The organism is Mycoplana azooxidifex (assembly GCF_014196765.1).
GTDB lineage: Bacteria > Pseudomonadota > Alphaproteobacteria > Rhizobiales > Rhizobiaceae > Mycoplana > Mycoplana azooxidifex.
This window is the reverse complement of the sequence record NZ_JACIEE010000016.1, coordinates 1-57,671: the sequence shown is the minus strand read 5'-3', so window position 1 is coordinate 57,671 and position 57,671 is coordinate 1. Positions and strand designations below refer to the sequence as shown.

General features: G+C 63.6%; 48 protein-coding genes, 1 tRNA gene and 1 pseudogene (1 of these 50 running past the window's edge). 22 read left to right on the top strand and 28 right to left on the bottom strand.

Annotation, left to right across the window (positions count from 1 at the left end; genetic code table 11):
* A protein-coding gene (locus GGQ64_RS26655) for a UTRA domain-containing protein (protein ID WP_183808340.1) crosses the window boundary here: on the top strand, positions 1–566 show its 3' portion. The gene continues 184 nt to the left of window position 1, outside the view; the window shows 566 of its 750 coding nt (coding positions 185–750); its start codon lies off the left edge, out of view; it ends in the stop codon at positions 564–566.
* Positions 567–638: 72 nt separating this feature from the next.
* On the opposite strand, the pseudogene GGQ64_RS26650 reads toward GGQ64_RS26655, so the two are convergent.
* Positions 639–806: pseudogene (locus tag GGQ64_RS26650) on the bottom strand (ACP phosphodiesterase); the annotation flags it as partial.
* 281 nt (positions 807–1,087) lie between these two features.
* On the opposite strand from GGQ64_RS26650, the gene GGQ64_RS26645 reads away from it, so the two are divergent.
* The 9 genes from GGQ64_RS26645 to GGQ64_RS26605 all read left to right on the top strand — a co-directional run bounded on the left by GGQ64_RS26645 (position 1,088) and on the right by GGQ64_RS26605 (position 10,772).
* Entirely contained in the window at positions 1,088–2,566 is a 1,479-nt protein-coding gene (locus GGQ64_RS26645; RefSeq protein ID WP_183808339.1) for a sugar ABC transporter ATP-binding protein, read from the top strand.
* A gap of 54 nt (positions 2,567–2,620) precedes the next feature.
* Positions 2,621–3,625: an ABC transporter permease subunit gene (locus GGQ64_RS26640; protein ID WP_183808338.1), complete on the top strand. Its 1,005-nt coding sequence runs from the start codon at positions 2,621–2,623 to the stop codon at positions 3,623–3,625.
* Between the two features lie 80 nt (positions 3,626–3,705).
* Positions 3,706–4,692, top strand: a complete 987-nt coding sequence (locus GGQ64_RS26635; protein WP_183808337.1) for a substrate-binding domain-containing protein — start codon at positions 3,706–3,708, stop codon at positions 4,690–4,692.
* Positions 4,693–4,754: 62 nt separating this feature from the next.
* Positions 4,755–5,528: an SDR family oxidoreductase gene (locus GGQ64_RS26630; protein ID WP_183808336.1), complete on the top strand. Its 774-nt coding sequence runs from the start codon at positions 4,755–4,757 to the stop codon at positions 5,526–5,528.
* 36 nt (positions 5,529–5,564) lie between these two features.
* Positions 5,565–6,557 carry a dihydroxyacetone kinase subunit DhaK gene (locus tag GGQ64_RS26625; protein WP_183808335.1) on the top strand — a complete coding sequence of 331 codons (993 nt, stop codon included), beginning with the start codon at positions 5,565–5,567 and terminating at the stop codon, positions 6,555–6,557.
* Between the two features lie 9 nt (positions 6,558–6,566).
* On the top strand, positions 6,567–7,208 hold the full coding sequence (dhaL, locus tag GGQ64_RS26620) for a dihydroxyacetone kinase subunit DhaL (protein ID WP_183808334.1): 642 nt from the start codon (positions 6,567–6,569) through the stop codon (positions 7,206–7,208).
* A 135-nt stretch (positions 7,209–7,343) separates the two neighbouring features.
* Positions 7,344–9,461 (top strand): bifunctional sugar-binding transcriptional regulator/dihydroxyacetone kinase subunit DhaK, encoded by a 2,118-nt coding sequence (locus tag GGQ64_RS26615; RefSeq protein WP_183808333.1) that lies wholly within the window; start codon positions 7,344–7,346, stop codon positions 9,459–9,461.
* A gap of 28 nt (positions 9,462–9,489) precedes the next feature.
* Entirely contained in the window at positions 9,490–10,125 is a 636-nt protein-coding gene (gene dhaL, locus GGQ64_RS26610; RefSeq protein ID WP_183808332.1) for a dihydroxyacetone kinase subunit DhaL, read from the top strand.
* Positions 10,126–10,313: 188 nt separating this feature from the next.
* Complete coding sequence (locus GGQ64_RS26605; protein ID WP_183808331.1) at positions 10,314–10,772, top strand: hypothetical protein; 459 nt, start codon at positions 10,314–10,316, stop codon at positions 10,770–10,772.
* A 70-nt stretch (positions 10,773–10,842) separates the two neighbouring features.
* Here GGQ64_RS26605 and GGQ64_RS26600 read toward each other — a convergent pair whose 3' ends face one another.
* Genes GGQ64_RS26600 through GGQ64_RS26535 form a run of 13 tightly spaced genes read right to left on the bottom strand, consistent with a single transcriptional unit; the run spans position 10,843 to position 20,326 of the window.
* The gene (locus GGQ64_RS26600; protein ID WP_183808330.1) at positions 10,843–12,291 is read right to left on the bottom strand and encodes a hypothetical protein; all 1,449 of its coding nucleotides are present in this window, start codon (positions 12,289–12,291) and stop codon (positions 10,843–10,845) included.
* Positions 12,288–13,115, bottom strand: a complete 828-nt coding sequence (sctT, locus tag GGQ64_RS26595) for a type III secretion system export apparatus subunit SctT (RefSeq protein ID WP_183808329.1) — start codon at positions 13,113–13,115, stop codon at positions 12,288–12,290. The genes GGQ64_RS26600 and sctT overlap by 4 nt, the downstream gene beginning before the upstream one ends.
* A gap of 10 nt (positions 13,116–13,125) precedes the next feature.
* Positions 13,126–13,395 (bottom strand): EscS/YscS/HrcS family type III secretion system export apparatus protein, encoded by a 270-nt coding sequence (locus GGQ64_RS26590; protein ID WP_183808328.1) that lies wholly within the window; start codon positions 13,393–13,395, stop codon positions 13,126–13,128.
* A 3-nt stretch (positions 13,396–13,398) separates the two neighbouring features.
* Positions 13,399–14,055 (bottom strand): type III secretion system export apparatus subunit SctR, encoded by a 657-nt coding sequence (sctR, locus tag GGQ64_RS26585; protein WP_183808327.1) that lies wholly within the window; start codon positions 14,053–14,055, stop codon positions 13,399–13,401.
* A gap of 14 nt (positions 14,056–14,069) precedes the next feature.
* The gene (locus tag GGQ64_RS26580) at positions 14,070–15,035 is read right to left on the bottom strand and encodes a FliM/FliN family flagellar motor switch protein (RefSeq protein WP_183808326.1); all 966 of its coding nucleotides are present in this window, start codon (positions 15,033–15,035) and stop codon (positions 14,070–14,072) included.
* A gap of 53 nt (positions 15,036–15,088) precedes the next feature.
* A complete protein-coding gene (locus GGQ64_RS26575; protein ID WP_183808325.1) occupies positions 15,089–15,574 on the bottom strand; it encodes a YscO family type III secretion system apparatus protein in 486 nt (161 codons plus the stop codon).
* Entirely contained in the window at positions 15,571–16,908 is a 1,338-nt protein-coding gene (sctN, locus tag GGQ64_RS26570) for a type III secretion system ATPase SctN (RefSeq protein ID WP_183808324.1), read from the bottom strand. The genes GGQ64_RS26575 and sctN overlap by 4 nt, the downstream gene beginning before the upstream one ends.
* Entirely contained in the window at positions 16,905–17,495 is a 591-nt protein-coding gene (sctL, locus tag GGQ64_RS26565) for a type III secretion system stator protein SctL (RefSeq protein ID WP_183808323.1), read from the bottom strand. Before sctL ends, sctN begins: the two co-directional genes overlap by 4 nt.
* Positions 17,492–18,079: a hypothetical protein gene (locus GGQ64_RS27665; RefSeq protein WP_210300467.1), complete on the bottom strand. Its 588-nt coding sequence runs from the start codon at positions 18,077–18,079 to the stop codon at positions 17,492–17,494. The genes sctL and GGQ64_RS27665 overlap by 4 nt, the downstream gene beginning before the upstream one ends.
* Complete coding sequence (gene sctJ, locus GGQ64_RS26550; protein ID WP_343059586.1) at positions 18,076–18,873, bottom strand: type III secretion system inner membrane ring lipoprotein SctJ; 798 nt, start codon at positions 18,871–18,873, stop codon at positions 18,076–18,078. The genes GGQ64_RS27665 and sctJ overlap by 4 nt, the downstream gene beginning before the upstream one ends.
* 14 nt (positions 18,874–18,887) lie before the next feature.
* Entirely contained in the window at positions 18,888–19,340 is a 453-nt protein-coding gene (locus GGQ64_RS26545) for a hypothetical protein (protein ID WP_183808320.1), read from the bottom strand.
* Positions 19,341–19,372: 32 nt separating this feature from the next.
* Positions 19,373–19,588: a hypothetical protein gene (locus tag GGQ64_RS26540; RefSeq protein ID WP_183808319.1), complete on the bottom strand. Its 216-nt coding sequence runs from the start codon at positions 19,586–19,588 to the stop codon at positions 19,373–19,375.
* A 54-nt stretch (positions 19,589–19,642) separates the two neighbouring features.
* Positions 19,643–20,326 carry a type III secretion protein gene (locus tag GGQ64_RS26535; RefSeq protein ID WP_183808318.1) on the bottom strand — a complete coding sequence of 228 codons (684 nt, stop codon included), beginning with the start codon at positions 20,324–20,326 and terminating at the stop codon, positions 19,643–19,645.
* 497 nt (positions 20,327–20,823) lie between these two features.
* On the opposite strand from GGQ64_RS26535, the gene GGQ64_RS26530 reads away from it, so the two are divergent.
* The 8 genes from GGQ64_RS26530 to GGQ64_RS26495 all read left to right on the top strand — a co-directional run bounded on the left by GGQ64_RS26530 (position 20,824) and on the right by GGQ64_RS26495 (position 26,978).
* Positions 20,824–20,982, top strand: a complete 159-nt coding sequence (locus tag GGQ64_RS26530) for a hypothetical protein (RefSeq protein ID WP_210300465.1) — start codon at positions 20,824–20,826, stop codon at positions 20,980–20,982.
* A gap of 96 nt (positions 20,983–21,078) precedes the next feature.
* A complete protein-coding gene (locus tag GGQ64_RS26525) occupies positions 21,079–22,047 on the top strand; it encodes a SctD/MshK family protein (protein WP_183808317.1) in 969 nt (322 codons plus the stop codon).
* A gap of 28 nt (positions 22,048–22,075) precedes the next feature.
* Complete coding sequence (locus GGQ64_RS26520; RefSeq protein WP_183808316.1) at positions 22,076–22,462, top strand: hypothetical protein; 387 nt, start codon at positions 22,076–22,078, stop codon at positions 22,460–22,462.
* The gene (locus GGQ64_RS26515; protein ID WP_183808315.1) at positions 22,459–22,695 is read left to right on the top strand and encodes a hypothetical protein; all 237 of its coding nucleotides are present in this window, start codon (positions 22,459–22,461) and stop codon (positions 22,693–22,695) included. Before GGQ64_RS26520 ends, GGQ64_RS26515 begins: the two co-directional genes overlap by 4 nt.
* Positions 22,696–22,730: 35 nt before the next feature.
* Positions 22,731–23,555 (top strand): short-chain fatty acyl-CoA regulator family protein, encoded by an 825-nt coding sequence (locus tag GGQ64_RS26510; protein ID WP_183808314.1) that lies wholly within the window; start codon positions 22,731–22,733, stop codon positions 23,553–23,555.
* 91 nt (positions 23,556–23,646) lie between these two features.
* Complete coding sequence (locus GGQ64_RS26505; protein ID WP_183808313.1) at positions 23,647–24,018, top strand: response regulator transcription factor; 372 nt, start codon at positions 23,647–23,649, stop codon at positions 24,016–24,018.
* Between the two features lies 1 nt (position 24,019).
* On the top strand, positions 24,020–24,280 hold the full coding sequence (locus GGQ64_RS26500) for a hypothetical protein (RefSeq protein WP_183808312.1): 261 nt from the start codon (positions 24,020–24,022) through the stop codon (positions 24,278–24,280).
* A gap of 4 nt (positions 24,281–24,284) precedes the next feature.
* Positions 24,285–26,978 carry an ATP-binding protein gene (locus tag GGQ64_RS26495; protein ID WP_183808311.1) on the top strand — a complete coding sequence of 898 codons (2,694 nt, stop codon included), beginning with the start codon at positions 24,285–24,287 and terminating at the stop codon, positions 26,976–26,978.
* A gap of 36 nt (positions 26,979–27,014) precedes the next feature.
* Here GGQ64_RS26495 and GGQ64_RS26490 read toward each other — a convergent pair whose 3' ends face one another.
* Positions 27,015–27,434, bottom strand: coding sequence for a MarR family winged helix-turn-helix transcriptional regulator (locus tag GGQ64_RS26490; RefSeq protein WP_183808310.1), 420 nt, complete (start codon positions 27,432–27,434; stop codon positions 27,015–27,017).
* Between the two features lie 182 nt (positions 27,435–27,616).
* Between GGQ64_RS26490 and GGQ64_RS26485 the strand changes: the two genes are divergently transcribed.
* Complete coding sequence (locus tag GGQ64_RS26485; protein WP_183808309.1) at positions 27,617–29,434, top strand: chloride channel protein; 1,818 nt, start codon at positions 27,617–27,619, stop codon at positions 29,432–29,434.
* Between the two features lie 41 nt (positions 29,435–29,475).
* Here the strand turns inward: GGQ64_RS26485 and GGQ64_RS26480 are convergent, their stop codons facing one another.
* The 8 genes from GGQ64_RS26480 to GGQ64_RS26445 all read right to left on the bottom strand — a co-directional run bounded on the left by GGQ64_RS26480 (position 29,476) and on the right by GGQ64_RS26445 (position 37,935).
* Complete coding sequence (locus GGQ64_RS26480) at positions 29,476–29,772, bottom strand: hypothetical protein (RefSeq protein ID WP_183808345.1); 297 nt, start codon at positions 29,770–29,772, stop codon at positions 29,476–29,478.
* Positions 29,773–30,089: 317 nt separating this feature from the next.
* On the bottom strand, positions 30,090–30,542 hold the full coding sequence (locus tag GGQ64_RS26475) for a hypothetical protein (RefSeq protein ID WP_183808308.1): 453 nt from the start codon (positions 30,540–30,542) through the stop codon (positions 30,090–30,092).
* A 149-nt stretch (positions 30,543–30,691) separates the two neighbouring features.
* A complete protein-coding gene (locus GGQ64_RS26470; RefSeq protein WP_183808307.1) occupies positions 30,692–31,684 on the bottom strand; it encodes an ABC transporter ATP-binding protein in 993 nt (330 codons plus the stop codon).
* A 4-nt stretch (positions 31,685–31,688) separates the two neighbouring features.
* A complete protein-coding gene (locus tag GGQ64_RS26465) occupies positions 31,689–32,657 on the bottom strand; it encodes an oligopeptide/dipeptide ABC transporter ATP-binding protein (protein ID WP_183808306.1) in 969 nt (322 codons plus the stop codon).
* Between the two features lie 11 nt (positions 32,658–32,668).
* Positions 32,669–33,880: an ABC transporter permease gene (locus GGQ64_RS26460; RefSeq protein ID WP_183808305.1), complete on the bottom strand. Its 1,212-nt coding sequence runs from the start codon at positions 33,878–33,880 to the stop codon at positions 32,669–32,671.
* Positions 33,877–34,860 carry an ABC transporter permease gene (locus GGQ64_RS26455; protein ID WP_183808304.1) on the bottom strand — a complete coding sequence of 328 codons (984 nt, stop codon included), beginning with the start codon at positions 34,858–34,860 and terminating at the stop codon, positions 33,877–33,879. Before GGQ64_RS26455 ends, GGQ64_RS26460 begins: the two co-directional genes overlap by 4 nt.
* Positions 34,860–36,263, bottom strand: a complete 1,404-nt coding sequence (locus GGQ64_RS26450) for a class-II fumarase/aspartase family protein (RefSeq protein WP_183808303.1) — start codon at positions 36,261–36,263, stop codon at positions 34,860–34,862. Before GGQ64_RS26450 ends, GGQ64_RS26455 begins: the two co-directional genes overlap by 1 nt.
* A 64-nt stretch (positions 36,264–36,327) precedes the next feature.
* On the bottom strand, positions 36,328–37,935 hold the full coding sequence (locus tag GGQ64_RS26445) for an ABC transporter substrate-binding protein (RefSeq protein ID WP_183808302.1): 1,608 nt from the start codon (positions 37,933–37,935) through the stop codon (positions 36,328–36,330).
* Positions 37,936–38,091: 156 nt separating this feature from the next.
* Between GGQ64_RS26445 and GGQ64_RS26440 the strand changes: the two genes are divergently transcribed.
* Positions 38,092–38,970 carry a LysR substrate-binding domain-containing protein gene (locus GGQ64_RS26440; protein ID WP_183808301.1) on the top strand — a complete coding sequence of 293 codons (879 nt, stop codon included), beginning with the start codon at positions 38,092–38,094 and terminating at the stop codon, positions 38,968–38,970.
* 79 nt (positions 38,971–39,049) lie between these two features.
* Here GGQ64_RS26440 and GGQ64_RS28145 read toward each other — a convergent pair whose 3' ends face one another.
* On the bottom strand, positions 39,050–45,859 hold the full coding sequence (locus tag GGQ64_RS28145; protein WP_281380617.1) for an autotransporter outer membrane beta-barrel domain-containing protein: 6,810 nt from the start codon (positions 45,857–45,859) through the stop codon (positions 39,050–39,052).
* 281 nt (positions 45,860–46,140) lie between these two features.
* On the opposite strand from GGQ64_RS28145, the gene GGQ64_RS26430 reads away from it, so the two are divergent.
* Both GGQ64_RS26430 and GGQ64_RS26425 read left to right on the top strand, forming a co-directional pair.
* Positions 46,141–47,586 carry a sensor histidine kinase gene (locus tag GGQ64_RS26430; protein ID WP_246422958.1) on the top strand — a complete coding sequence of 482 codons (1,446 nt, stop codon included), beginning with the start codon at positions 46,141–46,143 and terminating at the stop codon, positions 47,584–47,586.
* A gap of 102 nt (positions 47,587–47,688) precedes the next feature.
* Positions 47,689–48,384, top strand: a complete 696-nt coding sequence (locus GGQ64_RS26425; protein ID WP_183808300.1) for a response regulator transcription factor — start codon at positions 47,689–47,691, stop codon at positions 48,382–48,384.
* 144 nt (positions 48,385–48,528) lie between these two features.
* Here the strand turns inward: GGQ64_RS26425 and GGQ64_RS28140 are convergent, their stop codons facing one another.
* From GGQ64_RS28140 to GGQ64_RS26410, 4 genes are all read right to left on the bottom strand, one after another.
* Positions 48,529–48,663, bottom strand: coding sequence for a hypothetical protein (locus GGQ64_RS28140; protein WP_281380616.1), 135 nt, complete (start codon positions 48,661–48,663; stop codon positions 48,529–48,531).
* 155 nt (positions 48,664–48,818) lie between these two features.
* Positions 48,819–50,003 carry a GTP-binding protein gene (locus GGQ64_RS26420; RefSeq protein ID WP_183808299.1) on the bottom strand — a complete coding sequence of 395 codons (1,185 nt, stop codon included), beginning with the start codon at positions 50,001–50,003 and terminating at the stop codon, positions 48,819–48,821.
* A gap of 86 nt (positions 50,004–50,089) precedes the next feature.
* A complete protein-coding gene (locus GGQ64_RS26415) occupies positions 50,090–57,112 on the bottom strand; it encodes a DUF4082 domain-containing protein (protein ID WP_183808298.1) in 7,023 nt (2,340 codons plus the stop codon).
* A 465-nt stretch (positions 57,113–57,577) separates the two neighbouring features.
* Positions 57,578–57,654: transfer RNA gene (locus tag GGQ64_RS26410), tRNA-Met, on the bottom strand.
* Positions 57,655–57,671 lie beyond the last annotated feature (17 nt).

Below are 57,671 nucleotides of genomic sequence, written 5' to 3'. Positions count from 1 at the left end.
TGATCCAGCTCGAAACGGACGGCCTGATCTATCGCGAGGACCGTCGGGGCTGGTTCGTGTCGCCGACCCGGTTCGTCTACAATCCGCAATCGCGCGGGCATTTCCAGATGTCGGCAAGCGAGCAGGGACGAAAGCCGGGAACGGTCGTCATCGACAAGGCCATCGTGGTCCCGCCGCCGATCGTGCGGGAACTGCTTGATCTGGGGCCGGATCAGGAACTGGCCCGTATCCGGCGTGTCAGGTCGATCAACGAACGGTCGATCCTCTACGTCGAGCACTATTGCATTCCGGAGGTGTTCCCTGGCCTTTTCGACCACGACCTGTCCGTCTCGATGACCGAGCTCTACCGCGAGGTCTATGGCTTCCACTACGGCAGGATGAAATACCGCATCATGCCGACGGCAGTCACAGGCGAGGCAGCCGGTTTCCTTCGCGTCTCCAACGGAAGCCCGGCCTTGCTGGTGGCACGGGTCAATCACTCGATCGATGAAAGGGTGCGCGACTGCGACCTGGAATACTGGCGACACGACGCTGTCTTGATCGAGGTCGATGTCGAGGCCGGTTAGGCTCTCTCTCCATCACACCGGTGTTTCGGCTCAGGTTTGAGGCCGAGCGACGGCGCTGGAGTGATCCGGCCCCTATGCGTCCGGCGGCAGAACGGAGAGAACCCGGGCGACGAAGGTGTGGAACTCGGCCATGTAGTTGCGCAGGAAGGCCTCGGTTTCCTCATTGGTCACTTCGCCATCATCGGTGATCAGGCCCGGCGTGAACCGGATATAGGCTTCGGGTGCGTTCTCCCTTGGCGAGGCTGCCGATAAGGTAGCCGACTTTGTGCACGGTCATCGAAACCTCCCTCCATATCGGGCGGATTGAGGCCGTCTCAACCGCTATTGAGTATCGTCAATTTCATTGCGGTTGTCATGGGACGTTTGCGAGGTGGTGTGGCCGTGCCGAACTAGCGCTGCTTACATATGTCAACGCAATATCGTCTTTTGTCACGTCTACGCATTGACATATGTCGTTGCATTGGTGCATTTTGTAATGCGCGATGGAGAGAGCATCGCTCCTGAAATGCCGGGAGGACGACATGCAGCCACTTCTCAAGGTGGAGGGACTGAAAAAGTCCTTCGGCGGCGTCGCTGCACTCCGCGACGGGCGTTTCGAGCTTGCAGGTGGCTCCGTGCATGCGCTCTGCGGCGGCAACGGCGCCGGCAAGTCGACCTTCCTCTCCATCCTCATGGGCATCCACAAGCGCGACGGCGGCACGATCCTGCATCGCGGCAAGCCGGTCGAATTCAGCAGCCCGGCGGAAGCACTCCACTCCGGCATCGCTATCATCGAGCAGGAACTGAGCCCGGTTCCGCACATGACGGTGGCGGAAAACATCTATCTCGGTCGCGAGCCCTCGGCTCGCTTCGGCGGCATCGATTTCAAGACGATGAACCGCAATGCCCAGGCGCTGCTGGACCGTCTCGAATTCAGCATCTCCGCACGTGAGTACATGATGAACCTCTCGGTCGCGCAGATGCAGCTGGTCGAGATCGCCAAGGCACTGAGCCACGAGGCCGATGTCATCTTCATGGACGAGCCGACCTCGGCGATCGGCGAGAAGGAAGCCCAGCACCTCTTTTCGGCGATCGAGCGCCTGAAGGCCGAGGGCAAGGGCATCGTCTACGTCTCGCACCGGCTATCGGAAATCTTCCAGATCGCCGACAGCTACACCGTCTTCCGCGACGGCGGTTTCGTCGGTGCGGGCAAGCTCGCCGGTATCGACCGGCCGGGCCTCATCCGCATGATCGTCGGGCGCGAGCTTGGCGAGGAATATATCAAGACCAACACGCCGACCGAGATCGCCGGCCTCGAGGTCTCCGGCCTTTCCGCGCCGGGCAAGATCGAGGACATCTCGTTTACCGCGCGCAAGGGGGAAATCTTCGGCATCTACGGCCTGATGGGCTCGGGCCGCACGGAGATCTTCAATTGCCTGTTCGGCATGGACCGCCCGTCGTCAGGTGAGATCCGGCTGGATGGCCAGGCCGTTAGCATCCGCCAGCCGTCTGACGCCATGGCCGAGGGCATCGCCTTCGTTACCGAGGACCGCAAGGTGACGGGCCTCAACCTGACGGACAGCGTGCGCAACAACATCTGCCTCGCCAGCCTGCCGGAAATGAGTCCCGCCTTCGTCATGCAGAAGAGCCAGGAGCAGGCCGCGAGCGCCGACATGATCGCCCGCTTTTCCATCAAGGCGGCGCGCGACACGATGCCGGTCTCCGGCCTTTCGGGCGGCAACCAGCAGAAGGTGGTGCTCGGCAAATGGTTCCTGCGCCAGCCGCGCCTGCTGCTGCTCGACGAGCCGACCCGCGGCGTCGACGTCGGCGCCAAGCGCGAGATCTACAGGATCATCTGCGACTTCGCCGCGAGTGGCGGCACGGTCGTGATGATCTCCTCCGAAATCGACGAAATCCTGGGAATGTCCGACCGCATCCTCGTCATGCGGCAGGGGCGGTCCGCCGGCATCCACGACCGGCAGGAAACGGATGCCCAGTCCCTCGTGCACCTGTCGACCTGACGGCAAACGAGAACCGACCGACGCATCCAATCCCGCATGGCAAGAGGTGACACCGTGTCCAGTATCGAGAACAAGACCACCAGCAACTGGCTGAATTCCGATCGCCGCCGGCTGATCATGCAGGAATACGGCATCTTCCTCGCCTTCCTGTTGCTCGTCGCCATCCTCTCGGTTTCCAACGAGTTCTTCCTGACGCCCGGCAACATCTCCAACGTGCTGCTGCAGACGTCGATCAACGGCGTGCTCGCCATCGGCATGACCTTCGTCATCCTGACGCGCGGCATCGATCTTTCGGTCGGCTCTGTCGTGGCGCTCGCCGGCATGGTGAGCGCGAGCTTCGTCACGAGTTCGGCGACGGCAGGCATTGCCGGCGCGCCCTACCCGATGGTCGTGGCGCTCGCCGCCGGCATTCTCGTCGGCGTCGGCTGCGGCGCGCTGGTCGGCTTCATCGTCTCACGCTTTTCGGTGCCTGCCTTCGTCGCGACACTCGGCATGCTCTCGGCCGCCCGCGGCGCCACGCTGATCTATGGCGGCGGCAAGCCTGTGCCCGGCCTCAGCCCGGAGTTCCGCTGGATCGGCACGGGCAACATCCTCGGCATTCCGATGCCGGTCATCCTGCTCGCCGTCGTCTTCGCCGTCTCCTGGTGGGTGCTGACCCGCACGCGCTTCGGCCGCTACATCTACGCCGTCGGCGGCAACCCGCATGCCGCCAAGACCTCCGGCATCAACGTCACCCGCATCCGCTTCATGGTCTATGTGATCTCGGGCGCGCTGTCGGGCCTCGCCGGCATGATCCTGTCTGCTCGCACCGGCTCCGCCCTGCCCCAAGCCGGCATCGCCTATGAACTCGACGCCATTGCGGCGGTCGTCATCGGCGGCACCAGCCTTTCGGGCGGCGTCGGCCGGGTGACGGGAACGCTGATCGGCGCCCTCATCATCGGCGTGATGAACAACGGCCTCGATCTGATGGGCATCCAGTCCTACTACCAGCAGGTCCTCAAGGGCGCCCTCATCGTCGGCGCCGTCATGCTCGACCAGAAGCGAAATCAGGGCGTCTAGCCCAACGAGACCGGGCGCCCGCGCCCGTGGACGAACGGCACGCCGGAGAGCGGCCGAAATTCTCAAAGGAGGAGAATGACATGAAGAAACTGATGATTGCGCTTGCCTCGGCAACAGCCCTGCTGGCCTCTTCCGCCATGGCCCAAGAGAAGCTGAAGATCGGCGCGGCGCCCTACGGCCTGAACGCGGAATTCATGCAGATCTGGTCGGCAGCACTGGAGGAGCATCCGGCCGTCAAGAGCGGCGAAGTCGAGCTCACCGTCTTCGACGGCCGCTACGACGCGCTGGTCCAGCAGGAACAGTTCAACACGATGATCACGCAGAAGTTCAATGCGATCGTCTTCGTGCCGATCGACATCGAAGCGGGTGCGACCGCCGTGCAGGCCGCAAGCGACGCTGGCATCCCGGTCGTCGGCTCCAACACCCGCGTGAACTCCGACCTGCTCGCCGCCTATGTCGGCTCCGACGACGCGGTTTCCGGCTACATGGAAGCCAAGACCGTTCTCGACAAGATCGGCTGCAAGGGCAATGTCGTGATCATCGAGGGCCCGATCGGCCAGTCCGCGCAGATCTCGCGCCTCGAAGGCAACCAGAAGGCGCTCGCCGAGTGCCCGGACGTCAAGGTCCTGGAACAGCAGACCGCCAACTGGTCGCGCGCTGAAGCCCAGACGCTGATGGAGAACTGGCTGACCTCCCATTCGGGCCAGATCAACGGCGTCATCGGCCAGAACGACGAGATGGCGCTCGGCGCGATCGAGGCGATCAAGGCCGCAGGCCTGAAGACCGAAGACTTCGCGATCGCCGGCATCGACGGCGTCACCGACGCACTGACGGCCGTCAAGGAAGGCACGATGACCTCGATCCTCCAGGACGCCCGCGCACAGGCGCAAGGCGCGCTGGATCTCGCGATCTTCCACGCCAGGAAGGGCGACTACAAGCCGCAGTCCGACATCTGGGCGCAATATCCGGACATGCCGTTCAACGACGGCAAGGACAAGGAATACAATGTTCCGTGGACGCCGGTCACGACCGAGAACGTCGATAAGCTGCTGGAAATGCGCAAGTAACAAGCGAAACCGTGGGGCGGCCCCCGCCGCCCCACTCTCTTCAAGATACGAAGGCTGAGCCGATGACCGACACACCTCCCAAGATCGACCTCAACTTCCCGCTCGACGGCAAGGTCGCGCTCGTCACCGGCGGCGCATCCGGCATCGGCGCGGCCGTCGCCAGTGCTTTTGCATCAAAGGGTGCGAAGGTTGCTGTGCTCGATATCAACGCCGACATCGCCAAGGCGAAGGCGGAAGAGCTTGGCGGTCCGGCAAAGCCCTTCGTCTGTGATGTCGCCAACCCGGCCTCGGTGGAGAAGGCCGTAGCTGACGTGGTTGCCGCCTTCGGTGGCATCGATATCGCGGTCAACAGCGCCGGTATCGTGGCACTTGCGCCCGCCGAAGACCTGACGCTTTCTCAATGGGACAAGACGATCGATATCAACCTCAAGGGCAGCTTCCTCGTCACGCAGGCGGTCGGTCGCCGCATGATCACTGCCGGCAAGGGCGGCAGGATCGTCAACCTCGCCTCACAGGCAGGCACGGTCGCCATCGAGGAGCATGTCGCCTATTGCGCCTCCAAGTTCGGCGTCATCGGCATGTCCAAGACCTTCGCCGCCGAATGGGGCAAGCACGGCATCACCGTCAACACGATCTCGCCCACCATCGTTCTGACCGAGCTCGGCAAGAAGGCCTGGGCCGGCGAAAAGGGTGAAGCCGCCAAGAAGCGCATCCCGACCGGCCGTTTCGCCTTCCCGGAAGAGATCGCCGCAGCCGCCGTGTTCCTGGCATCGCCGGGTGCGGACATGATCAACGGCGCGGACCTGCTGATCGACGGCGGCTACACCATTCTTTGAGCCCGGACCGGCTCTCGCAATTCTCAAGGAGTTACCATGCAGCGTTTCATCAATAACCCGGACCTGGTGGTCGAGGATACCGTGAAGGGCTTCGTGAAGGCGCATTCGGACATCGTGCGCCTGGCTGAAAACCCGCGCGTCATCGTCGCCAAGGACGCCCCGTTTGCCGGCAAGGTCGGCGTGGTGACGGGCGGCGGCTCCGGCCATGAACCGGCCTTCATCGGCTATACCGGAAAGAACATGCTCGACGCCGTCGCCGTCGGCGAACTCTTCTCTTCGCCTACCGCCAAGAGCTTTCACGACGCCATCCGTGAGGCCAATGGCGGCAAGGGCGTCGTCGTGCTCTACGGCAACTATGCCGGCGACAACATGAACGTGAAGATGGCGACGAAGCTCGCCGCCAAGGACGGGATCGAAATTGCAACGGTCGTCGCCAATGACGACGTCTGCTCCGCCCCGCCCGAAGAGCGCGAAAAGCGCCGCGGCGTCGCCGGTGAGATCTTCATGTGGAAGATGGGCGGCGCCAAGGCCGCGACGGGCGCAAGCCTCGAAGAGGTCCGCGCCACCGCGCAGAAGGCGATCGACAATTGCCGCTCGATCGGCGTCGGCCTCGGCCCCTGCACGTTGCCGGCCGTCGGCCATCCGAACTTCCAGATCGAGCCGGGCACGATGGAGGTCGGCATCGGCCATCACGGCGAGCCGGGCGTGCGCGTCGAAAAGCTGAAGACCGCCGAAGAGGTCGCCAAGGACATGGTGAAGATCGTGCTCGACGATCACAATCTTCCCGCCGGCACCGAAGTCGCCGTTCTGGTTTCCGGCCTGGGTGCCACGCCGCTCAACGAACTCTACATCCTCAACGACACGATCGAGAGCGAGATTTCGGCCCGCGGCCTGAAGATCCGGAAGACCTGGATCGGCAACTACTTCACCTCGCTGGAGATGGTCGGCGCGACCCTGACCGTCATGGCGCTCGACGACGAATTGAAGACGCTGCTCGACGTCGAGACGCGTTGCACGATCATCCTGTAGGAGGAAACCATGCAGACCTTCAACAATGCGTCCTCCGGCGCGATCGTACTTTCCATGTCCGAGCGGATCGTCGAGAACCGCGCCTATCTCAGCGAGATCGACGGCAAGATCGGCGATGGTGACCACGGCGTGAACATGGCCAAGGGTTTCGGCATGGCCGCCGAACGCCTGAAGGGCAAGGACGTTGCGCTCGCCGAATCGCTCGACACGCTCGGCACCGTGCTGATGACGGAAATCGGCGGCTCGATGGGCCCGCTCTACGGCGTGATGTTCACGGAATTCGCCGAGACCATCCAGGGCGTCGACAAGATCGATGCGGCGGCATACAGCAAGATGCTGCATGCCGGTCTCGCCGGCATCCAGTCGATCGGCTCTGCCAAGGTCGGCGACAAGACGTTGCTCGACACCCTCGTGCCGGCGGTCGAGGTCTTCGACAAGGCAACGGCGGACGGAAAATCCTTCGGCGAAGCACTGGAAGCGCTCGTCGTTGCCGCTGAGGCCGGCCGGGACTCGACGATCGACCTCGTCGCCAAGATCGGCCGTGCCAGCCGTCTCGGCGAACGCTCGCTCGGCGTGCTGGATGCCGGTGCTACCTCCTGCGCCATCATCCTCAAGGAATTGTCCGACGGCGCCCGCGCCCGGCTCGCCTGAGACAGGCCAAAAGTTCCTCCCAGGATGCGCGGCCTGTCCATCGCGACGGGTCGCGCACCGCTTTTTTGCCGAGGCATGTTGCAAACCGGCGGCGTTGCTTTCATCTTCGCCGCCTGAAGGGGACCGGCGAAACCGATGGCATTGAAGACTTCCTCGCCGCGCAAGGGCGGCACCAACCGGGGGAACGGGCCGGAAGGCATCGATTCGATCCCGCTGCGCTACGGCGACGATCCCTATGTCTGGGCCTGCTGGCTCTACTACGAAGACGGCATGACGCAGGGCGAGATCGCCGAGGCGATGGGCGTGTCGCGCGCCACCGTCAACAGCTACCTCGCCGACGCCCGGGAAAAGGGCATCGTCAACATCTCGATCGAGCCCGCCCGCCTCGCCTCGCTCACCATTGCGCAGGAGTTGAAGCGCCATTTCGGCCTTGCCGATTGCCTTGTCGTGCCTAACGACGACGATACGCGCCCGCTGATCGGCCGGCTGGGTGCTGCCGGCGCGCAGGCACTCACCAAGATGATCAAGTCCGGCGACACGCTCGCCGTTGCCTGGGGCCGCACCATTCTCTCGGTCGGCGAGCATCTGGAAATGGGTCCGTTGCAGGACGTCACCGTCGTCCAGGCGACCGGTGGAACCACCGCCAGCTTCGCCTATACGCCGGAACTGACGACGGCCGCCGTCGCCCGCGCGATCTCCGCCCGTTGCGTCAACATCACCGCTCCCGCCATCGTGGCGTCGGCACAGATGCACGACATGCTGCTCGACGAACCGCTGATCCGCGAACAGTTCGATACGCTCGCCCGCGCCAACCGCATCGTCTTCGGCATCTCCTCGCTCCGCCCCAATTCGACGATCCACACCAGCGGCTTCTTCGAATCCGTGCCCTTGCAGCACTATCTCGCCAAGGGCGCTGCCGGCGTACTCGCCGGGCGCTTCATCGACGAGCGCGGCCGCCCGGTCGCCGGCCCCCTCGACGACCGCACGATCGGCATTTCGCTCGAGATGCTGCGCGGCATCGGCACGCGCGTCGCCGTCGCCGGCGGTTTCGACAAGGTCCCCGCCCTGCTCGCGGCGCTGCGCGGCGGCTATGCCAATGTGCTGGTGACGGACGCAGCGACTGGAGCCGGTATCCTGCGCGCCGATGGGGTCACGAGCCTCGACGGCAAGCTTTCGCAGCGCCAGAAGAGCACGCCGGTCGCCAACGCCTACCGCACCCACGTCAAGAAATTCCTTAACAACCCCAATGACGTGGTCGACGAGATGCTGGACGGCCTGATTGCCGCACACAGGCCCTATCTCCTGCCGGTCGTCGGTTCGCGCCGCGCCCTCGTCGCCCGCAACGGCCCGCGCCCCGGCAAGGTCGGCCTCGTCATCGGCGGCGGCACGGGGCACGAGCCTTGCTTCGTCGGCTATGTCGGCAAGGGGCTCGCCGATGCGGTGGCGCTCGGCAACATCTTCTCCTCGCCACCGCCGGACCCGATCGCCAAATGTGCAGTCGCAGCCTCCGGCGGCGTGGGCGTGCTCTTCGTCTATGGCAACTATGCCGGCGACGTGATGAATTTCGAAATGGCGGCCGAACTTGTCGAGGAACAGGGCATTGCGATCCGCACCGTGCTGACCACCGACGACATCGTCTCCTCCCCCGTCGAGGACAAGGAGGGACGGCGCGGCGTTGCCGGTAATTTCTTCGTCTTCAAGGTGGCGGGCGCGGCCTGCGACCGCGGCATGACGCTCGACGAGTGCGAGGCTGTGACGCGCAAGGCGAACGACCGTACCTACACGGTCGGCGTCGCGCTCGAATCCTGCTCGATGCCGCAGACGCGGCGGCACAATTTCGAGATCGGCCCCGACGACATGGAACTCGGCATGGGTATCCATGGCGAGCCCGGCGTCTCGCGTGAGCGCATCCGCACCGCCGACGAGATCGTCGATACGATCATGGACAACATTTTCAAGGAGATGAAGGCCGGGGCCGGCGACAAGGTGGCGGTTCTCGTCAACTCCTTCGGCGGGACGCCGCTGATGGAACTCTACATCCTGTTTCGCCGGGTGGAGCAGCGGCTTGCGGCCAAGAACATCGTGATCGAAGCGAACTGGGTCGGGCACTATTGCACCTCGCTCGACATGGTGGGGGCCTCCATCTCGATCCTGCATCTCGACCGCCAACTGGCCGATCTGCTCCACCATCCGTGCCAGACGGCGATCCTGACCATCAATGCGCCTGAAACGGACGGAGCGGCACGGGGCTGAGGCCGCTTGCGCCCAAGGGGAGGAAGACATGTCGGAAACTGCGGCGCGGGCGCTGGCCCGGATGTTCGAACGGATGTCCGAGGCAATCGAAACGGAAAAGGACCATCTTTCCGAACTCGATGGCGCCATCGGCGACGGCGACCACGGCATCACCATGTCGATCGGCTTCAAGGCGGTGAATGCTGCGCTGGCTGCCCTCGATCTCGATGCGGCCAGCCCGTCCGAGGTGATGTCTACCGCCGCGAGCGGCTTCCTCGACGCCGTCGGCGCCTCCACCGGCCCGCTCTATGCGACCGGCTTCCGGCGGGCCGCACAGGCACTCGCCGGCCGCGACCGGCTCGACCTTGCCGCCTGCCGCGACATGATCACCGCGATATCCGAGGGCATCCGCGACCGCGGCAAGGCGCAGCGCGGCGACAAGACCATGTTCGACGTCTGGCTTCCTGCCGCAGAAGCCGCCACCACCGCACTTGCCGATGGCAAATCGGAACGCGATTTCTGGACCGCCGTCACCACCGCCGCCAGCAATGGCGCCGCCGCGACCGCCACGATGGTCGCCACCAAGGGTCGCGCTGCCCGGCTGAGGGAACGCTCGCTCGGGCAACTTGACCCTGGCGCCGTCTCTGCAAATGCACTCATTCGGGCAATTTCGAACACGCTCTGAGAGGCAAGGACGACCGTGCCTGGTCTGCCCCCTGTCCGCATGCTCACCAGACGTCTTGCTCGAGCCCGACTCGGAGACATCTCAGCCCAAGGTTTGGGGGAAGTGCTGCCACCAATTGGCCACACTTCATATCAGCGTCATGGGAATGGTGAATAGATCCTTAGTGTTGTCAGCCAAGGAAGATTTCGATGTCCGTCACATTGCCTGCAGGCGTAACGCCCCCTTCCCAGTCCACATATTCGTCGTTCGAGCAAAAACTCGACGCTGCAAAGTCAAGCCAGGTTCTGGTCGAATATCTCAAGGAAAACGGCAAGTCCGCCATCAACGAGCGCGAACTTTCCGAACTTGCCAACAACCAGAAGGGCGACGTGCCCTCCGAAGTCTCGGCCGCGGCCTCCTATATGGTTCGCCATGAAGACGTCTTCACCGCCATCGAGACCCATGACGTTGCCGGCGAAGACGGTCTTTCCGGCGTCTGGAACCTCGAATGGGCAGCCGCCGGCGGCCTCGAAGGCACATCCGTCGAAGCCATTGCTGCCATGACAGAAGCCTTCGACCGCGCCATCGGCGCCTCGGCCAAGATCACCGAGATCACCACCGAGAGCAAGACCGAGCTCGACGCCACCAAGCAGCGCGCTCAAAACTGATTGCTTACAACGAACGCCGGCGGGAAAAGCGAACGCCGGCGTTCCATTTTCACAGCCCAGGCTTCGCCTGCTAAAGCTGCATGTCGAGGTCGTCGAAGCCGATGATCTCGGGCGTTTCGGCCACGATATACTGGCCGTTCAGGAAAGCCAGCAGGCGTTGAAAAGCCCGGCCCTGCACTTCCACGAACTCGAAATCGTCGAGCTCCGTCCAGTTCGCGCCCAGCATCAGCGCATTCTGGCCAAGCTGGCTGAGATCGGCGAGGAAAGCCGCCCGCGGCGCATCGAAGCCGGTACGCGTCAATGTGAGCCGCACGGCCTGCAGCACCGGTCCGTCATCCGCATCGCGTGCGGCCAGCGAGGCATGGCGCATATCCTTGAGCGCCGCCCGGCTGCCGGCAATCGAGGCAAACACGCTTTGGCTTGCCAGAAACCGCTCATGCACCTCGCGAAACTTGCCGTCAAACGTATAGGCCGAAAGATCTCGAACAGCGCGAAAGGCTTCAAGTCCGGTCTGTTCCAGGCGTTCCAACTGCGGGTCCAGCCTCTGCAAAAAGGCCGGCGGACATTTGAGTGCATTGACCAGCGCCCGGATGGCCCGCTCTTGGCCTTCTCCGCGCCACTTGAACCATTCGAGGCACAGCGGCCAGGCATGCTTGAGCACCTCGGCATAGGCTTCATCGACCCGCTCGCCGAGGCGCGCGAAGCCGGCAAGAACAAGTGCCATCAGAGCCGGCGCGCGTGACGGGTCCTCGTCGTCATGGGCAAGTTCGGCGGCAACCGCCAGCGCAAGCCGCGCGCCCGCACCTATCCCGATCGCCTGCGCAAGGCCGGAGAATGTGGCGTTGTCATTGGGTGTCGCCGGTGCCAGCACGATGGCGCAGATATCCTGCACCAGTCGCACGGACGATGGGTTGCGCGGATCCTTGTCGATCGCCGCCGCGACATGGGCGAGCGCCAGCGCGATACGCACCTCGCGCTGCCTCTCCTCGGTCTTGCCGCCGCGATCTTCTCCCTTCACCGCCTGCTTGATAATCGCCGCGATCGCCCCGCCCGCCTTGTCGAGCAGGCTGGAAACCTGTTCCGGCGACAGCGAACGCACCGCCGCATGCAGCGTTTGCGCGGCGACGAAGGCGCCGGACGAAGCAAGGCTGTGCTCTATGCCGGTTGCGGCTGCGGCGCGGTTATCCCGCGGAACTTCGACCTGATCGTCGTCATCCGCCGCACCGGAGGAAATCCGTCCGGCGACATTACCCGCCAATTCTTCGAACAAAGGCGGCATTGCCTCGTTATCCGTCAGTGAAATCGGTTGTATCCGCCTCTGTGCATCGGTGACGGCGGACGTCGTGGTGGTGGTGGTCAGCGCCGTGCCGGCAAGCTGTTGCCTGGCATGCGCCCCCAGCGACCCCTGCTCCTTTTCCAGATCCTCGATCTCGGTCCAGTTCTTCTGGACGGCGTTATCGAGAAAGGTCTGGCCCATATTCGCCAGGCCATCGAGCAGCGGAAACACCGGATTGTTCATGACGCACCGTCTCCATTCGTCACGAATCCGCGCAGGATCTCGAACGTGCCGCGGAGCGCACCCATCTGATCAAGCAGCAGCGGCACCAGGAAGGTAAGATACAACACCATCATGAACGAGAAGAGCAGGTTCTTCACCGCCAGCGACAGATCGAAGACATGCAGCTGCGGGGCCATGCGCGACAGGAAGGCCATCATGATATCGACGATCAGGATGGCGATGACCAAGGGCGCGATGATGAGCACGCCGATCTGCATGATGCGGTCGAGCACATGCAGGATGCCGGTAAACGCCTGTGCATCGAGAACGGGGGCAAGACTTGCTGCCGGCCACAACTGATAGCTGCGATAAAACCCGTCGAGCAGCAGCATGAAGCCGCCGGACATGAAGAACAGCGCCAGCAGCGAAATGGTCAGTAATGTCGCAGTTACCGAGGATTCGCCGGCAGCCAGCGGATCGACAAGCTGCGACATGGTGGAGCCGCGCTGCAGGTCGATCAGATCGCCCGCCACTTCCGCCGCCCAGAAGGGAATGCCGAAGGCAAGCCCGATCAGGGCGCCCACTACCATTTCCTTGATGAGCAGACCGGCAAGGTCGAAACTCGTCGGCTGCCCGCTCAGCGCCAGTTGCTGAAAAATCGGAAAGATCATCGGCAGCGAAATCGCAAAGGCCACCGCCGAGCGGATCACGCCCGTCAGGCCAAGCCGCATGAAGGCTGGCGTCAGCATGATCATGCCCATCGCACGGGCAACGGCGACCGAGGCAGCGACCAGCACCGGATAGGCAAATTCGGTGATCGCTGCCGTAGCCGCCGCGAGGTTCATCTCAAAAGACCTATCGTGTCAAAGAAGCGAAATTGTCCAGCGACTGGCTCGCCAGCGTTCCGACCTGAACGGCCAGAAGCGGCCCCACGAAAATCAGCATCAGCATCACCGCCACGAGTTTCACCGCCTGCGGCAGTGTCTGGTCCTGGATCTGCGTCAGCGCCTGAATGAGGCCGACGGCGATGCCGATGATGATCGCCACACCCAGCGCCGGCGCAGAGACGATCAGCACCGTCACCAGCGCACGGTTCATTTCGTTGAGGAAAATCTCCTGCCCCATCAGCTATCCTCCGTAGCTCAGGATCAGTCCGTGCATCAGCCGCGACCAGCCCTCCACTGCCACGAACAGAAAGATCTTCAGCGGGATGGAGATCAGCGTCGGCGACACCATCATCATGCCCATGGCCATCAGCACGTTGGCAACGATCAGATCGATCACCAGAAACGGGATGTAGAGAAGGAAACCGATCTCGAAGGCACGTGTCAGTTCGGATGCCACGAAGGCCGGAATCAGCACGACGAGATCGTCATCCTTCAGCTCGGCGCGTGCCTCGGGTGACCACACGCTGTCCGTCGCCTGGATGAAGAACTCCCGTTCGCGTTCATTGGCAAACCGCTGGAGATAGTTGCGCAGGGGATCGGCCAGCGTTTCCCCGACACTGCGCAAGCCCTCGACGCTTTCGATATCGATCGGCCGGTTTTCAACCGCCCGGTACATATTGCCCACCAGCGGCGTCGTTACGTAGACGGTCAGGATCAGCGCAATCCCGTAAAGCACGAGGTTCGGCGGCGATTGCTGGATGCCGAGCGCATTGCGGATAAGAAACAGTACGACTGAGATTTTTAGGAAACCCGTCATCGTCACGACCGCCAGCGGCAGAAGACCGATCGTCGAAACGACGATGATAATGGCAATCAGGTTGGGCTGGAATTCGGTCATGATGTCTTGATGCTTTATACCGGGGCCGCGGGCAGGAGATGAACTATGCGTGCGCCCATGCCGGCGCCGACCATGACGAGTGCGCCGCGGCCGATCCGTCTGTTGTCGATGACGATATCGACGCCCGTCTCATCGAAATAGGAAAGCGGCAGCGGCTGGCGTTGTTTCAGCGAGTCGATCTCGCTCAATGTCATCGAGGTGCGGGCAAATTCGACGACCATGTGCAGGACATGTGCGCCGGCCTGCCCATCTTGGCTATCCGACAGCGACCCGACCATGGCCCGACGCGCCTTCGGATAGAAGGGGCCATCCAGTTCCACGCCATCCGACTGGCGCCGGACCGGTGCGATCAGCTTGCCGTCGATCACTATGACCGGTCGATGCGTTGCGAGCATGACGATATCGCCCGGCCGCAGGCTTTCCAGTTCGTCGCGCGTTATATCCTGAGATCCGGCTTCGATGACGACCTCGGCAATGACGCCGGAAAGATCGGCCGGCGCCGGCGGCTGGATGCGATCGAGAAAATCGGCCCATGCCTCGGCCAGGCGCAGCGGCAGTTGCAGCCGCAGCGGCAGCATGTGTCCGTCGGCTGCGACCGCCAGGTCAAGCGCATGCGAAAACGTGGCATCATCGCCTTCGCCGAAGCGAATGTCTTCACCCAGCTGGGTTTCCAGAAGCCGCAGAAGATCGAGGCCTGCCAATTCCAGCAGCAGCGCGCGCTGCGGCGGCTCTTCGTCGATCAGCGCACCTTCGAGACCGAGCGGTTCTTGCAGCCATTCAATCAGCGCCGATGACAGATGCAGGCGGCAGGTGTCTTCACTGACCCGCACCGGCACCGTTACGGCACCCCCCTCGGAGAATCTCTCACCAAGGTGGAACTCAACTTTCCTTTCACCCAGCACGCAGGCAATCGGCGTGCGCATCCGCGAAAGCCGTTCCGACAAATCGGCCGGCGGCAGTTCGGGCTGCACCGCCAGCACGCTGACGACACTTGCCCCGCCGCATCCGGTCCCGAAATGCGCGCCCGTATCTCTCAGCATGACATCCGCACCCGGTCTGCGCTCATTTCTTCCGCTTCCTGCTCCACCACGGCTTCTGCTCGCGCCTGGTCCGCGGTTCGCAATCTGCTTTCCGCTTCTGCCAGCCTATCGCGCTCAAAAAGACGATGCCGCCATTCCGCCTGCGCTGCAGCCAGTTCCCGCTCGCAGTCGTCAAGTACGGTAGAGGTTTTTTCGCGCTCACCGATCAGGGCCTCGCGACGCTGGTCGGACACACCGAGCAGCTCATGCCGGCGACCGAATTCACCGGAGGGAAGCGGCTTTATCTGCATGGCTTCCAGAAATCGCTGTTCCTGCCGGTCGGTCTCATGTTCATGCCTTTCAATCGCAACTTCGGCATCTGAAACGGCCCGCGACGCATCCCGCAACCGCGCCGCCGCAACTGAAACCGCCGCCTTTGCCCGCTCCTCTCGAAGCGAGCGCAAAGCCAGAAGCTTCCCGAGATCCGATGCACCGCTCATCCGACGATCTCCGTCATGCGTTTGATCGTCGTCTCGATATCGCAGATCTCGTCCGAAGGCTGGCGCAGGAAGGCTTCGATTGCATCGCGCCGCGCCACCGCCGCGTCGGCCTTCGCATCGTTGCCCGCCTTGTATTCACCGACGCGCAGCAGCAGTTCGATGTCGCGATAGGCCGCCATGTTCTCGCGGATGGTGCCGGCAAGATCACGATGGTCTTGACCGACCACCGTGTTCATCAGGCGGCTTCGGCTCTTCAGCACGTCGATCGCCGGAAAATGGTTGCGCTGGGCAAGTTCGCCCGACAGCATGATATGGCCGTCGAGGATCGCCTTGGTTTCTTCCGCCACCGGATCGAGTCCGCCATCGCCCTCGGTCAGCACGGTATAAAGCGCCGTGATAGACCCGCCCCTGCCCGGCCCCGCACGTTCAAGCAGGCGCGGCAAGGCGGCAAAGAAGGACGGCGGAAAACCGCGTCGGGTCGGAGGTTCGCCGGCCGCAAGACCGATCTCGCGCTGCGCGCGGGCGAAACGCGTCACCGAATCCATCAACAGCAGAACATTGCGGCCGCGGTCGCGAAAATATTCGGCAATGGCGGTTGCAACGTAAGCGGCCTTGACGCGTTCGATCGCCGGCCGATCCGACGTCGCCACCACGGTGACTGCCTTTTTTCGCGCCTGCGCGCTCAGTTGAACATCGACGAACTCGCGCACTTCGCGGCCACGCTCGCCGATCAGCCCGACAACGATCACATCCGCCTCTGTGCCGGCGACGATGGATGCGAGAAGCGACGACTTGCCGACGCCAGGCTCACCAAAAATGCCGACACGCTGACCGCGGGCAACGGTCATCAGGCCATCGATCGCCCGCACGCCGAGGCGCAGCGGATGTTCGATAATGTCGCGCTGCAGCGCATCCGGCGGATCGGCCTGAACGGGATAGGTTTCGGTCGTGGCGATCATCTCTGCCTCGGCATCGAGCGCCCGGCCGAGCGGGTCGATCACGCGCCCGAGCAGCGCCTCGCTGACCGGCACGCGCAGGGCACGCCCCGTCGCAATGACCTCGGCGCGCGCCGACATGCCCTCGAGATCGCCGATCGGCGACAGCACCGCGCGTTCATCCTCGAAACCGATCACCTCGGCCGGCACCTGCCGTCCGGTCACCGGATCGCGCAGATGGCAGAGCTCGCCAATGCGCGCCTGCGGCAGACTGGCATGAACGATGACGCCGCGGATTTCGCGCACGCGGCCCCGTGTCGGGCGTGTATCCACGGAGGACACAGCCTGCGACAGACGCGGCAGAATGGCATTGAGATCAGGACGGCGCAGCTGGCTCATGCGCCGCTCCGGTCCTGTTCCACCATGGCGGCGCGGATCGCTTCAAGCTGCGCGTCGATGCCGACATCAATGCTGGTCGAAGCCGTCGTCACCGTGCATTGCCGTGACGAAAGATGGCGATCGGTTGCGACACGCACCGTCGTCACCATAGGGCCGAATGCGGCAAGACGCTGTTGAACCTCGGCGGTCAGATCCGGGGCCACATTGACGACGACGGCCTTTTCCTCGCGCAAGGCCTCCAGCGCCTGCCGGGCCGCCCGCGCCACAAGCTCAGAGTCATCGATCGTGCCGATAACCCGCTCGACAATCTCCATGGCCAGCGCTGCAACCAGGGGCTCGACAGAGGCGAGATAACGTTCGACATCGGCCTGCGTGCGCATGAGAAGTGCTGCAGCCTCCGCCTCGCCGGCCTTGCGGCCGTCAAGACGTCCGGCCTCACGTGCTTCCGCTACCTCGTCTTCGGCAGTGGCACGAATTGCAGCCGCCTCGGTCCTGGCACGTTCGAGAAACGCAAAACCATCGATCCAGCTATCGGCCTCTTCAGCCCGGATGATACGGGCGAGCGGCCGGTTCGGCATTTCCGTCATGCGTTATGGCCCGTATTGGACGCCAGTCGGCGCAGGATCAGCGGCCCGCGTTCGAGGATGGCGACATCTTGTGTCACCGGCACGGCATGGTCGTTCGGCCACTTCAGCCGCACGCGCCGCGACAAAGGCAACGGCAAAGCGGCAATCCAGGCGGCAAGGCAGGCCTCGCCTTCCAACTTCACGGTCGCTTCGAGCGCGTCCAGATCCATCGTCTTAGGGCGGTCAACCGCAAGGCCCACATGCCGGCGGGCATCTTCCAGGCCATCGGCGCCAAAGCGCTCGGCCAGGGCTGCCAGAACGGGACCACGGATTTCCTGCAGGAACTCGCGAGCGCGAAGGATAACGCCTGCCCGGACGGAAAGACCTTCAAGCTCCTCGCGCGAAAGTCCGGCAAGGGCTTGATCCTCCTGCGCACCGCCTCTCTCGTCGATCTCGGCCAGATCATAATGTCGATGCAGCACGCCGGCGAGGCGGGCGGCAAAACGCGGCTCGCTCGTCAGCTTTTCCGGCAGTCCGGCAACACCGGCACTGCGAAAACATACGGCCATGCGGTCCGGGTGAAGGTGCGAAGGCATATCGCTCATCGATAGCTCTCCAGCTGATAGGTTTTCTGGCCGCGCTGGCGCCAGACCACTGCGACCAGAGCGCCGATGAGCACGACGACCAGCAGCCCCAGCCCGCCGACGATCCACATCGCCCGCGAAACGCTGCTTTCCAGCATCCAGAGGCCAATGAACGAAACCATCGGCTGCGTTGTCGAAGCCGGCTGCGCGACGGGTGCAGCCACAGGCACAACGGAGACCTTGTCATAGGACAAGCCGGCAATGCCGTTGGCAACCAGCGTCTTGATCTGCGGAATCAGCGGATCGATCCTCAGGCCCGGTTCGTGCCGGATAAAGACGGAGGCCGACGATGGCGAGGCTTCGCGGCGCAGGGGATCATTGTCCGGCAGCACGATATGGATGCGCGCCGAAAGCACGCCGTCGATTTCGGACACCGTCTTCGACAGTTCCTCCGACAGCGCATAGAGCATCTTTGCGCGCTCCTGCATCGGCGAGGCGACGAGGCCCTCCTGCTGGAAGATTTCGCCCATCGAGGCAAAAGCCTGTTTCGGCAGGCCGGCATCCTCGAGCACGCGCACCGCTTCGGAAAAACGGTCTTTATCAACGACGACTTTCATCTTGCCGTCTTCCTGCAAGACGCGACCGGCCGGAATGCCATTGCGCTGCAGCGTCGCGACCATGGAGTTGGCCTCGCGCTCGGCAAGATTGGTATAGAGATCCTCCTGACAGCCGGTCAGGATCAGGGCACACAAAATGAGCGCCGCGCCCGCGACCTTGCGCAGCGGCGCGGCGGCGAAAGAGGTGAGAAACCCCACAAAGCGCGCGTTTATCACTGGCCGCGCAACAGGGTATTGGCCGCGCCCGACACCTGCGTCGTGCCGCGCACCACCATCTGGGTTTCGATCGAATGATCGAATATCATGCTGAGGGACTGGATGACCTTGTCAACCTGGCTCTGATCGACAGGAACGGCCGAATTGCGCGTCTGCGAAAGATCGGTTCCGCCCGTACCCTTCGGGCCGACACTGACGAGTTCGCCGCCGGTCGCCTGCGGGGTGCGCTGCGTCAGGCCGCTCGCACGCTCGGCAAAACTGCCGCTACGCTCGAAGAAACCTTTGAGATTCTGCAGCACTTCCTGCCCAAGCTGCGATGGTCCCGCGCCTTCCGGGAGGGATTGAGCTTGGGCTGCAATGTGTTCGAACAGATTCTGCGTTGCCTGCGGCACCGCGTCCTGTACGGCTGTCGGCTGCGGCACACCCGCAGCAACGATCGGTGTCGTCATGACTTTCCCTCCGAAAGGATCGCGTCAGGCGATTACTCGTCGGACATTGCCTCGTTGAGGATATCGTTGGCGCGCGGCATGATGATCATCTGGCCGCCGATGGTGATGGCGCCCTCGATCATCATATCTTCCAGCTCGGGCGTAATTTCGCCGCTCTGCGCATTGTTCACGGCTGCGTCGAAAGCGGCTTCACCGTCGGTCGTCGAAAACGAAACGGAATCCACGCCGGATACAGGGGTCGTTGCCATGGGTCTTGCTCCTCTTATTCGGGTTGGACGAAGGCAGAACGCCTTCCGCCCGTCTCAAGGTCGAGCCACCCGCTCCTTGCGGTCCGCATTCTCGCGGTCCGAACCGGACTGGTGGTTATCTGCCGGTCCGGCCGAGACGACTTCCGTCATCACCCCGCCGCGAAACACGCGCACTCGCGGATCGTCGCCAATGACGACAGGTTCCGGTTGCATGCGTTCCACGAGCTGTCCAACGACGTTGATGTAAGCAGGTGGTCCTGACACGGTTATGACATTGCCGTTGCGCGCGGCGCGCAGCGAGAACCGTTCGTCAGCGAGGCCCAGTTCACGCATCTCGCTTGCCACCACATCGCCGCGCAGACGGCCGGCATCGATGACGCGCGTCACGAACTCCTTGTCGGCGCTGACATGCAGGACAGAGCCATCAAAATACCAGGTCAGTCCGTTTGTATCGGTCAGACGATCCATGAACTCGCCGGCAGTCTTTGCCTCGATCCGCCCCCGCACGCGACCGGTCACGGCATCCGACAGCACGACCGGCAGGCCGAGATTGCGCCCGAATTCCGTCAGCGCGACGCGCACGTCCTGATCGAGAACGACGTAATTGTAGGGGGAAGCAAACCATGCCGGCGTCGCAGCCATCGCCGGTATAGGCATGATTACGGGCAGTGTAGCCAATGCACCAGCGGCAATCAGCAGCCTTGCGCCCGACCGAAAACCGGCAACGGTCGCTTTCAACGCATAAGCTGGCCAAACCCAAAACCTCATGTTGAAAGGCTAGCGGATCGAGCCGGCTGAATGAACCAGCCAGTATGAAACTTTAATGAAATTTCGCTGTATCGATTCGCGACCCGCCGGGTCGCTCAGCGCACCTGAGCGTCCTTCCAATAGGTGTTGGCAGACACGTCCAGGCCCAGCCGATCACCGCGGAAAACGACCGGTATCCCGATACCCCGACGATGGGCTTTCTGTTTTCCGGAATTTTCTCGCTTGAACTTCCATTTCAAAATCCTTCGGCATAAATTACTGATATTTAACGATAATGATTCAAATGAGTTGGTGGCCCGACCAGCGGAATGTGCGTTAACGTTCCGGCAATAATCCTCACTTTGTCGTTAATCTGTTGAAAACGCTAACTAGGTTTCCCCCGTCGCGGCTCTTTCGGGGAGAGCGGCGTGAGGCGGCGCTTCAAGGCGGCGCAATCGATGACCCTAAACAGGAAAATGGAGGCCATCATGGCTACTGTAAGCCCTACTTCTGGCGGTTCTGACGCAGCTATCGCAAAGATGGAAGCTGCTTTCGATGCAGCCATCGAAAAGTCGGCAAAGATCACCGAGATCACGACCGAGAAGAAGACCGAGCTCGACGCCACCAAGCAGCGTCCGCAGAACTAATCCGGTTCGGCGCGGGCGGCAAAATCGTCCGCGCCACCACCACGCCACCCACTATGACGGTGTGGTTTTCGTGGCCGATTTGCGCCAATCGGTCTTGTGCAGAATTGCTTCGATGAAGGGGGTGCAACCGTGTCGTCGAATAGTCTGAGTTACCCCAGCGCCACGGCGCTGACGCCGGCCATTCTTGCAACGAAGCCGGGAGCACTGGCACTCGACGTGCTGTCGGGCCTGCACTATGGCGTGCGTGCGCCGATCGACGGCGACGTCTGCACGATCGGCTCCTCGCCGGGCTGCGATCTCGTCCTTTTGGACCGCGATATCGCCCAGGAACATCTGCAATTGCGTTTTTACGGCCAACAGGTCGCGGTCAACGCCATCGGCGGCCCCGTGATCGTCGAGGGCCGTGCGCCGATTCAGCGCGGTTACGGCTGCCGTGCCAAACTGCCGGTCACGCTGGTGGTCGGCGATGCAAAACTGCGCATCGCCCGTGATGCATCCTCTAGCTTGATGACAAAACGCTGGGGACCGTATGTCGCCGTTGTGGCCGTCGCTTTGGTGGTGATGCCGATCGTCGCCGTACAGGCCGGCATCTCGGGCCTTCTGCCGCAGAAAGCCGCCTCCCCGGAAGACAGTCTGACGGTCGGCACCGTTCCCGCTACCTCGCCCGCCCCGACAGACGCCGAAATCGTCGGCACGCTGCAGCAGAAGATCGCCGAAGCCGATCTCGGCAATCTCGCCGTGACGGCTGACGGTCGCCGCATCGACGTTTCGGGACAGGTGCCGCCAACCAGGATGGATGCCTGGCGCGATGTGCAGCGCTGGTTCGACCGCTCCCATGGCGGACGTTACGTGCTGACCAGTCTTGTTTCGGCAGCCGCCGTTACCGATGCCCCGAAATTCATCTTCCAAGCCGTGTTCTTCGGCGACAATCCTTATGTCGTCGATGCCCGTGGCGAGCGCCGGTATCCGGGTGCCGCTTTACAGGACGGCTGGATGCTGAAGTCGATCGAGAACGGCCAGATCCTCGTCGTACGCGCCGGGCAGGAGTTCAAGCTCACTTTATGACGCGCAGCACACGTTCAGGAGGTTCGCGATGAACGAGACGCTGCGACCCGTCACTATCGAGCGTCAGCGCCTCGACAAGGCGTTGACGGAAGCGGCCAAGCGTGCCGATCCGGTCAGCCGTGCTCAGATCGAAGCGTTCGAAAGTGCGCTGCGTGTGCGTCGGCGCGGCAGCCTTGCACATGGCGCTTCGCTGAAGGGTGAGATCGACCAGCTGACCATGCCGGAAATTAAGGACTCCGGCATCTTCGGCAATGAACGGACGATGAGCCTGATCGATCACGTCATCACCGCCGTCCTGCCCCGTCTCGATGCCAACGAGGACGTGACCTCCATCGCCAGGGCCATGCTGGAAGAAGAGGTCGACCGCCGGCGCGACCTTCAGGCGCGCATGGAGGAGGGAGGCGATATCGAATGAACAGAGCCGATAAGGTGGAAGCCGAATCCGCCGAGTTGATGCATTCGCTCGGCTATATCTACATGCGCAGCGGCCAGAAGGGGCGCGGCCTCGTTTTCCTTTTGATCGCCAACCGCATCGAGCCCGAAGACCCCGGCATCCTGCGCACGCTGGCAGCAGCGCTGATCGAAAATGGTGCCGGCGAACGCGCGCTCGGCGCACTCGAAAAGCTGACAATCCCGAGATTCGTGTAACCTCCGGCACGTCGACCGAACAGGTCGATGCCTTCATGCTCGAATCGGACAATTACTTTGCCGACCTCGAACAGGTCGCGACAGACTATCTCCGCCACCACGACGGGGGAGGGCTACCGGCCGGTGCGTCCTGGTCCGACGAGGATTCGGTCGTCGAGAATGGGCAGTCCCGACGCTTTCGCCTGCTGAAGGAGGCCACCTCGCAGATGGCGCGCCCGACCGTGGAGGCGATTGTCGCCACTCACCCGGCGCTCGCTTCCGAAGAGGCGCACGCCTTGGCGACATCGGCGCTCCATGCTTATGTCGCCGCAGCGATCCTGATGCCCTACGATGCTTTCATCGCCGCCGCCGAGCACTGGCGCTACGATCTTGACCTGCTGTCGATGAAGTTCGACGTCTCCTACGAACAGGCCGCACACCGTCTTGCAACGCTTCGCCGTCCGGGCGCCGAGGGCGTGCATTTCGCCTTCATGCGCTCCGATCCGTCCGGTTATGTCACGAAGCGGCTTCCCCTGCCGCGCCTGCCCTTGCCGCGCTACAGCAATGCCTGTCCGCTCTGGGCGATTTATGCTGCCTTTCAGGCTCCGGGGGCGGTGGTGCGGTCGTTCGGCGAACTGCCGTCCGGCGACCGTTTTCTCTTCGTAGCCCGGGCGATCGAAAAGACGCGACAGTCGGTGGTGTTGCCCAGGCGTCTGCTCTCGATCATGCTGGCCTGCCCAGCCAGCGAGGCAGGCCGCGTCGTCTATGGCGACGGGATCGACGGCAACGACCCGAAAGCAATCCTCCCGGTCGGCACGTCCTGTCGCTTGTGCCCACGGCAAGATTGCAGTCATCGCCAGGAGGCGCACCTCTTCCTGTGACGCGGCCGCAGTATCAAAAATGTATCCCGCCGCCGCGCGATATGTGTAGGATAAAACAAAAATGCTTTAGTGAAGGGGAGGTCGCGGGGCATTGTTCAAAACGCGCGTGCTCATCGTGGAGGATGAGCCGAACATCATGGAGTCCCTGAGCTTCATCCTGCAACGGGCCGATTTCGACATCGACACCGCGCCGGACGGGGTCGAGGCGCTCCGGCAATTGCGCAGGCACACCTATTCGGCGCTCATCCTCGACCTCATGCTGCCGGGGATCAGCGGTCTTGACGTGTTGCGCTCGGTGCGCTCCGACAAGGCGCTCGAGGCCTTGCCGGTGATCGTGCTGTCGGCCAAGGGGCAGGCGGCCGACCGCAAGGCGGCAGAAACGACCGGTGCAACCGCCTTCATCACCAAACCCTTTTCCAATGCGGAAGTCATTGACCGGGTCCGCGAACTGACGGGAGGTTGACGTGGGGACCAGGCGATCCGACGGCCAGGGCTTCCGGGACCTGGCGGTGATGCTCCCGATCTCCGCAGCGCTGCTGCTGATGCCGCCGCTGATCCGGATATTCGCCACGCCCGGTACGCTTGGCGGCATTCCGTGGATCGTCGTCTATATCTTTGCGGTGTGGGCCGCGGCCATCCTTGTCGCCATCGCGGTGGCCCGCCACGCGCATCAGGCACCCGGCGGCGATCCGGAAGCCCGCTCCGACCCGACCGAGCGACGGTAGCGCCGTGCTGCCCGTCAACCTGGTCGTCCTCGTCTGCCTTGCCTACGTTTCGCTGCTGTTTCTTGTCGCCTTCGCCGGAGACCGCAAGGCGTCCAGGGGGCCGTCCGGGTGGCTGTCCTCGCCGCTCGTCTATACCCTTTCCATCTCCATATACTGCACGTCGTGGACCTTCTTCGGAGCCGTCGGCTCAGCCGCGCGAAGCGGCGCGGAGTTCGTGACGATCTATCTGGGGCCCGTCGTGGTCTTCGCCGGCTGGTGGCTCTTCCTGCGCAAGCTGGTCACCGTCGGTCGCGTCTATAACACGACCTCCATTGCCGACCTCATATCGGCGCGGTTCGGCAAGAGCCCCGCCCTCGGTGCGTTGATCACCATCATGGCCCTGATCGGCACCACGCCCTACATCGCGCTGCAGTTGAAGGCCCTCACATCGAGCTTCCAGGTGATCACATTTCCCGCCGGCGCCGTCGTCGCCGCGAGCGTCGAGCTGGAGCCCGATTTTGTGACGGCCTTCTGGGTCGCGATCGGCCTCTGCGTCTTCTCGATCCTGTTCGGGGTGCGCAACATCAATGTCAACGAGCACCACCACGGCGTCATCGCCGCCATCGCGGTGGAGGCGCTGGTGAAGCTGTCCGCCTTGCTCGCGGTCGGCCTCTGGGTCGTCTTCGCGCTGGCCGATACGTCGGCCACGGTCTTCGAGAATGCGCCCGTCAGCCTCGCGAACCCCGACAGTTTCGGCACGCGCTGGGTCGCCCTGTGCTTCCTTGCCGGCGCGGCCGTCATCTGCCTGCCGCGCCAGTTCCAGGTGACAGTGGTCGAGAACACATCGGACCGACAATTGCGCACCGCGTCCTGGCTGTTCCCGCTCTATCTCTTCCTGATCTGCCTCTTCATCCTGCCCATCGCAATAGCGGGACTGCGGTTCCTCCCGGAGGGATCGGATCCCGACCTGTTCGTCCTGACATTGCCGCTGACCGCCGGCCAGGATGCGATTGCGCTGCTTGCCTTTCTCGGCGGCTTCTCCTCCGCGACGTCCATGGTGATCGTCTCCTCGATCGCGCTGTCGACGATGATCTCCAACCACATCGTCATGCCGATCGCGGTCGGCCTCGGCATGGTGGCCTCCGCCGGAGGGCAGACCACGCGCGGCTTCATCCTGCGCGTGCGACGCACGAGCATCTGCGTCATCATCATGCTGGGTTTCGTCTATTTTTGGCTGAGCGGCACGTCGGGCGCGCTCGCGGCGATTGGGCTGATCTCGTTTTGCGGCGTGGCGCAGTTCCTGCCGAGCCTCGTCGGCGGCCTCTATTGGCGCCGCGCAACACAGGCGGGCGCGATTACCGGCCTTTCGGCTGGTTTCATCATATGGTGCTACACGCTGTTCCTGCCGAGCTTCGAAGGTGCCTTCCTGCTTTCTGCGGAAGTCATCGAAAACGGGCCCTTCGGTTGGTTCTGGCTGAAGCCGCATGCCCTGTTCGGGCTCACCGAATTCGACCCGCTCGTGCACGCCCTGTTCTGGAGCATGTCGATCAATATCGCCCTTTTCATCGGCGTCTCCCTCCTGACGGAACCGACCCCGCTTGCCCAGTTGCAGGCAACGCTTTTCATCGATGTCTTCCGACGGCAGACTGAGAGCGAGTTGAGCGTAATCCGCCGCACGGCGCGGATTTCGGAATTGCGGCAGCTGGCGGGACGTATCCTTGGCCCGGAGGAAACGATCCTGCTGTTCCAGGCCGAAGAGACCCATGAAAGGTCTTCGATCGCCAGCGACGAACTCATTTCGCTGGTGGAGGCGCGGCTGGCCGCCAACGTCGGCGCCGCTTCGGCCCGCTCCCTCGTCTCACAGGTCGTCACGAGCGAGACGATCGGCGTGGAGGAATTGAAGCGCCTTGCCGGTGAGGCGGAGCAGATCCGCGCCTATTCGGCCGAACTGGAACGCAAGTCCCAGCAGATCGAGGCGACGGCGGCAGAGCTGGCGAAGGCGAACCGGCAGTTGCGCGAGATCGACATCCAGAAGGACGAATTCCTCAGCCAGGTCAGCCACGAGGTGCGCACGCCGATGACCTCGATCCGCTCCTTCAGCGAAATCCTGCTCGAGCACAGGGACCTCGATGAAGCCCGCAAGCTCCATTTCCTTGGCATCATTCAATCCGAGAGTTTCCGCCTGACCCGCCTCCTGGACGGAATTCTCGACCTGAACACGCAGGATCCCGGTGAACAGACATGGGAGAACGAGGCTTTCGATCCGGAAGCCGCGATCGATCACGCCATCGAGACCTGCGAGCCGTTGGCGCGGGCAGCTGGTGTGAAGATCAGGCGCCGCCGCGCCCGAAACGTCCGCGTCATCGGAAGCCGTGATCGCCTGACACAGGTTTTCATCAACCTGATTTCGAATGCGATCAAACACAACCCGAACAAGGGGCCGGAGGTGATGGTCTCCAGTTTGAGAAGGGGTGCGAGCTACGAGGCTCGCGTCAAGGACAATGGCCCCGGCATCGCAGCGGATAATCGCGAGAACATATTCATAAAATTCTACCGCGGTCGTGATGCCCTAGCGAGTGGCGTTGGTTTGGGACTGCCGATCAGCCGACAGATTGTCAAACGCTTCGGTGGAGAGCTTTGTCTTTCGGAAGGAAAGGCAGTGGGTGCCGAATTCATCGTTCGGCTGCCGATGTATCGCACAAAGGCTGGTGAAGCCTGAGAGTGCCGTACAACAAGGCCGCTACCATGCAAACGACTACCGCGTCACATCGAGCGCGCGGAGTATGTCGATCAGCCGCGGCGCCATCTCGCGGATTTCCGTGAGGTGGATGGCGGTCAGCCGCTCGAGGATGGCATGGGCCTTGTCCGTCAGCGCGAGGGTCTGACGGCGACGGTCTGCGGGATCGACTTGGCGGGTCACGTAGCCGGCCGCGACGAGCCGGCCCACGAGTTCCGTCGCCGAATGAGGGGCGATCAGCAGCTGATCGGCAAGCTTGCCGACAGTCATGGCCTCCTCGCCGCGATAGCCCCGGATCGCCAGCAGTGCCTGGTGCTGCTGGGCTGGAAGCCCCTCCTGGTGCGCGGCCGAGGTGCTGAAATCCATGAAGCGACGCAGCGTGTAGCGCAGGTTGGAGAGGGCCTCGTAGTCGGCATCGCTCAGCCTGTCTTTCGGCATTCTCCCCGCTCCCGCGCTCAGTAGCCGGCCCGACCCGGCGAGACCGTTTTGTCCGGCTTACCGCAGGAGCGGCCGATGGGCTAGGGCAATCGGCGGTCAGTTCAGGCCAGTTCCTCTGTTGATTTATGTCGTATTACGATGTATTTGCAGCCGCCTTCAACACAACAGCGACGAGAAATGCCATGCCGCAGACGAAGCCCCACCACCGGCCGCACGATTTCACGGGCGGCCTCGCCCGGCGCGAGGCCGGGGATTTCACGACGGATCGGCGTGTGCTGGCGCTGATAGGCATGGCGCTCGTCGTCGGCACGGGCGGCGCCCTTGCGGCGAAGCTGCTGGTGATCCTGATCGCGCTCGTCACCAATCTCGCCTGGTTCGGGCAGTTGAGCCTTGCGGCCACCTCCCCCGCCGACGCCCCGCGCTCGCTCTGGATGGTCGCAACCCCTGTCATCGGCGGCCTTGTCATTGGCTTGATGGCCCGGTTTGGATCGGAAAAGATCCGTGGCCACGGCATTCCCGAAGCCATCGAGGCGATCCTCATCGGAGGAAGCCGCATGTCGCCGAAGGTCGCCATCCTGAAGCCCCTGTCTTCGGCAATCTCCATCGGCACGGGCGGCCCCTTCGGCGCCGAGGGGCCGATCATCATGACCGGCGGGGCGATCGGATCGCTCTTTGCCCAGTGCTTCCATATGAGCGCAGCCGAGCGCAAGACGCTTCTCGTGGCAGGCGCAACCGCCGGCATGACCGCCATCTTCGGCTCGCCGATCGCGGCAGTGACGCTCGCCGTCGAACTCCTCCTCTTCGAATGGAAGCCGCGAAGCTTCATTCCTGTTGCGCTCGCCGCCTGTGTCTCTGCGTGCTGGCGTCCCTTCCTGTTCGAGGCAGGCGCCCTCTTTCCGCGGCAGTTCCACATGGACCTGCCCTGGTGGGGCATCGGCCTTTGCGCCGTCGTCGGCATCATCGCCGGCCTGCAATCAGGCCTGCTGACGACGCTGCTCTACCGGATCGAGGATGCCTTCGAGGCGCTGCCGATCCACTGGATGTGGTGCCCGGCGATCGGCGGCCTTGCCGTCGGCCTAGGCGGCCTGATCGAGCCCCGCGCGCTCGGCGTCGGCTACGACATCATCGACGACCTCTTGAACAGCCGCATGCTGCCGCAGGCCGTGCTGACAATCCTCCTGGTGAAGGCCGCCATCTGGCTGGTATCGCTGTCGTCAGGCACGTCCGGCGGGGTGCTTGCGCCGCTCCTCATCCTGGGCGGGGCCCTCGGATGGCTGGTCGGCCTGCTGCTTCCCGGCGATCCGGGCTTCTGGGCGCTGCTCGGCATGGCCGCGATGATGGGCGGCACAATGCGCGCGCCGCTGACCGGGACGTTCTTCGCGGTCGAACTCACCGGCGACGTTTCGAGCCTGCTGCCGCTGCTTGCGGCGACGATTTCCGCCTATGCCGTGACGGTGCTTCTCCTGCGCCGGTCGATCCTGACGGAGAAGATCGCCAGGCGGGGCCAGCACATCACCCGCGAGTACGGCATCGATCCCTTCGAATATTCCCGCGCCCGCGACATCATGATCGACGAGGTCGATACGCTTCCCGCAGGGATGCGCGTCGGCGAGGCTTCCGCCTTCTTCGCCACCACCGAAAAAACGCACCGGATCTATCCGGTCGTCGACGAGAGCGGACGACTGAAGGGCGTCGTCTCGCGTGGCGATGCGCTGCGGTGGCAGCAGGACCCGGCGCTTGCGGACCAGAGCCTCGACGAGCGCGTATCCGATACCTCGGTTCCGGTTGCCCATCCCGAGGACACGATCGGCTATGTTGCAGACCTGATGCTCGCGACCGACGTCGGGCGGATCCCCGTGGTCGATCCCGAAACGGGCCGGCTGCTGGGCCTCGTGGCGCGCAAGGACCTCCTGCGACTCCGCCACACCGCCAATACTCTGGAAAATGAGCGCAAGCCCTATCTCGGACCGCGCAAGACCGGCCCCCGGGGAGCAGGCTAGGCGCAAGTGTCGTCTGGACGCCCGGGCCCGTTCCGCACGAGCTATTCCTTCAGGGCCGGCTCGGTGTCTAAGTTGGCATCGACATGGGCCATCCACAGCCGGGCATGGTCGAACAGCAGCGCGAAATCGTAGCGCCATTCCAGAAGAAGCAGCTGCCAGACGCTGCCGTCGAGGGTGGCGAGGCGATCGTCGAGCCGCTGCCTCAACATGGCCAGTTGACCGGACCGCGAAAGGGCGGCCTCGTTCCCATCCGCCGCAGGAAGCGCCGCGCGTTGAAGCTGCCGGTCGAGTTCGAGAAGCTCGTTCTTCAAGACTGCCAGGTCTGCTGACATCGCCATGATCCCTTCCGAGATTGCTCATGGGAAGATTATATCGCAATACGATATAATACAAGACAAACAGAGAATTCACTTCATCCGATGCGGGCCCATGGTAGGACGCTGCAGGGAAATGACCGCCGGTCAGGTCGGAGACATCACGCAAGCCCAACCTCTTTTGGAAGGGCAGGCCGGAGACGACGGCTTGAAGCAGCGGGCCACAGCCCCGACCATTTTCAGCGATCGCCCAGCGAACGAATGCCGTAACCGGGCCACTTGCGATTTTTGCGGATCCCCGCCTTGACGGGAACCCGCGACGCCCGGCTGGCGGATGAACCTCAAATAAACAGTTCCGAATTCAGGTCGCCTGTGCCTGTCGCGATCTGGACCAAAATTTTGGCCAGCGCGTCATGCGCGGCATCGACGACGTCCGTCGGGACCTGAAAGTTGACCGAATGGTTCGTGAACCGTGACGCGACAGCATCACGGTAACCGAAGTTCGCAACCATCCCCTCGATCAAATCTGCGATTTCATCGGCGTTGCCGACGGCCTTCACCGACGGCTGAAAATGCAACTGGTCCCCCTTGAGCGCGAGGGCGAGGCGATAGCCATTCTTGGCCACCGGGGCGTTTGCCTCATCGTGGGCGGAGAGGGTCTGACCGGCTAAACGGTCGTTCTGCCCCGCGTTCCAATCACTGCTTCGTTTGAGGAAGCCCTGCCGGATCGAGCGCCGATTGTCTGCCGGTGCTCGTTTGCCGCGATCAGTCATGCCTTGAGCGATATGGAGCACCCGAACGCCTCGGCAAGGCTGCGGGGACACACGCAGGCCCAGCGCACTGGGTGCGTAGTCTTGACAGGGTACGAACCGTCGCCCCGTAGTTCGCGCGTACCAACAAGACGACGTCGCCCATTCGTATAGGGCCGGCACCCTTGCAAGCGTCAGCGCGCCTCGATGTTCAGACAGGCATGCATATGGCCAGGTTTGATCTCGCGCAGTTCCGGCCGGATCTCACGGCAATGGTCGGTCGCGATCGGGCAACGGGGATGGAAATGGCAGCCCGCTGGCGGATTGAGAGGTGACGGGATCTCGCCCTGGATCGGCATGAATTTCCGGCGCTGCATGGAGATCTTCGGCATGCCCTCGAGCAGCATGCGCGTATAGGGGTGGGTCGGTGAGGCGAAGAGCTCCGAGGTCTTCGCAAGTTCCACGACGCGGCCGAGATACATGACGGCAACGCGGTCGCAAAGATGACGGATGACGCCGAGGTCATGGCTGATGAAGATCATGGCCAGGCCGCTGTCGCGCTTGATGTCCATCAGAAGATTGATGATCTGCGCCTGCACGGAGACATCGAGCGCCGCCACGGCCTCGTCGCAGATCAGCATCTGCGGCTTGACCGCCAGCGCCCGGGCAATGCCGACCCGCTGGCGCTGGCCGCCGGAGAACTGGTGCGGATAGCGCCCGACGCTGTCGGCCGGCAGACCGACGCGGGCGAGGATCTCCACCACGTAATCCTTTACCTTTGCGCGCGGCACCACGCCATGCAGCACGGCTGCCTCGCCGACGATCTCGCCGACGCGCAGACGCGGATTGAGCGAGGAGAGCGGATCCTGGAACACCATCTGGATCTTCAGCGCATCGCGCTTGCGGGCCAGCAAGCTCTCATAGGCCTCGCCGCGAAAGCGCCGCTCGCCGGAGGACACCGGCAGGATGCCGGCGATCAATCGCGCCAGAGTCGACTTCCCGCAGCCGGACTCACCGACGACACCGAGCGTCTCGCCCTCGGCCAACGTGATCGAGACATTGTCGACGGCACGCAGCACCGTCGGCTGCCGGTCGTGCAGAAAATGGTTCGCCAGGTCGCGGAACGGACTGCTTCCGACCGTGAAGCTGCGCGACAGGTCATTCGCTTCGAAGATCGGTTCGTTCATGGGTTCAGTTCTCGAAGGGGTGAAGGCACCAGATGCGGTGCGTGTCGGACAGTTGCGTCGCCGGCACCGGTTCGCGGCAGATCTCCGTCACGCGCTCGCAACGGCTCGCGAAAGGACAGCCTTCGCCAAGCGCCATCAGCGAGGGCATGTTGCCGGGGATCTGCTTTAGCTTCTCACCAGGGACGTTTCGGGAGGGAACCGAGTCGAGAAGCTTGCGGGTATAGGGATGGCGGGCGCCACCGATGATCTCCTCGGTCGTGCCGATCTCCATCATGGCGCCGGCGTACATGACCATGATCCGATCGGCGAGTTCGGAGAGCGTCGAAAGATCGTGGGTGATCCAGATCATGCCGAGACCGCGCTCGTCGATCTGGCGGCGGATCTGATAGATGATCTGCGCCTGGATCGTCACATCCAGCGCAGTCGTCGGCTCGTCGGCAATGATCAGGTCCGGCCCGAGCAGCAGCGCGATGGCGATGACGACGCGCTGGCGCATGCCGCCCGACATCTCGTGCGGATAGGCGTTGAGCCGCTCTTCAGGCGACGGGATGCCGACGGCACGCAGCGCCTCGATGCAGCGCTTGTGCATCGCGTTGCGGGGCACATCTTCATGCGCGCCGATCGCCTCGTACATCTGGTCGCGCACCCGCATCAACGGGTTGAGTGTCATCAGCGGGTTCTGAAAGACCATGGCGATGCGGTTGCCGCGATAGCGGCGCATTTCCTCGAAGTCGAGCTTGGTTAACTCCTCGCCGTTGAGGCTGATCGAACCGGACACGATCCGGCCGGGCTCGTCGATCTGGCCCATGATAGACATGCCCGTCACCGATTTGCCCGAACCGGATTCGCCGACGATGCCGAGCACTTCTCCGCGGGAAACATCGAAGGAAATATCGCGCACCGACTTGATGGTGCCCTTCCGGGTAAAGAACCAGGTGTTGAGGTCATCGACCTGGAAGAACGCCTTGCTCACTGTCCGTCCCCCTAGCGGTCCAGCCGCGGATTGTTGAGATCGCGCAGACGGTCGCCGAGCAGGTTCATGGCGACGATCATCACCAGCAGCACGATGCCCGGGTAGATGCTGATCCAGTATTTTTGCGAGAAGATGAATTCGTAACCGCTGGCGATCAGCATGCCCAGCGACGGCCGCGTCAGCGGCAGTCCGACACCGAGGAAGCTCAGCGAGGATTCCATCGAGATCGCCGCCGCGATATTCAGCGTGAAGAGGACGATGATTTGCGGCATGCAGTTCGGCAGTACATGGCGCAGCATGATACGCACCGGCGACAGGCGCAGGCAGCGGGCCGCCTCGACATACTCCTTGCCGAGTTCGCTGATGGCGAAGGATCGGGCCGTTCGGGCATAGTACGACCATTGCACGATGACGACGGCGAGGACAACCTTGCTGACCCCGTTACCAAGAATAGCGAGGATCGCGAGACCGACGAGCAGCGCCGGAAGACCGAGCATGAAATCCACGGCACGCATGATGACAGCGTCCGCAACGCCTCCCCGCCAGGCTGCGAGCAGCCCGAGCGCCGTTCCGAGCACCATGGCGGCCCCGGCCGCGACCAACCCGACGTACACGCTGATGCGGATGCCGTAAAGGATGGCCGACAGCATGTCGCGACCGAAATTGTCGGTTCCGAGCCGGAAGACGAAACCGGTCTCCTGCTCCAGTGACTTCGCGATCGCAAGCAGGGTCAGGCCTGCCGGCAAGGGACCGGCCGAGGTGATCCTGGCCTGATTGCTATCCGGATTGTCGAGCGTCCACCAGGGCTGGATCGGGTGCTTCCTCCCGCCCTCGACAGTCGCCCCGGCCGGCAGGTTACGGACCTGCAGGCTGGCGAGCTTCGCGTCCGGGGGCTCGACGCCGACGGCCAGACAGTTCGGCCCGCAGGGCGAGGCGACAATGGAAAGCCTGGTCGGGGTCGGTGATGCCGGCTGGACAGAGGCGGTGCCACCATCGACGCGGATATTGGCGCGGACCTCTTCCCCCGGCAGCATCCGCTTCGAGCCGGTCGGCTTCAAGGCATCGGAGAGCTGCAGTTGTGTCAGGTCGTAGGGGTCCGTCGGCGCCAGCAGCGGCGCGAACACGGCGCAGACGATGAAGAGAACGCTGACCGCCAGACTGATGACGGCAGAGCGGCTTTCGGCAAAGCGCCGCGCGAAATCCTGGAAGTCGGCGATGTTCATGATTCACGCCGCCTCAAAACGGATTTGACGCGCGGGTCGATGGCCATGTGCAGGATGTCGACGAGAAAGTTGATGGCGATGAAAAGCAGCGCCGTATAGGTGAGCTGCGCGACGATCATCGGCCTGTCGAGCACCTTGATCGAGTTGATCAGGAGCTTGCCGAGCCCCGGCCAGGAGAACACCGTCTCGGTGATCACGCCGTAGGCAAGCAGGTTGCCGAGCTCGATGCCCGTGACGGTGACGAGTGGCACCAGCGCGTTGCGGAGGATATGGCCGATCACCACCTTCCGGTTCCTCACCCCCTTGGCATAGGCGAACTTGACGAAGTCGAGCCGACAGATCTCCATCGTCGCCGCGCGTGTTACCCGCATCAGGAGCGACATCTTCAGCAGCGCCAGGCTGAAGGCCGGCATGATGACGTGCGACCAGCCGTCGAGCGTCCAGAGGCTGGAGGTGATGCCGAAATGGGTCGCCAGTTGGCCGCGATCACCCACCGGCAGGATCGGCAGCGCGATCCCGAAGGCGACGATCAGGAGCATGCCCTGCCAGAAGGTGGGGATACTGATGCCGACCAGCGAGAAGGCCATGATGCCGCGGCCCAGCGGCGACTGCGGCCTCAGTCCGGCATAGAGGCCGGCAGGTATGGAAATGCTGACGGCGAGGACGAAGGCAACGAGGCCGAGCTCCAGGCTGGCCGGCAGGCGCTGCAGCAGAATGCCGACCACCGGTTCCTTGTAGACGAACGACGTCCCCCAGTCGCCCCGGACCGCATTGCCGAGAAAGGTCAGGTATTGCTCCCAGAGCGGCTTGTCGAGGCCGAGGGCCACGATCGCCGCCAGGCGGTCGGCTTCGGACGCTTCCGAAGAGATCAGGATATCCACCGGGTTGCCGATCAGCCGGACGCCGACGAACAACACGATCGACAGGATCAGCACGACGATCACGCTTTGCACCAGACGCTGCAGCACGAAAGAGAACATCAGCGGCCGGCCTTCAGGTAAGCATTGATATTGCGCTGCTCGACGGTCGGACGGGACCCTGCGGCGATATCCTGGACCAGGGCTCCGAAGTGCAACGCATATTCGGCGCAGAGGCCGCCGGCGCTGCCGGCTTCCAGGTGTGCCTCGATGGCCGCCCGGATCGTCGCACCACCCGGTAGCCGCGCCAGTTCTTCCAGGAAGGGTGCCTCGCCGCCGGCTGCGGCAATGGCGGCTTCGTGGACGAGTTCGTGGCCCTTGTGCTTGCCGACCGTTCCGCCGAGCTGCATCATCGCGAATTCGCCGAAGATCGCCCCGCGCGACAAATCCAGGTTGATCCGCATCCGCTCCTCGTCGACATAGAGATTGCGCACCAGAAGCTCGGTCCGCACGAGGATTTCGGAAACGGCGACCATCACCTCCGCCAGTCCGTCCTCGAACATCTGGTTGGCGCTGCCGTCCGACTCGAACGGCCGGTGGGCACTCGCCATCAGCATCCCGGCACTGGAATAGAGCTTGTTGCTGTTGGCGATGATCCCGTAGCAGAGGATCGGGTTGATCTTCTGCGGCATGGTGGAAGAGCCGATCGAACCTTCGACGCGGCCTTCGTGCAGTTCGCCATACTCCTCCGACGACGTCTGGTAGGTTTCCTCCGCGATCTTGTGGCAGATCGACGCCATCAGCGTCAGCGCGTTGACGTACTCGCACATATGCGTGCGGATCGCGCGGGACGGGATGGTCATCTCGCCCATGCCGAGGAGGGCTGCCACCCGCGACTGGAAGGCCGGCCCATGCCTGCCGAGCGCCGAGAAGCAGCCGACGGCACCTCCGCTCATCACTGTGAATGCCCGCGCCTCGGCTTCCTTGATCCGGTCCAGGGCCTGCAGGAATTCATCGATCCAGACCGCGACCTTGAAGCCGAAGGTGATCGGCACGGCATGCCGGTAATGCGTGCGCCCGGCCATGATCGTATTGGCATGGACACGCGCATGGCGGCCGAGATGGCGCAGAATGTCTGCAAGGAAGCCGTCGATTATGACCTGGGCGCGTTTGGCGAGCAGCATCAGCCCCGTCTGGATGACGTTCTGCGTCGTGATGCCCCAGTGAACGAAACCGCCGTGCTCAGGACCGCAGAGCCGCACAAGCTCATTGATCAGCGGCATCAACGGGTGACGGGTTTTCCGGTACCCCTCATCCAGACGCTCCATGTCGAGCAATTCGTACCGGCAGTGTTCCACGATCACCTTTGCCGAGGCGTCCGGGATCATCTGCAGTTCGCCCTGGGCCTGGGAAACGGCACGCTCGACATCCAGGAAAGCCTGGTACATGCCCGCCGGCGCAAATGCATCCCGCAGACCCCGGTAGTCATACTGCGACGTCAAAGCGTTGTTGAAGTCGGTACCCATCTTGCTTCTGCTTTCATGTATAGCGGCAAGGCCGGCTCGGAATCCCGGCCTTGCCGGCACGGCCTCATTCGGGACGCGCGGTATAGAAAATGTTGGTCAGGTTGGCGTTCGCGTCGTAGTGGACGCCGTTGCGCACGCCCCAGACGCCGAACTCGTGATAGAGCGGCACGTAGCCGTCATCCTTCTGGACCTGGGCTACGGCCGAGCGGAGCAGTTCTTCCCGCTTGGCGTCGTCGAGTGTCCCCTGCGCGTCTTCGAGCGCCTTGTCGGTGATCTCGCTGGAATATCGCCCGCGGTTCGCGCCGCCCCAGCCCTTTTCCGGATTGCGGGTACCGGCCAGGTTGATCATCTGGCTCAAGCCTTCACCGGTATCGGCGGCCGCACCTGCGAGATAGAGGCTGTATTCGTAGGCGCTGGCCTTGGTGAAGTAGATGCTGAAGGGGAAGGTCTCCAGCGTAACGTTCAACCCGATCTGCGATAGCATGGCGGTGATGGCCTGAGCCACCTGCGCGCCGTTGATATAGCGGTCGCTTGGAGCGTTCAGCGTCAACGAGAAGCCATTCGGATATCCGGCCTCGGCCAGCAGGCGCTTGGCCTCGGCGGGATCATAGGGATAGGGCTGCAGGCTCGGGTCATGACCGAAGACGCCATCGACGACGACCTGGCTTGCCGGCAGCGCCATGCCGCCCATAACGGTCTCGGCGATCTCGTCGCGATTGATGGCAAGGTTGAGCGCCTTGCGGACGCGCGGATCGAGGAACGGATTCTTGCCGTCCGTCCCGGAGACCTTCGGCGTCGGCTCCTGCCCCTGGTCGGGCAAGAGGAAGACCACCAGCGTCGAAGGCATGGAGGCGAGATGATGCGAGCCGGAGGACTGGATGCTCTCGAGGCTGTTGATCGGAACGGCATTGATGACGTCCACCGAGCCACCGAGCAGTGCGGCGATGCGGGCGCTGTTGTCCGGCAGCGACTTGACCACAACCGTCTCGTAGCCCGCGGGCGTTCCGTAGTAGTCCGGGTTGCGTTCAAGCTCGATCTCGACGTCGGGTGTGAATTTCTTGACGCGATAGTGGCCGATACCGGCGGATGTCTTGCCGCTGTTGAAATCGCCCGTCGCCAGCCAATTGTCATTGCCGCAATCCGTCTCGTCATAGGTGAGCGTGCGACCAGTCGGGTTTTCGACGATGCCGATAAAGCTGAGGTTGCGCAAAAGGTTCGGGTCCGGCTTCTTGGTGGCGATCTCGATCCTGCCGTCACCGGCATCCGTGATGCTGCCGATCGTCGAGATGAAGCTGCTGAACAGGCCCGGGCTGTTCGGGACGTTGCGCACCCGGCAGAGCGAGTAGACCACGTCGTCGGCGCCGAGCGGTTCGCCGCTGTCGAATTTCGCCGTGGGCTCCAGCGTGATGACCCACTTGGTGTCGCCCTGGATTTCCCACGACTGCGCCAGGCGCGGCTCGACGTTGCCGGTGACACCGTTCGCGTAGACGAGCGCATCGGAGATGTTTTCACGCAGATCGAAATTGTAGCCGGCGCGGTGGAAATGGGGATCGACCGAGGTCGCAAGCGCGGAAAGCCCGACGCGCAACTGCTCCGCGGAAGCTGCGGCGGGTGCCAGTGAGGTCGATGCGGCCAGCGCCAGACCGAGATATGCCGGTGACAATTTCTTCATTGGTTCTCCTCCCAATATTTCGGCGGGACCGTACCGTCCTATCGCCCGCGGAAAAATCGAAACTTTCTGGATTCGATTGAGTTTTTCTCAATTGAACGATAGAGGTTGCGTCGGGAGGAGTACGTTATGCAGACGAGGCGCAGGGATCTGCCGCCGATGACCTCGCTGCCGGTCTTCGAGGCGGTCGGCCGGCACATGAGCATTGCGAAGGCGGCGGACGAGCTCTGCCTGACGCCGGGCGCCGTCAGCCGACAGATCCAGAATCTCGAAGCCTTCCTGGGCTGCGACCTTTTTGAACGCATGCACAGGAAGATCGCCCTGACCCCCGCTGGCGAAGTCTATTGGGCGAAGATCCACGCATCGCTCGGCCAGATTCGCGCTGTCACCGGCGACCTCTCGGTGAGTGTCGATCAGAAGCCGCTGATCATCGGCAGTCCGCGCGTATTCCTGCAGAAATGCATTATGCCGGCGCTCGGCACACTTTATGGCCGCCATCCCGAGATCGTGGTGAAATTCGTTACCGGCGGGCAGGATACGGAGGGGTTGGACGGTCTGATCTATGTGGGCGAAGCGGCCAGCAGGAGGGGGTTTTTCTGCGAGACGCTGGCCCATGCCGACCTCACGCCGGTCTGTAGCCCGGCTTATCTGCGTCGCGCACCGCCACTCGATACGCCGGATCAACTGGAGCGGCATGTCCTCCTGCGATCGGCCGAATTCACCCGCAACTGGGAACGCTGGCTTGGGGCGCGCGCGCCGCGGATATTCGCCAACACGCGCTTCATCGACCTGGAGAGCTCGGGCCTTGAGTTGACGGCAGCGGTCGAGGGCCTCGGAATCGCAATCGTCCGGCAGAAACTGGTGAGGCAGGAACTGGCCGACGGCCAGTTGGTGTCGCTTTTCGACGAACACATGGTTCGCGAGCACTATGTGTTCATGTTCGCCGAAGCGAAACTTCGTTCACAGAGCTTCCGCGACCTGCGCACCTGGCTGAAGGACGCAGTCTCACCACCACGGAGCCCTCAAAAAGACAACTGACCCGCGTCAGCGGCAGCAGTATCAAGCAACCGGCTCCGAACGGCGAAAACGAAAGCCGGCTCGAGATCCCTGTTTCCTCTCAGAACTTGTAACCAACACGCAGTGCGCCGCCGTGGCTGGTATAGGTATCGGAGAACGCACCCTGGTAGTTGAGGCGCAGACTGAAGCCATTGTCGTTCGCGAGGTCGACTCCCGCGCTCAGTCGACCGACCACCTCGGCCAGAGGCACCTCGCTGTCGAAGACGCCGACCCCGGCCGGCGCACTGGCCAGCCGGGCGGATGTGTCCCAGCTGTCAGCGCTGCTGAAGCTTACGCCTGTGGCCGCGAAAGCCCGCATGACGGTCGTCTCGCTCAGATTGACGCGCGTGCCGATCTCAATCGCCGGGGTGGCGTGGAGGCTCCACTGGCCGGTGCCGTCGATCAGGAGGTCCAGCATGCCGGCCCCCGACTCGCGATAGCCGCTGGCACGCGAATAGATGAGGTCGAAGTCCACCAGCGGCCGCACATAGTAGGCGTCCTGCGAAAAAGTATAGGCAGCGCGCAGCCGGGCGCTGACATTGTAGACCGACGGATCGCCCTCCGCCTGACCGGCGAAGCCCGGAATCCGGATCGTGCGCGTGTTGTCGTACCAGCCATAGCTACCGGCAACGGCGCCCGACAGGAGCCAGGGGCCAGTCTCATGCTTCAACGAAGCGCCGGCATAGAGGACGTCGCCGTCGGCGCTGACGCGGCCGTCGTCGCCGCGAATGGCGCTGCGGTCGTAGCCGCCGGCGAAGCCGACGAACCAGTCGGGCGACACCTCGACCTGGCCCCCGGCCTGCAGAGAGTAGGTCGTGGTGCCGAAACCCGAGACGCCGTCGCTGGCCTTCTGATTGAGCCTCTGCGCCCCTGCCTGGCTCCACACGCACTCCGTCTCGGTCAGGAACGCGGTGTCGGCGGCAAACATCGGGCAGCTGAGCAGCAGGTCGAGATGCTGCTGTGTCGTGACGATACTGCCGGCCGCGGCCGCGCCCGCGACACCGGGCGACATGTCGGACAGGGCCGACCCATAATCACCAGGATCGCCGTCGGCGAGTGAGCCGAGCGTGCCGAACAGCGTGCCGAAGGGGCCGCCGCCGGCATCCCAGATCTCCTGCAGGTGGCCGGCGACGTTGTCCTGATCCTTGCTCAGCGCAAAGCCGGGCTCGGCGAAGTGTGCCGAATCCGCCGAAAGCGACAGCGCGTTTCCGGCCTGGGTCATCGCGTAGTCGAAGATCGCCGACTGGCCGCTCAACGAATGCTCCAGAGTACCCTCCGCCGTAAGGAAAGGCATGCTGATGCCGGGCAAGACGCTTTCGGCGCTCACTGTGAACTTGCCGGCGAGTGCTGCATCGCCGTCGACGATCAGGCGATCCATGCGGAAACCGGCGAAGTCGGCGTTGATCGCCAGCACGCCGTCCACGCTCTGCGCGAGGTCGCCGGTGATTCTCGTGGCGTCGATAGCCCCCGCCCCCCCCACCGCCAGCCGGCCATGATTGACCACGTCAGCCTCGTAGACCTCCGCGTCGCTCAACAAGCCACCCGCCTCATTGACAACGGAGACAGCCATGTCGCGGCCGATGCGAGCCATCTTCGCCATTTTGGCGTCGGGGGTGGTTGCCCCTTTGACACTGCCGCTGATGATACCGGCATTGTTAACCGTCAGCGTGCTGCCTGGGGGTGCGTTCACGCCCTCGCCATATTGAACCGCGACGCCCGAAGCCGCCGAGACCATGCCGCCAGAATTGACGGTCACCACGTTGTTCTGCCCGCCCGAGACCCAGATACCGGCGCCGTTGTCGCCGGAGCCGCCGGTGACGGAACCATCAACGGTCACATTGACCGTGCCGTTGTTGCTCGTGCCCGCATCGCTCTGTGCGAATATGCCGATCGAGTCCTTGCCGGTCGCCTGGATTTCTCTGCCGGCATCGAGGGTGACCGTCACATCGCCGCTTTTACCGGCCGATGAGAGATTGCCGTTCGAACCGATGAAAGCACTGGTCGCGTTGCCGCCGAAGCCGCCGCCGCCGCCGATCGATTGCGCCAGCACGCCGAAGGAATAGTCGCCATCCGTGAAGATGCCACCGTCGACGGTGACGGAAACATCGTCGCCGTCACCGTAGTTTCCGGGGCTGCTGCCTTTGAAGGAGAGCGGCGCGCCCGAGGCGGTGCCGCCGATGCCGCCGCCGCCGCCGATCGATTGGGCAACGATGCCATGGGCGGCGATGCCGCGCGTATGGACGGTGCTCTGGCTCGTCAGGTCGACCGTGACGGCGCCGCCGTTTATCGTGCCACCACCGGCGCCGCCTACCACGAGGGACCCGATGCTGTCGGCTTCGCCGGCACCGCCGATGCCGCCGCCGCCGCCGATCGACTGCGCGACGAGACCGAACGCACGATCGCCGGAGGTGTTGAGCGTGGTGCCGATGGTGAGATCGACCTCGCCGCCACTGCCGCCGATACCGCCGCTGCCGCCGACGGTGAGGTCGATCGCGTGGCTGTCTTTATCTTCGGCCGCCGCGCTGCTTCCGCCGCCGCCGACACCGCCACCGCCTCCGATCGACTGTGCGACGATTCCATGCGCGTCGTCGCCGCTCGTCGACATGTTGATCCAGCCCTGCGCCGTAACGGTCCCGCCCGAACCACCGGAGCCGCCGCTGCCGCCGAAGCCGCCGCCGACGGTGATCTTGCCCGCCGCCTGGTCGGAACCGTCGCCGCCCTGGCCGCCGCCGCCGCCGATCGACTGCAGCAGCACGCCATAGGCGCTGTAACCCGCGGTATTGATGCTGTTGCCGTGGCTGTCGTCGAAGGTGATGTCGACCGCGCCGCCATTGCCGCCCGCACCGCCGCTGCCGCCGACACCCACGGTGATGTTGGCTGTCGCCTGGCTGCCGGACGCGGTGGAGGTACCGCCGGCACCGCCGCCACCGCCGATCGATTGGGCGACGATGCCGTCGGCCCAGTCGCCCGTGGTGTTGATGCGGCCGGCATGCGTCAGCGTGACCGTGTTGCCATTGGCGGCCGTGCCGCCGGTACCGCCGTCGTCGATGGTGGCGCCGACACTGACATTGAAGCAGTAGCCGGATTCACCATCGCCGTCGTCGCTGGAGCAATCGCTCTCGCCATCGTCGTCCAGCGGTTCGGAATCGTCGGAACTGGCCTGCCCCACCGAGCCGCCCAACCCGCCGCCGCCGCCGATCGACTGCGCAAGGACCCCGTCCGCATCCGCGCCAACGGTCGCGATATTGCCTGCGGTGGTGACGTTGACCGTGCCGGCCGAACCGCCACTGCCGCCGGTCCGGCCAACAGAAACGCCAACAGACGCGGAGAAAGCGCCGCTACCTTCTTCGGCCTCCTCGGCCTCCTCGCCGCCCGGCAGGCTGGCGCTGGCCGACAGCCCCACACTGACGCCCTGCGAAGTGCCGCCGCCGCCGCCGATCGACTGGACGATCACGCCGCGCGCGCCGGACCCGCTGGTCTGCAGGCTGGTGCCGCTGTCGAGGTCCACAGTCGTGGTTCCACCGCTGGCGCCGCCGCTGCCCGAGCCGCCGACCCCGACATTCGCCGCCAGGTTGAAGCCGCTGCCGATCTGCTTGCTGTTGACGCTGCCGACGCCGCCATTGCCGCCACCGCCACCGATCGATTGGACCACGATCGCATTGGCATAGTCGTCGGCCGTCCTCACCGAGGCGCTGTCCTCGAGAGCGACCGTGACGGTACCACCATTGCCACCACTGCCGCCCGCGCCGCCGACCGAGACGCCGATGTCGGCGCTGACGGTGTCCACGGTGCCGGCGGTCGCGGCCATCGACGACGCACTGCCGCCATTGCCGCCGCCGCCGCCGATCGATTGCGCCACGAGGCCATGCGACGAAGCGCCTTTCGTGGAGACCGCGGTGCCGCCGTCCAGGGTCAGCGACACGTCGCCGGCGGAATAGGTCGATCCGCCGCTGCCGCCGACCGCCGTGGAGACGCTCATCGCCAGGGAGACGTCTTCGCCGGTCGGCACCGCCACGGTGAGCGCATCGGCAACCGACGAACCACCGTTGCCGCCACCGCCGCTGATCGACTGAGCGAGCACGCCGATGGCGTCGGTCACATCGCCGCCCTCCTGGCCGGTGCTGATGGTGCTATCGGTCAGGTCTACGGCGACATCGCCGCCGGCGCCGCCGGAACCACCGCTGCCGCCGACAGCCACCGAGGCCGTGAAGCCGATACCTGCCGAATAGGAGCTGGCGGAACCGCCAGTGCCGCCGCCGCCGCCGATCGACTGCGCCACGATGCCCGCGGCGTGCGAGCCTTGGGTCGTCAGGGCCAGGCCGTCAAAGCCGACGGTCACGGTGTTTGCGTAGCCGCCACCGCCGCCGCCGCCGCCAACCTGGAAGCTGCCGAGCCCGGCATCGCCGCCCGTGGCGTTGCCGCCATTGCCGCCGCCGCCGCCGACCGACTGCGCAAGTATGCCGAGCGCACCGGAGCCCGCGGTCGTGATGGTGACGGCCTGCGGCGTCCCGGAGCCTGCGGAACAGTCACTGCTGGAATTTTCATTGGTGACGCAGGCCCATCCGCCGCTGCCACCGCCCGAGGCGGTGCCGCCGACACCCACTGACGGAACCCCGACCGACATGTCGATCACGTTGCCGCCATTGCCGCCGCCGCCGCCGATCGACTGCGCCATGATCCCATGCGCCATCTCGCCCTGCGTGGTGATCGAGCCACCGTTCAGCAACACGTCGGCATGGCCGCCAGCGCCGCCGGCGCCACCGGAGCCGCCAACGGTCGCGATGCCCTTCGCACCGCCGCCGGTGCCGCCGCCGCCACCGATCGATTGCGATATGATGCCGATCGCCGCGTCGCCGGCCGTGCTGATGGCGCCCGAGCTCTGGACCTCGGCGTCGCCGGCGAAGTTGCCGGAGCCGCCGGAACCCCCGATCGACAATATGCCGCCGTCCGTACCGGCGGCGCCGCCGCCGCCGGTGATCGACTGCGCGACGATGCCGTGGGCCGAATAGCCGGAGGTGGTGATCGCGCCGGCATTCTGGACGCTGGCCGTCCCGGAAGCCCCGCCATTGCCGCCGTCGCCGCCCAGTTCGAGCGTCAACCCGTCGGCGATGCCGCCCGTGCCGCCGCTGCCGCCGATCGACTGCACCAGGACGCCGTAGGAATGCCCGCCCGAGGTGGCGATCGCCGCGCTGTTGTTGACTATGGCCGTGTTGCCACTGCCGCCATTGCCGCCATTGCCTGCGCCGCCGCCGAGCACGTCGGTGAAGTTGCCGCCGGTGCCGCCACCGCCGCCGATGGAATGCAGGGTGATGGCGGCCGAGTAGTCACCGCTCGTCGTGATCCTGGAAGCCCCGTTCGTAAAGGCGCCTACGCTGCCGGCATTGCCGCCATAGCCGCCCCCGCCGCTGGTGCCGACAACGGCCGTGTCGTCGCCGCCATTGCCGCCCTGGCCGCCGATGCTCTGACCCAGCAGGCCGTAGGCGTAGCTGCCATCGGTCTCGACGCCGCCGCCGGACAGGTTCAACTGGATCTGGCCACCGCTTCCGCCGCGGCCGCCAGAGCTGTCCTTCTCGCCGTCTTCGCCGTCGCCACCGCGGCCACCCTGGCTCAATGCAATCACGCCGCCAAGATAATCGCCCTGGGTCGAAATGGTGCCCGAATGGACCGTCACGGTCGTCGCGGCTATTCCACTGGCGGGCTTGCCGCCCTCGCCGCCGGCGCCCGCGACGTTGGAACTCCAGCCGTCGCCGCCATCGCCACCCTGTGTGACCGCAACGACGCCACCTGACAGGTCAGTCACCTTGCCGGTGGCGACGATTCTCATGTCGGCGTGTGTGTCGACATTTATGACCGAGCCGCCTCCGCCGACACCGCCTTCATCGGAACTGTCTTGAGAGGCCGTGCCGTTGCTGCCCTGGCTCAGCGCATAGATGCCGCGCACGCTGTCGGCGTCGTTCGCGTAGATGCCGATCGCGCCCGTGGCTGTATTGCCGGAGGAACCGTTTGCGATATCGATGAAGCCGCCCGCGCCACCCGCGCCGTTGTCGTGGCCGCCCTGTTGGCCGGTGGATTCGGCGGCGAGGCCCCAGACATAGTCCAGTCCGCTCAGCGGGTTGGACCCGCTGCCCAGATTCACCTGCCCGGTGTTGGTGATGTTGATGGTGCCGCCGCTGCCGCCACTGCCGCCGACCTGGTCGCCCGCCGCACCGCTGTTCTGTTCACCGCCGCTGCCGCCCTTGCTCACGGCAAAGATGCCGGCCATGCCTCTGGCTGTATTCGAGTTGAGCGATTCCACGGTCAGCATCCCGTAGTTGGTGATCGCTATCGCGCCTCCTGCCCCGCCGGCGCCGCCGCTGGACTTGTAGTTGTCGTTGTCCGTATCCCCCGAACCGCCGAAGCTCGTTGCCGAAATCAAGCTGCCGATCGAGCCTGGATCTGTCGAGGTCGTCAGGGTTATGGGGCCGTAACTGGTGATCGTCACGCCGCCCCCGGCGCCAGCGCTTCCCTCGTCGACGCCGGCGCCGCCCATTGTGTATGTCATGATGACACCGCCGGCGGAGTCCCACGGCATGGTGTAAGGGAGGCTGGCGCCGGCCGTATACGACGCGTTGGTGTCGATCGTTATGGTCGATCCGGGGTCACCGTCCTTCTCGTCGTCGTGATCGACGCCACTGTCGCCCCAACAGGCGGACCACGTATATCCGTAGTCAACCTGGCCAATTGTCTGGGTTGGACTTCCATTGCAGCCTGCGTGCGCATCGCCGGCCACGACCGCGCCGCCGAGGCCCAAGGCCAACACGATCAGCACATGCGGTACGTTACGGCTGGGAACGTATGCTTCCTGGCCGAAGCCCATGGATGAATGCTTCATGCGATGAGCCCTTAAAATATGGGAGCAAGCGAGCCCAGGTCGTCGCATGCGCAATCTGCGTGCGACAGGCTCCCCTCCAGCCGGAAAAAATGTCAGGTCACTACGGCGCAGACGGTAAGGCAAAAGATGCCGGAGAATCTACCGAACAAAACTGTTCAATTCTGACAAAAACCTGCATCGCCATGCCCGGCACGGGTCGCCGTCATTTTCATTGTGCTTGCAGTTCCCTACACGAGATCAGGCGAGTTGCGCCGATGGTGTCCCTGTGCACACTCTCAGGAATGCTGGACCTCAAGACAGTGCTGGTCGTCGACCTGGCGACCGCCAGTTTGCAGGCGGTCGCCTGGATTTTTGTCTGGCTGGCCTGGCGCCATCTCTACGAACTGAAATTTCTCGCAGCAGGATATACTGCCATCGCCATCGGGCTTCTCCTGATGATCCTGAGAAGCGAGCAGCCGACGGCATGGTCCATCGTGCTGCACAACACGATCATCAAGCTCGGCCTGGTCTTGCTCGCCGAAGGTCTGGCGCGCTTCCTGGGGCAGCCACGCTATACCTGGGTTGGTATCTCGCTACTTGCCTTTCAGGTCGTGGCCTGGAGTATCGCTGTCACGTTCGATCCGGGCAATCTTGCCATCCGCGTCCACACATCGACCCTCTTTACGGTGATCATGATGTCGGTGATGTGCGTGGCGCTCCTGCGGGACCGGACGCAGCCCCGGCTGTTGCGCTGGATCACGATGGCAGTGCTGGGCGAATACATGGCAGCCAGCATCGTTCACAGCGCGATCGAGTTCTGGTTTCCGGCCGCCCCTCAGGACATCATGGTGCTCAACAACCGCAATGCCTGGTACCTGTTGCAGGGAACCCTGTTTTTGATCGCGCTGTTCGCCTGCCTGCTCTTCATGGTCAGTTCACGACTTTCTGAGGCCGTGCGCGAGAAGAACGAAGCCTTGTCGCGGGAAGTGCTGGAACGGCGGAGGCTGGAAAACCAGCTGAGTGCCAGCCTCGAGGCCGAACGTGCCCTTCGCGAGGAGCAGGCCGACTTCATGCGCATTGTCAGTCACGAGTTTCGCACCCCGCTGGCGGTCATTCGCAACGCGGTCGACATGATCGGCCTTGTCGGCGACAAATCGCGGGACGCGACAAAGGAACGGCTCGCCGGCATTGGCGAGGCACTCGACCGGCTGTTCTCCCTGATCGAACGCTTCATGACGAACGACGGCGACAACCACTTTCGACCGGAATCGATGCAGATCGCATCTCTCATCGCCGACGTGCAACTGCACTTCGAGATGACCGGGCGAGGTGAACGCTTGCTCTTCAGGACGGAGGGTGAAGCCATCTCGACCATTGCCGATCCCGACATGCTGGCAACCGTCATCATCAATCTGATCGACAACGCGCTCAAATATTCGCCCGAGGATCAGCCCATTCATATTGATGGCCGGTCCGAATTCGGCCTCGTCGTGATCAAGGTCCGTGATCGCGGTATCGGCATACCGAAAGCCGAGATGCACAAGATCGGCCGCCGATTCTTCCGGGCCTCCAACGCCAAGGCCGGAAGCGGAACAGGGCTTGGCCTGTACTCGTCCCGTCAGCTTCTGGCGTATCATGGCGGCACGTTGGACTTGCTCGCCAATGAAGGAGGGGGAACGACGGCCGTGGCACGCGTGCCATTGCTGCGGGAGACGACGGAGCCAGCACAGCTAGAGCATTTCCGGTGAAAACGGGATCACCTTCAATGCTCTATCTTTTTGTTTTTACGCAATTCCGGACGCAAAACCGTTGCCCACTTTTGCTGGAATTGCTCTAGGGGAGATTATGAATTGACGCGCGTTTTGATCGTCGAGGACGAACAGCGGCTGCTCAAGGATCTGGTCGACTTCCTGGGGCTGTGCGGTTTCACCGCCGAAGGCGTTGCGACAGCAGAAGGCCTGCGTCGGGTGCTGGATGATCATGAACCACCTGACGTCATCATCCTCGATGTCGGCTTGCCCGACGGCAACGGGTTCGAGCTGGCCAGCGAAATCCGCGGGGCCCATCGCTGCGGCATCATCATGCTCACGGCTCTTGGCGAAAGTGACGACCGTATCCGAGGCTTTGAAAGCGGCGCTGACATCTATCTGGTCAAACACAGTACCTTGCGGGAGATCGAAGCCGCGATCCGCAGCCTGCTGCGGCGAACAGGGGATCAAGTGGATGTCGCCGACGGCGCTGGAGACAAGTGGGTATTGGACAGCCGAAACTGGATCCTCACTGCGCCGAACCAGCGCTCGCTCAAGCTGACCGCGACCGAGTTCGCACTCGTGAGTGCGCTCTGCAAAGATGGCGGTGGCATTTGCGAGCGCGAGAAGCTGGCGGAGACGATTGCCCGCCCCAGAGCCCACTTCGACAACCGGCATCTGGATGCTGTCGTCAGTCGCCTTCGTCGCAAGATCGGCGAACAGACCAACCTGCACGTGCCGATCAAGGTGGTTTATGGCGTCGGCTATACGTTCACGGCACCTGCGGTCGTGCAATGATCATCCGACGGAAGCGTAGGAAGCGATAGCGTCGCCATCGTCGTCGCCCGAACCTGGTCACTGTTGTAGGCTCGCACCGATCCGGCCGACGTTTGTTCAGGACGATCGGTTCCACCGCCGTCAACATCGTGAACGTCTTCTCGGTCATTCGAGCGTATCGCTGCCGAAGGGTTGGAAGCCGAACCGGCTGTAGCAGCCGCCAGGGCTGTCGATGGTGACGCCATGGATGGGTGGGTCCGAACTGCAGAACGTGGTGGACGACGGCAAGCCCGGCTTCATGGATGGCAAAGCGCCAGCGCAGGTCAGATGGCACCGGCGCACGATTCAGCCGGATGCCATCCTCGAGATCCTTGTAGGCAACGGCGCGCGTTCATGGCGTCAACGGAAGTGCTCGACTTGATCGAGCGTCAGTTCACCCCGGTCAGTTGCGCGCGCTACCAGGCCGGAAACGGATCTTCAAGCGTGAACCAGTGCTGCGGATCCACGCTGGCGAGACAGTCGTCTAACGCGACACGGACGCCTGCCTCGTCCATGCCCACACCGATAAACACGAGTTCCTGTCGACGATCGCCCCAGGTGCTGTCCCATTGGCTTTCCAGACGCTGACGAAATTGCGGATGGCTCGGCCAGTCTTGCCGGGGAACAGCCGCCCACCACAGTCCCGCGGGTTCGCAACGCCGCTGCACACCGGCGGCCGACATCAGACCCACATGTTGCGGGCGCGTGGCAAGCCAGAAATGGCCCTTGGCGCGAATAACGCCCGGCCAGGGCTCGTCCAGGAACGCGCGAAATCGCATGGGATCAAAGGGACGCCTTGTGCGGTACACAAAGCTCGACACCCCATACTCCTTTGTCTCTGGAACATGCGCACCTGGGCTGTACAGTTCTTTGTGCCACAACGGGTGCGCAGCCGCTTTTGCCTCATCGAATAGGCCGGTATTGAGCGCGGTTGCGAGAGGAATCTTGCCGAAATCCACCTCCACCTGACGCGCATCCGGGTTGAGTGCAGCGACCACCTTGCGGACCTCGGCGCGCGTTTCCTCGGCTGTGTCCGAGATCTTGTTGATCACCACAACATCCGCAAATTCGATTTGATCAACCAATAGGTCAATAAGTGTCCGCCGGTCCTCACTGTCCCGCTGTAGACCACGGTCACGGAGCAGGTCGGCGCTACTATAGTCAGCCAACAGGCTCGCGGCATCGACCACGGTAATCATCGTGTCAAGTTTGGCAAAGTCGGATAGCGAGACCCCGTTCTCGTCGCGGAAGGAAAACGTTGCCGCGATAGGGCGTGGCTCGGCAATGCCCGTCCCCTCGATCAACAGATAGTCGTATCGCCCTTCCTCGGCCAGTCGCCGCACTTCCGCCAAGAGGTCATCGCGCAAAGTGCAGCATATGCAGCCATTGCTCAGCTCAACCAATGTCTCCGTCGTATGCGACAGGTTGCAGCCGCCGTCTCGAATGAGACTGGCGTCTATGTTCACCTCGCTCATGTCGTTGACAATGACGGCGACCCGCAGACCCTCGCGATTGGTCAGCACATGGCTTAGAAGCGTTGTCTTTCCAGCGCCGAGAAAACCGGCGAACACAGTTACCGGCAGCCTTTCTGCCCCGTCCATCGGCACCCCTTCCCGATCGTCCCCACGATAGGACTTGGCTTGGTGTTAGCCGCATCCAATGGCTGCACGTCACCATGTCCCATACATCATGCGGCGAGCTGCGGCCGAAAGACCACGTCGGCCGAGTAGTTCGCTGAATCGTAAGTGCTCGTCGGGAATATGCCCGTCGAGGCGGAACCTCCGTAGGCATAGACACCGTTGCCACCGGCAGTGAGGCTCGACGGCGCCGTCAGCGGACCGTTGGTAACGGGATTGGCGAAGAACTTATTGGTGGCCACGTAGGCGCCGGTGGTGTGATAGGAGGCGATGTAAGTGGTGTTGGCGGCGATCGAAACGGGCGCCGAGAAGTTCACCGTCTGCCAGCCGCTCGCCGAGGTGTTGGTGAAGGTGGCCGTGGCGAGCTTGGTGCCGGTGGCGGTCCACAGGTCGACGACGTTCTGGCCGGTGTCGCTGGCGCTGCGATAGAACTTGATGGCCGTGATGTCACCGGCAACGTTCGACTGGAACTTGACGCCGAGCTCAAGTTGCTGGCCGTCGTTGAGGTTCGTCTGGGCCGGCGTGTTGGAGGCGCTGAACAGGCTGTAGGTCGTCGGCGCGGTCGACACGGCGATGTTGAAGGTCTCGCTGGCAGCGAGGCCGCCGAGATCGGTCGACGTAACCCGGATGCCGAGCGTGCCGGCATCGGCCGCCGTCGGCGTGCCGCTGAAGGTCCGCGTCGTGGCGTTGAAAGCCAGCCAGGCGGGCAGTGCCGCGCCGCTGGCAAGCGTTGCGGTGTAGGTGAGCGTGTCGCCGGTGTCGATATCGGTGAAGGTGTTGGCCGGCAGCGCCAGCGAGAAGGCGGTGCCGACAGTGGCGTTCTGGTTGGCGGTCCGGGTCGTGACCACCGGCGCGTCGTTGGCACCATGGACGGTGACCGTGAGATTGGCCGTGGCCGTGGCGCCGGCAGTGTCGCGCATGGTGTAGCTGAACGTCTCGGTCAGCGTGTTGGTCGACTGCCGCAGCGCCTGCACGGCAGCATTGGTCTCGTTGACGGTATAGGTGTAGGCACCCGCGGCATTGAGCACGAGGCTGCCATAGGTACCGTTCAGCGCCGTGCCGAGCGTGCCGGCCGTCGCACCGAAGCTAAACGCGGTGACGGTCTTGGTGTCGCCGGCATCCGGATCGGTGTCGTTGGCGAGCACGTTGCCGCTGGCGACCACGCCGCCCGTGCCGTTTGCAACGCCGCCCTTCTCGGTGGCGTCGCCCGTATCGGCAACCGCCGTCGGCACCGTGTTGTTCGACGACGTCGACACGGCGATGTTGAAGGTCTCGCTGGCAGCGAGGCCGCCGAGATCGGTCGACGTGACCCGGATGCCGAGCGTGCCGGCATCGGCCGCCGCCGGCGTGCCGCTGAAGGTCCGCGTCGTGGCGTTGAAAGCCAGCCAGGCGGGCAGTGCTGCGCCGCTGGCAAGCGTTGCGGTGTAGGTGAGCGTGTCGTCGGTGTCGATATCGGTGAAGGTGTTGGCCGGCAGCGCCAGCGAGAAGGCGGTGCCGACGGTGGCGTTCTGGTTGGCGGTCTGGGTCGTGACCACCGGCGCATCGTTGGCACCGTGGACCGTGACCGTGAGATTGGCCGTGGCCGTGGCGCCGGCAGTGTCGCGCATGGTGTAGCTGAACGTCTCGGTCAGCGTGTTGGTCGACTGCCGCAGCGCCTGCACGGCAGCATTGGTCTCGTTGACGGTATAGGTGTAGGCACCCGCGGCATTGAGCACGAGGCTGCCATAGGTACCGTTCAGCGCCGTGCCGAGCGTTCCGGCCGTCGCGCCGAAGCTGACCGCGGTGACGGCCTTGGTGTCGCCGGCATCCGGATCGGTGTCGTTGGCGAGCACGTTGCCGCTGGCGAGAGAACCGCCCGTGCCGTTGGCAACGCCGCCCTTCTCGGTGGCGTCGCCCGTATCGGCAACCGCCGTCGGCACCGTGTTGCTTGACGACGTCGGGCGGAAGACCACATCTGCCCAGTAATTTGCTGCCTGGTAGGTGGCGTTCGGGAAAATACCTGTCGTTGCGGATCCGCCATAACGGTAGACACCGTTGCCGCCGCCGGCGGCGCTGGACAGGGCCGTCAGCGGACCGTTGGTTACGCCGCTGGTGTAGAAATTATTGGTCGCCACGTAGGCGCCGGTGGTGTGGTAGGAGGCGATGTAAGTGGTGTTGGCGGCGATCGAAACGGGCGCCGAGAAGTTCACCGTCTGCCAGCCGCTCGCCGAGGTGTTGGTGAAGGTGGCCGTGGCGAGCTTGGTGCCGGTGGCGGTCCACAGGTCGACGACGTTCTGGCCGGTGTCGCTGGCGCTGCGATAGAACTTGATGGCCGTGATGTCACCGGCAACGTTCGACTGGAACTTGACGCCGAGCTCAAGTTGCTGGCCGTCGTTGAGGTTCGTCTGGGCTGGCGTGTTGGAGGCGCTGAACAGGCTGTAGGTCGTCGGCGCGGTCGACACGGCGATGTTGAAGGTCTCGCTGGCAGCGAGGCCGCCGAGATCGGTCGACGTAACCCGGATGCCGAGCGTGCCGGCATCGGCCGCCGTCGGCGTGCCGCTGAAGGTCCGCGTCGTGGCGTTGAAAGCCAGCCAGGCGGGCAGTGCCGCGCCGCTGGCAAGCGTTGCGGTGTAGGTGAGCGTGTCGCCGGTGTCGATATCGGTGAAGGTGTTGGCCGGCAGCGCCAGCGAGAAGGCGGTGCCGACAGTGGCGTTCTGGTTGGCGGTCTGGGTCGTGACCACCGGCGCGTCGTTGGCACCATGGACGGTGACCGTGAGATTGGCCGTGGCCGTGGCGCCGGCAGTGTCGCGCATGGTGTAGCTGAACGTCTCGGTCAGCGTGTTGGTCGACTGCCGCAGCGCCTGCACGGCAGCATTGGTCTCGTTGACGGTATAGGTGTAGGCACCCGCGGCATTGAGCACGAGGCTGCCATAGGTACCGTTCAGCGCCGTGCCGAGCGTGCCGGCCGTCGCACCGAAGCTAAACGCGGTGACGGTCTTGGTGTCGCCGGCATCCGGATCGGTGTCGTTGGCGAGCACGTTGCCGCTGGCGACCACGCCGCCCGTGCCGTTTGCAACGCCGCCCTTCTCGGTGGCGTCGCCCGTATCGGCAACCGCCGTCGGCACTGTGTTGTTCGACGACGTCGACACGGCGATGTTGAAGGTCTCACTGGCAGCGAGGCCGCCGAGATCGGTCGACGTGACCCGGATGCCGAGCGTGCCGGCATCGGCCGCCGCCGGCGTGCCGCTGAAGGTCCGCGTCGTGGCGTTGAAAGCCAGCCAGGCGGGCAGCGCCGCGCCGCTGGCAAGCGTTGCGGTGTAGGTGAGCGTGTCGTCGGTGTCGATATCGGTGAAGGTGTTGGCCGGCAGCGCCAGCGAGAAGGCGGTGCCGACGGTGGCGTTCTGGTTGGCGGTCTGGGTCGTGACCACCGGCGCATCGTTGGCACCGTGGACGGTGACCGTGAGATTGGCCGTGGCCGTGGCGCCGGCAGTGTCGCGCATGGTGTAGCTGAACGTCTCGGTCAGCGTGTTGGTCGACTGCCGCAGCGCCTGCACGGCAGCATTGGTCTCGTTGACGGTATAGGTGTAGGCCCCCGCGGCATTGAGCACGAGACTGCCATAGGCGCCGTTCAGCGCCGTGCCGAGCGTTCCGGCCGTCGCGCCGAAGCTGACCGCGGTGACGGCCTTGGTGTCGCCGGCATCCGGATCGGTGTCGTTGGCGAGCACGTTGCCGCTGGCGACCACGCCGCCCGTGCCGTTTGCAACGCCGCCCTTCTCGGTGGCATCACCCGTATCGGCAACCGCCGTCGGCACCGTGTTGTTCGAAGTCGATGGATTGAACATCACATCGACCCAGTAGTTTGTTGCTGAAAAAGTGCTGGTCGGGAACAGACTATTGGTGCCGTAAGCGTAGACACCGTTTCCACTCCCGAGCGCGGTCAGCGGCCCATTCGTCACATTCGATGTAAAGTAGTTGGTTGTCGTGGAGTAGCGGCCGGCATTGGTGTGGTAGGACGCCGTGTAGGTCTGTCCGGGCGTCAATGTCACCGGACTTGAGAAATACGCTGTCTGCCAACCACTGGCCGTCTCGTTGCTAAATGTGAGGGTTGCAAGTCGCGTCCCGGTGCTCGACCACAAGGAGCCGGTGTGGGTGCCGGTGTCCTGGCTACCCTTGTAGAAACGTATGCCGCTGACCGTACCAGCCACCGAGCTCTGGAACCGCACCCCGAGTTCGACGGCCGCGGAATCGTTGGTGTTGACGACTGCCGGTGTGGCGCCGCCCGGAAACAGCGATACGTAGCTTTGCCCGCTGACAGTGACCGTTCGTCCCGCCGAGGGCGTTTCCAGATTGATGCTGTCGTCCACGGCGCGCGAAAGGATCGCGTAAGTTCCCGCGGTCTGAGGAGACCACGTATAAGTCCAATTCTCGTCTCCTGCCACGGGATGCCAACTCTGCCCGTTGTCAGTCGAAATCTCGACGCCGGCGACGACCCCGCCGCCCGTATCGGTGGCTGTGCCGGTTATTGTGACCGTCGCCCCCGCCGCAACGGTGGCGGGCGCAGTGATACTGGAAGTTGGAGCGGTCTGATCGGTTGAAGCAACACCTTGGACGAGCCCAGATTGCAGCGTGCCCGGCTGGATGCCCATATCGGCAAGCAAATTGACCATAGCTTGCTGCACGCGGGGATCGGTCGGAGTCGACTGGAGGTCGTGATTGTCACTCAGGCCCCACGCCCAATAGACGGTTCCGGCGCCAAAGACGAGCGCGCCACTCGGCGCGCGGTAAAGGGTCAGATTGTGGGTCGAGACGCCGTTGCCGGTCGTGTTGCCGTAGTCGAGCAGATAGGTACTAACGGGAACCGTCGTCGATGACAGCTTAACGAGGCCGGCCGGGTCAAAGCCGTTATCAGACGCTTCGTCCCATTCGTAGCCGAGATAGTTCTTGGTGAGCGTGGCTGTCTGACCGGGCTGGAGGTTGGCAACGCTCGTGTTCCGCCAAAATCGGAGGTTGGCGTCGTCATAGGGAACTGTGATCGACTGCAAATTATTGCCGACATCGTCAACCTTGAACAACTGTCCGGTCAGGGAGTTCTCAGGGTTGCCTCCACCGACGGCGGGCGGGCTCAGTCGCGGGTCGCGGAAAGTCCCTGTCCACTCGTTGGAAGGATCGATGCTGGCGCTCGGCGACCAGGTTTCCTTATAAGAGATCAGCGAGCGATAGGGCTTGGCGTCACTGCTAAGGCTGTTACCCCAGCGGGTCCGCCAATAGACCTCGTTGCCGCTCCAGAATTGCAGATGAACGCCGGCATCACGCGCAGCCTCGACATTGGCCCGTTGTTGCCCCGACCAGTATTCATCGTGCCCAACGTCGAGATACATCTTGTGATTGAGCAACAAGTTGCCATAACGATCGGCATCGACCCCCGCCATGTACGAGACGTCGTAGCCGTTCTGTTCCAGCCAATAGATGCCCGCATACTCGGCGCCGAACAGGTAGTCCTGCGGTCCGGCGAAGGTGCCGACGCCGCCGCGCGTCGCAATGGGTCGATTGTAGCTGACGGCATAAGCGCGACCGGCGCCCTGCCCCGTCGCCGGGCCGTTGCCACCATAAAAGTTTGCCCCGCCCCAGCCATTGTATGCCTGCCAGGTCTGGTCGGCCGTCTGGAAAACAATGTCGCTGGTGCTGCTGTCGTCGCGGACGATGAACGGGATGTGGTTCTCGCCCAAGGTGCCGTCCTGACGCACCAGCTTGGCGATGTAGACGCCGGATACTGCGTCTTCGGGCACCGCCCACGACGCTGAAACCGCCCAGTTGCCGGCATCAACCATGCCGGTCGCTGCATCGCGCAGGGGTGCAGGCTGGTTCTGCAGACCTGTGTGCTGGAGTGTGGCCACCTTCCGGGCACCCATACCGCCATAATAGCCAAGCCGGTATATGTCGATTCGGTAGTTTGCGGAGTCGGTGTCGATTTTGAAACTGATCGTCTTGCCGTTGTCGACGCTGATGTCGGTCGCAAACCCCTCGATGTTCGAACTCCCGGCTCCGTCGATGCCCCACTCGCTCTCGGGATTGCCCTGCTTCTGGTTCTCCAGCACGATTGCGTTATTGACCGCTGCCGCGGTGACCAGATTCTCGGTCTCGCCCCTCTGCGGGACGGTCAGCGGCCTGGTAACCGAGCCGGAAAGGATGCCGACGCCTTTCGACGTACTAGTTCCCGTTCCGATCTCTCCGCCACCTGGGAGCGATCCATGCCATACCGGCGTCTCGGTCCAGTTTGCCGTGCCATTCCATCCGGAGAGAGGCGATACGTCGCGATCCAGCAGGGGGTCGCTGAACGAGGCCCCGATCGTTCCCTCGCCTGACGACACATGGTCCGGTCCATCATCGAGCCTGGTGCCCGGCAACTGTCCATCGGCGTCGAGCAGGCCGCCACCATGGGCCAAATCGAGAATCCGCGTGGGAGAGGTAAAGTAGCCGCATCCGCAGACGCCAAAGGGCATCCCGAACGAGAAAAACGAAGGAGACCCGGCAACGTGTGGCGTCCCCTGGGCCGAGGGGGCCGATTCAAGGATGACGACGTTTCCCCGAGCACCATGCCTGCTCGCCATCGAGGTGAAATCTCTCCCAGACACTGTCTGGGCAGGCCGCCTCGACAGAAACGGAGCCAGGGGATCATCGGCTGCAGCGCGGATGCCAGCGTGCGCGAAATTCCATGCATCGGCGAGCAGTTGACGCGTGGCCTTGTCGCCGCTTCGCATTCCTGCTTCGTAGATCGTTGCAAGGCTGTCGATCAATGATGACTGGGTGAATATCAATGATGGCTGGGTGACGCTGTTCACATCAGCGTGCACGTCACGGACCACCGCTCCCTGCTCATTGTCCTCTTTGCCGGGCACGGTGCCTTTGCCGGGACCGTCGACAGCCGCACCATCCACGGGCCTGCCAGTCGTTTGGACGGCTGGCGCGAGTTGAAAGTGACTATCCCCATAGGCCGCGTTGCGGAACTTTTCCTTTCGAAGGGCGGCAAACCACCAAGGGGCCCACGAATCCAGCAAAAATGAGCGAGAAGCCCACCGATTGGCTTTGCGATGCATGGCGTACCTCCCCGATCAAATCTGTGAGACCGCACCACGCGCGGATTATAGTCTAGAAAGGGCGAAATACATGTACACCATTGGAGCTAGATCGCGATTTACCTGAAGCGCATCCCGCGATTGATGAATCGATTCCGATGTGTGCTGGACAGTGCTTCAACATCCACCTTTGGAGGTCGATGTTGGCGAGAGCGCTGAGCAGCGATCTGCGGTCACGGGTTTTGAAGGCTTCGACCGATAGCCCGTCGGCACCTGCCGCAGAGTAGCGCTCCCCTTGGAAAAGGCCATCTCCCGTGGGGAACACATCAAAACCCGCTGGCGCGGATTCAAAATTGGATGAAACACCGCTGGCAGTTCACGAAAGCTTACGCGCCCTCCTGCTTCCACGCTACTTCCACGCCGAGTACAAACGCGAGCGCCGCCTCAGAGGGCGGCGTTCAAGCATTTGATATTGCGGTGGCGATTTGGTTGCGGGGGCAGGATTTGAACCTGCGGCCTTCAGGTTATGAGCCTGACGAGCTACCGGGCTGCTCCACCCCGCGTTAGTCTTGAGCGCCGG

What these genes read in the sequence shown, in the direction of transcription:
- GGQ64_RS26645 (WP_183808339.1), top strand. Translation starts at nt 1,088, where the DNA reads ATGCAGCCACTTCTCAAGGTGGAGGGACTGAAAAAGTCCTTCGGCGGC.
- GGQ64_RS26635 (WP_183808337.1), top strand. Translation starts at nt 3,706, where the DNA reads ATGAAGAAACTGATGATTGCGCTTGCCTCGGCAACAGCCCTGCTGGCC.
- GGQ64_RS26630 (WP_183808336.1), top strand. Translation starts at nt 4,755, where the DNA reads ATGACCGACACACCTCCCAAGATCGACCTCAACTTCCCGCTCGACGGC.
- GGQ64_RS26625 (WP_183808335.1), top strand. Translation starts at nt 5,565, where the DNA reads ATGCAGCGTTTCATCAATAACCCGGACCTGGTGGTCGAGGATACCGTG.
- dhaL (WP_183808334.1), top strand. Translation starts at nt 6,567, where the DNA reads ATGCAGACCTTCAACAATGCGTCCTCCGGCGCGATCGTACTTTCCATG.
- GGQ64_RS26615 (WP_183808333.1), top strand. Translation starts at nt 7,344, where the DNA reads ATGGCATTGAAGACTTCCTCGCCGCGCAAGGGCGGCACCAACCGGGGG.
- dhaL (WP_183808332.1), top strand. Translation starts at nt 9,490, where the DNA reads ATGTCGGAAACTGCGGCGCGGGCGCTGGCCCGGATGTTCGAACGGATG.
- GGQ64_RS26605 (WP_183808331.1), top strand. Translation starts at nt 10,314, where the DNA reads ATGTCCGTCACATTGCCTGCAGGCGTAACGCCCCCTTCCCAGTCCACA.
- GGQ64_RS26600 (WP_183808330.1), bottom strand. Translation starts at nt 12,291, where the DNA reads ATGAACAATCCGGTGTTTCCGCTGCTCGATGGCCTGGCGAATATGGGC.
- sctT (WP_183808329.1), bottom strand. Translation starts at nt 13,115, where the DNA reads ATGAACCTCGCGGCGGCTACGGCAGCGATCACCGAATTTGCCTATCCG.
- GGQ64_RS26590 (WP_183808328.1), bottom strand. Translation starts at nt 13,395, where the DNA reads ATGGGGCAGGAGATTTTCCTCAACGAAATGAACCGTGCGCTGGTGACG.
- sctR (WP_183808327.1), bottom strand. Translation starts at nt 14,055, where the DNA reads ATGACCGAATTCCAGCCCAACCTGATTGCCATTATCATCGTCGTTTCG.
- GGQ64_RS26575 (WP_183808325.1), bottom strand. Translation starts at nt 15,574, where the DNA reads ATGAGCGGTGCATCGGATCTCGGGAAGCTTCTGGCTTTGCGCTCGCTT.
- sctN (WP_183808324.1), bottom strand. Translation starts at nt 16,908, where the DNA reads ATGAGCCAGCTGCGCCGTCCTGATCTCAATGCCATTCTGCCGCGTCTG.
- sctL (WP_183808323.1), bottom strand. Translation starts at nt 17,495, where the DNA reads ATGACGGAAATGCCGAACCGGCCGCTCGCCCGTATCATCCGGGCTGAA.
- GGQ64_RS27665 (WP_210300467.1), bottom strand. Translation starts at nt 18,079, where the DNA reads ATGAGCGATATGCCTTCGCACCTTCACCCGGACCGCATGGCCGTATGT.
- GGQ64_RS26545 (WP_183808320.1), bottom strand. Translation starts at nt 19,340, where the DNA reads ATGACGACACCGATCGTTGCTGCGGGTGTGCCGCAGCCGACAGCCGTA.
- GGQ64_RS26540 (WP_183808319.1), bottom strand. Translation starts at nt 19,588, where the DNA reads ATGGCAACGACCCCTGTATCCGGCGTGGATTCCGTTTCGTTTTCGACG.
- GGQ64_RS26530 (WP_210300465.1), top strand. Translation starts at nt 20,824, where the DNA reads ATGGCTACTGTAAGCCCTACTTCTGGCGGTTCTGACGCAGCTATCGCA.
- GGQ64_RS26520 (WP_183808316.1), top strand. Translation starts at nt 22,076, where the DNA reads ATGAACGAGACGCTGCGACCCGTCACTATCGAGCGTCAGCGCCTCGAC.
- GGQ64_RS26515 (WP_183808315.1), top strand. Translation starts at nt 22,459, where the DNA reads ATGAACAGAGCCGATAAGGTGGAAGCCGAATCCGCCGAGTTGATGCAT.
- GGQ64_RS26510 (WP_183808314.1), top strand. Translation starts at nt 22,731, where the DNA reads ATGCTCGAATCGGACAATTACTTTGCCGACCTCGAACAGGTCGCGACA.
- GGQ64_RS26490 (WP_183808310.1), bottom strand. Translation starts at nt 27,434, where the DNA reads ATGCCGAAAGACAGGCTGAGCGATGCCGACTACGAGGCCCTCTCCAAC.
- GGQ64_RS26485 (WP_183808309.1), top strand. Translation starts at nt 27,617, where the DNA reads ATGCCGCAGACGAAGCCCCACCACCGGCCGCACGATTTCACGGGCGGC.
- GGQ64_RS26480 (WP_183808345.1), bottom strand. Translation starts at nt 29,772, where the DNA reads ATGGCGATGTCAGCAGACCTGGCAGTCTTGAAGAACGAGCTTCTCGAA.
- GGQ64_RS26470 (WP_183808307.1), bottom strand. Translation starts at nt 31,684, where the DNA reads ATGAACGAACCGATCTTCGAAGCGAATGACCTGTCGCGCAGCTTCACG.
- GGQ64_RS26460 (WP_183808305.1), bottom strand. Translation starts at nt 33,880, where the DNA reads ATGAACATCGCCGACTTCCAGGATTTCGCGCGGCGCTTTGCCGAAAGC.
- GGQ64_RS26455 (WP_183808304.1), bottom strand. Translation starts at nt 34,860, where the DNA reads ATGTTCTCTTTCGTGCTGCAGCGTCTGGTGCAAAGCGTGATCGTCGTG.
- GGQ64_RS26450 (WP_183808303.1), bottom strand. Translation starts at nt 36,263, where the DNA reads ATGGGTACCGACTTCAACAACGCTTTGACGTCGCAGTATGACTACCGG.
- GGQ64_RS26445 (WP_183808302.1), bottom strand. Translation starts at nt 37,935, where the DNA reads ATGAAGAAATTGTCACCGGCATATCTCGGTCTGGCGCTGGCCGCATCG.
- GGQ64_RS26440 (WP_183808301.1), top strand. Translation starts at nt 38,092, where the DNA reads ATGACCTCGCTGCCGGTCTTCGAGGCGGTCGGCCGGCACATGAGCATT.
- GGQ64_RS28145 (WP_281380617.1), bottom strand. Translation starts at nt 45,859, where the DNA reads ATGAAGCATTCATCCATGGGCTTCGGCCAGGAAGCATACGTTCCCAGC.
- GGQ64_RS26430 (WP_246422958.1), top strand. Translation starts at nt 46,141, where the DNA reads ATGCTGGACCTCAAGACAGTGCTGGTCGTCGACCTGGCGACCGCCAGT.
- GGQ64_RS28140 (WP_281380616.1), bottom strand. Translation starts at nt 48,663, where the DNA reads ATGAAGCCGGGCTTGCCGTCGTCCACCACGTTCTGCAGTTCGGACCCA.
- GGQ64_RS26420 (WP_183808299.1), bottom strand. Translation starts at nt 50,003, where the DNA reads ATGGACGGGGCAGAAAGGCTGCCGGTAACTGTGTTCGCCGGTTTTCTC.
- GGQ64_RS26415 (WP_183808298.1), bottom strand. Translation starts at nt 57,112, where the DNA reads ATGCATCGCAAAGCCAATCGGTGGGCTTCTCGCTCATTTTTGCTGGAT.